The following is a 57,671-nucleotide window of genomic DNA, read 5'->3' as shown; positions in this document are numbered from 1 at the left end:
CCCGCGTCGACAACTGAAGGAGCCTCACATGGACGACCTGACTCGGAAGAACTTCCTCCGCCTGGGCGGTGCCGCGGCCCTCGCGGGCACGGCCGCGGGCCTCGGCGCCGGCCCTGCCGCCGTGGGAGGCGCGGGCGCAGGCACCGGAAGCGGTAGTGCGGGAAGCGGTACTGCGGCGGCGCAGCTCGGCTCCTCGGCCGGGATCGACCCGGGGCCCGGGTGGGGTCATGTCGGCCACATCCTGTCCACCGTCCGGCCGCCGCGCTTTCCGGCGCGCGACTTCTCGATCACCACTTTCGGCGCGGTCCCGGACGGCACCACCTTGGTGACCGGTGCGATCGCAAAGGCGATCGACGCCTGTCACCAGGCCGGCGGCGGGCGCGTCGTCGTACCGGCCGGCACCTTCCTCACCGGTGCGATCCACCTGAAGTCCAACGTCAACCTGCACGTGTCCGACGGCGCCACGCTGCTCTTCAGCACCGACCCGGCGCAGTACCTCCCGGTCGCGCTGACCCGCTTCGAAGGCGCCGAGTGCATGAACTACTCGCCGCTCATCTACGCGCGCAACTGCGAGAACATCGCCGTCACCGGCAACGGAACGCTCGACGGCGGGGCGACCTGGGACAACTGGTGGTCCTGGGTCACCCCGTCCGGCCCCGACGCCCAGGCGCTGCAGCAGATGGCGGCGGACGGCGTACCGGTCGAGGATCGGGTGTTCGGCGACGGCCATCACCTGCGCGCCGCGTTCATCGAGACCCAGTCCTGCCGCAACGTGCTGATCGAGGGCGTCACGATCCTGCGTTCGCCGTTCTGGGAGGTGCACCCGGTGCTGTCGCGCAACATCACGGTGCGCGGCCTCCGCATCGACAGCCGCGGCCCGAACAACGACGGCGTCAACCCGGAGAGCTCGCAGTACGTCCACATCCAGGACTGCACGTTCAACTGCGGTGACGACTGCATCGCGATCAAGTCCGGCCGCGGCGCCGACGGCCTGCGCGTGAACGTGCCGTCGGAGAACATCCTGATCGAGAACTGCACGATGAACATCCGGTACGGCGCGATCACGATCGGCAGCGAGATGACCGGCGGCGTCCGGAACGTGTTCGTCCGCAACTGCACGATCGGCAGCCCGAACCTGTACTTCGGCCTGTACATCAAGACGAACTCGGTCCGCGGCGGTTTCGCCGAGAACATCTACCTGCGCGACCTCGAGATCTCGAACCTGACCAAGGAAGTCGTGTCCTGCAACTTCTACCGCAGCGAGGGCGACGTCGGACCGCTGACGCCGCGGGTGCGGAACGTCGAACTGCGCAACGTCAACGTCGGCCACGCGCGGAACGCGTTCTCGATCTTCGGGTACCCGCGGTCGCCGATCCAGGACTTCCGCGTGATCGACTGCACGTACACCAGCATCGACGCCGCGAGCTCGATCCAGGACACCGAGCTGTCGTTCCAGAACTTCCACGTGAACGGTCAGCTCATCACGGATCCGGCGCAGCTCACGTGACCGCTGGCTGGGCTGACGCCGATCGCATCCTGGCCGACGTCCGGCCGCCCGTCTTTCCTGCAGTCGACTTCCCGATCACGTCGTACGGCGCTGTCGAAAGCGACGCCGGTCCGGGGATCGCGGCCGCCATCCGGGCCTGTCACGAGTCCGGTGGCGGTCGCGTCGTCGTACCGCCCGGCGAATGGCATACCAAAAAGATCCACCTGCTGTCGTACGTCGAGTTGCACGTCAGCGAGGGCGCCACGCTGCTGTTCAGCACCGATCCGGCCGACTACCTTCCGGTCGTGGAGACGAGGTACGAGGGACTCGAGGTCCTCAACCACTCCCCGATGATCTACGCGAACGGCTGTACCGACATCGCGATCACCGGCACGGGGACGCTCGACGGGCAGGGATCGTGGGACACGTGGTGGCAGTGGTTCCACGAGTGCGACGAGGACTTCAAGCGGCTACGCGAGCAGAGCTGGTACGGCGTACCGCTGGCGGACCGTGATGCCGGCGACCGGCTGCGGTCGTCCTTCGTGCAGCCGTACAACTGCACCAACGTGCTAATCGAGGGTGTGACCGTCGTTCGTTCACCGTTCTGGCAGATCCACCCGGTGCTCTGCCGCAATGTGACGATCCGCGACCTGGTGATCGACTCGCAGGGACCGAACAACGACGGCATCGACCTCGAGTCGTGCCGCTCGGTCGTCGTCTCCGGCTGCGTCATCGACGCCGGCGACGACTGCATCGCGCTCAAGTCCGGTCGCGAGGCGGATGGCCTGCGGGTCGACGTACCGACCGAGGACGTGCTGATCGAGGACTGCGAGCTGCGGGTCAAGTACGGCGCGATCACGCTCGGCTCGGACCTCACCGGCGGCATCCGCAACGTGTACGTCCGCAACTGCCGGATCGGCGGGCCGTACTTCGCCTTGTACATCAAGACGAACGCGGTCCGCGGCGGCTTCGTGGAGAACGTGTACCTGCGCGACATCACCGTCTCCGAGGTCCTGAAGGAAGTTGTGCAGTGCAACTTCCATCGCGGTGAAGGGGACGCCGGCCCACTCACCCCGTACGTCCGGAACGTCGAACTGCGTGGCGTGAAGGTCGAGCGCGCGCGGAATGCGCTGCTGCTCCGCGGCTACCGGAACTCCCGGATCGAGGACTTCCGGCTGGTCGACTGCACCTTCACCGTCGACCAGCCGAGCACGGTGCACCACGCGGCTCTGTCCTTCGACAACGTGACCATCAACGGCAACCAGGTCAAAGACATCCACCAAATCAGATGACTGGGGGCGTTGCACAGGTACTGGTGGGTGCGCACAAGCAATAACCTGTTCAACGCCCCCGCCAAGCGGGTTCCGCCACCGCATCTGCCCTTACGGGAGGTGGGCGCAGTGGACGTCCAGGTCCCACAGGATCACCGACAGCGCATAAGGGCTGATCGTGTGGTCGCCGTGGGTTGCGTCCTCCAGCAGCTCCCAATGGCCGTTCGACTCGTTGCTCACCGCATCGGTCCCGATCACGGCGATCCGCTGCCGTACTGCGGCCTCGTACGACCGGTGCCCGACGCCGTTGAAGCAGCACTCGTCGAAGCGGTTGAGGATCTGGATCTGCCGCCGGTTCGGCCCGACCGACGCAAGCGCGTAGAAGTCCGGGAAGTCGGCCAGCCCGTAGAACCCGGGTTGCTTGTCCAGCCGCTGTTCCCAGTCTCCGCGCGTCGGGCTCGGCTTCGGCGACCCCGGCCGGACGAAGAACGGCAGCGAGCCGGCCGTCGGGTACGACCGCGTGATCCGCGTGTCGAGCGCCGGGTACACGCTCGTCGCCCAGCCGCCGCCGGACAGTCCGATCATCTGCACCGACGACGGGCGGTACGTCGCCTGCACGTAGTTCATCGCGACCGCCAGCGGTGTGAGGAACAGCGCGAGCGGCGAGTACGTCTCGGACTCCCACAGCGGCAGGTCATTGTGCGACGGCTGCAGCTGCTTGGTGGGGTCGGCCGGGTCCTGCAGGGTCTTCGGGTTCCAGTGGTAGAACGGCATTGCGAACAGCAGCACGGTGTACCCGTGATCGAGCAGGCCTTGTGCGACGCGCTGCATCGTGTCCAGGCCCTCGCCGTGCCCGTTGTGGTAGAACGCGACTCGTCGGTGCGTGCTCTGCGTCGGCTCGAGTACGAACACTGTGGCGACGTACCCGAACGGCATCGCCACGTCGAGCTTGTCGTAGCGCCGTACGCCGGTGAACTCGGGCAGCTCCGGTGGCACTCCGACATCCCGCCGTACCGTCGGCAACCCGGTCGGCAACACGCCGGTGTCCTTCCACACCTGCGCGACCAGCTGCGGGCGCAGCGCGTCCGCGTCGGCGGCGGTGTGGATTTTCATCAGCTCCTCGACGTCCACCCCGACGACGACCTGCGGCAGCGTCTTGTACGTCGCCGCGTGGGCAGCCGCGATCTCAGCGTTGACCGGCGCAACGGGCCGCGGGGCCGGATGCGGCTGCACACCGCCCGCTGGGACTTCCGTCGCGGGGGCGCCGGCGGCGTTGAGCGGCCATCCGGTCGCGCTGCCGGCTGTCACGGCGAGAGCACCTCCGAGAATGGCCCGACGGTTGACGTTCTTCATCATGGATCACCTTTCGAGGCGGGGAACGACCGGGTGCCATCCGCCGAACACGTACGACGGGTCGCGCAGCTGCGCTGCCTCTTCGTCGCCGAGTTGCCGGGAGCAGGCCAGTCGTGTGGTGGTGTCGAGCGGCTGACCGGCCAGGTCGGTGCTGTGGTACTCCCAGAACCGGATCTGACCGGCGGCCGCGCAGTCGTTGGGGCTGGTGATCTGCCAGCCGGTCTTCTTCACGTGGCTGTCCATCGCGGAGTCGATGAAGACGGCCTGGCTGGTCGGGAACCGGCTGAGCTCGGCCCGCGCCAGGAACACGCTGTCGTCGGCCACCTCCGGCGCGCGGGTCAGCCGCACCCGCACGAAGACGTTGCCGGGCCCGTTGTCGATGTTGCGGACCTGGTTGTAGTAGCCCTCGTGCAGCGCCTTCAGCTCCGAGTCCTGCATGAACACGCCGCCGGTCCCCCAGACGAAGTCCACGTCACCCTCGACGTAGCTGTTCGTCACGAACGCCTGTCCTTGCAGGCGGAGACTGTCCTGGTACCCGAGGATGCGAACCCGCGCCAGTACGATCCGGCTCCCGTTCCCGAAGAACGCCTCGGCCTGCGACCCGCGGTACGGCGTGAGGTTCTGCACGGTCACGTCCGTCATCGTGAAGTCGTCGGCGAACACGCCCATCGCTGACCGCCAGCAGTTGAAGCGATCCGACTGCGGGATGACGCGGTGCTGGCAGTACGACTGCTCGACCGGGACGTTCCCCATCGCGGAGTCGCCGTTGAGCAGGTTGTTGTTCGGGTACCCGATCACGGTTCTGCCGGCGCCCGCACCACGGATCGTGAGACCGGGTTTGGTCGGCGGCACCCAGACGAGCTCGCGGTACAGACCGGGCGCGACGTCGATCGTCGCCTGGTGCCCCTCGCCCACGAAGTCGATCGCTGCCTGCACCGTGCAGAAGTCCTTGCCACGTCCTACGGTCAGCTGGGTGTCTGATTTCGGATCCAGGCGGGTGCGGATCCGCCAGCCGTCGGCCTTCGTGATCCCTGGGTCGCCTTGCACGAACCCGGGATCGACAGTGACGTAGTACACCTGGCCGGCTTTTAGCCGCTGGTGCGGGTAGACCTTGACTGTTCGTCCGTCGACGACGACCGCCTGGTACGTCCACGTGTGCAGCTCGCCGTAGTCCGTGCGGGCGTCTCCGACAGTCCGGTGGTACGACGTCAGGTCCGCGAGGCTGATCGTGTCGACGACCTCGCCGTCCGCCGCGTGGATGGTCAGTTTGCCGGTCACACCGAGGCGGACCGGTCCCTGGTACGTCAAGCTGAGCGGTGTGTCCGAGCACGTCGCGTCCTCGAGGCCCTGCGGCGCGAGTTTCGGCGTACCGCTCGGGCCGGTGGACCAGCCGGTCAGACGTTTGAGCACCGCGGTGAGTTTGGTCGCGGCGACCTGGTGGCCTTGGACGTTCGGGTGCGTGCTGCCGTTGAAGTCGTCCGGCCCGAGCCAGCCCGTGGTGTCGACGTACACGATGCGACGGTCGTTCGTCGCCGCGACCGCCGCCCTGATGTCGTCGGCGTGCGTGCCGTTGAAGGGGCGCAGGGCAACGATCAGCGCCTGCGGGTCGACCGCGCGGATCTTGCGCAGGTAGGCCAGGTACGCCGGGGTGAACTCGGCGCTCGTCGACGCCGCGTCGTTCGTGCCGAAGTTGACGACGACCGCGCCCGGGTCGAAGGGTGCGGCCGGGAAGCCGGCGAGGTTCCAGCCGAAGGACTCCGACGCCGTACCGACGTTGCCGTGACCTGGCTGGATGATGCCCTGCTTGCCGAAGCCCACCTGGTTGGTGTCCGCGCCGAACGCCTCGCCGACCAGGTGCGGGTACGCCTTCGTGCCGTCGGCGCAATCGGTCCCGAGCTCGGCGCACAGCGCCATCACCCCTTGGGTGATCGAGTCGCCGTAGAACTCGATGCGGTGCTCGGCGGTCGTCGGCAGCGGGATCAGCTTGGCGTCCGGGGCGAGCTCGATCTTCTTCAGGACGACGCCGGTCTGCAGCGGGACGTTCCAGCGGTTCTCGTACTCGTCGACGTCCTTGACCACGATCTCCGCGGTGTGCGCGACCGTCGGGTCGAGGTTGTCGGCGAACACCTTGTGGTCCGCGTCGGCCTTGTGCAGTACGGGCGCCTGGCCGTCGATCGCGACGTACAACTGGGCCGGGACGGTGATCGACGCGGTGTCGAGCAGTGCGCCGAGGTGCGAGCCGGTGAACCGGAAGCGGACCGAGGACCCGGAGTTCACGGTGATCGCGACGTCGTCGTCGCGGCCCCAGTGCCCGTCGAGCTCGATCCGCGGGTCGAACGGTCCGTACGTCGCCGGGTTCGCAGCTGTTGCTGTGGATGCCGCCGTACTGGCGGACGCTGTCAGAAGGCCGGCTCCGGCGAGCACGACCAGACAGAGGCTCAAGAGGCGATTTCGCACGGCGTTCTCCTCGCGCGGACCGCCACAACAGAGCCCGGGGCGGTGGGCGGGTAATCCTTTTCCTCGTACCGTCGCAGCGTAGCGCGGTGACGTCAAGGGTTTGCCTCGGGAAATCGGGAAAAGGTTTACATCGCTCTCTCGGCGGCGATCTGCGCTGGGAACATGGTCCAATGGGCCGGTGAGACGGTATCGATCTTCGGAGCCCGCTGCGGACCGCGCTGCCCGCCCCACGATCCATGATGTGGCGCGGCTGGCCGAGGTCTCGACGGCGACCGTGTCGCGAGTGCTGAGCGGCGGCAAGCCGGTGTCGTCGGAGGTCGCCGACCGCGTTCGCGTCGCCGCCCAGGACGTCGGCTACCGGCCGAACCCGGCGGCCCAGACGCTGTTGCGCGGCAGCAGCCGGACGGTCGGCGTCGTCGTACCGGATCTTGGTAACCCGTACTTCGCCGAGATCCTCAAGGGCGTCGCCGCCGAGGCAGCCGCCACCGAACACCACACGCTGGTCGCCGGCACCGACGAGGACCCGGAGCAGGAGTACCGCTCCGCGATCGAGCTCGCCCGCTGGGTCGACGGGCTGCTGCTGTGCGCGCCCCGGATGAGCACGCCGCGCCTGCGCGAGGTCGCCGAGGCCGCACGCCGGCTCGTCCTCATCAATCGGGTACTGCGGCATTCCGCGGTCGGATCGGTCGTGGTCGACTACCACCTCGGCGTCCGCGCCCTGTGCGAACATCTGGCGTCACTCGGGCACAAGCGGATCGCGTACCTGCAGGGCCCGACTGCCGCGTGGTCCGATCAGCAACGCCAACGCGGCTTCCGCTCACCGGAGGCGTCCGGTCTCACGATCTTCCGGGTGCCCTGCGGCTCGACGCTCGTCGACGGACGGGACGCGGTGGACGAGGCGCTCACGTACAAGCCGACGGCGATGATCTGCTTCAACGACCACGTCGCCGTCGGCGTCCTCAGCCGCCTCCGCGAACTCGGCCTCTCCGTCCCCGGCGACATCTCCGTCGCCGGCATCGACAACGCCCCCATGAGCGCCCACACCGACCCCGGCCTCACGACGTACGCCGTCTCCACCATCGAACTGGGCCGCCAAGCCTGGGAACGCTTCACCCCCCGAGTAACCACCGCCACCACCCACCTCCAAGGCGACCTGATAATCCGCGCCTCCACAGCCCGCCCGCCCAGCCGCCGCTGACCCGCCGCCGCAACCCCAAAGTCCGCCCCTGTGCGGTCTCATCTGGTGGGTATGCCCCAATGCCGTTCAGTTAAAGGGAGTGGGCCGCCTGTCGATCCCACCGGCGACCAGGCGAGCCAACCCGGCCAATGCAGCGGAGTGCTGACGGCCTGTTGGGAAACAAATGTGCATATGCCGACGATTTCTTTCCCACCAACGGGATTGACAGCCGGCCCACGTCCTCAACTGAACGGCATTGGGGGTATGCCCATCAGATGCAGGGTTTGCGGCCGAGATCTCGGACGTTAACCCCACATCTCGGACGCCAACCCACCAACTGCGGGCGCTCGGTGGGTACGGCCGAGCGGGCGCTCGCGACGAACGGCGGGACGGGCGCTCGCGGCGTCCGGCGGGGCGTCGCAGCCGCTGCTCTCGGCCGCCGCCCGCGCCCACTCGACAGTCCGCTCGCCTCTGGTGGGTATGCCCATCAGATGCAGGGTTTGCGTCCGAAATTCCGGGCGCTGACCCTACATCTCGGACGTCAACCCATGAAATGCGGCTGCCCCGCGGGAGGGACGGGTTTTCGCGGGTGTGCGCGGCGGGCTCGCGGGGTACGGCGGGCCGGTGGGAGGCTAGGCGGGGGTGGTGAAGTGGTAGGTGCCTGATGGTGTGCGGCAGATGGTGGTGTTGGGGGTGGAGTCGAGGACGGTGACGTGCTTCGACTGGGTTAGGGGGTCGCCGGATTCCTTGGTGGCGTTGGGGTCCTTGGTGGGGATGTGGATGGTGGCGTCGGCACCGGGTGGGATGGTTACGTCGAGGGTGAGGGTGCCGTCGGACTGTTGCCAGCGGATGGTGACTCGGCCGGTGGGGGTGTCGTACGCCGCCTCGGCCCAGTTCAGGCGGCCGCCGGGGTGGGGTTTGATGACGAGGTCGCGGAAACCGATGGACTCGGGCGACTGGCTGATGCCGGCGACGTCGCCGTACAGCCATTCACCGACCGAGCCGAGCGAGTAGTGATTGAACGAGTTCATCGCGACCGGCCCGAATCCGTTTTCCTCCGTCCACCCGTCCCAGCGCTCCCAGATCGTCGTCGCGCCGTGCTTGATCGAGTACCCCCAGGACGGATACCGGTCGTCGTGCAGCAGGTCGTACGCCAACTCGGCGTACCCGTACTTCGTCAGGATCGGGCACAGCAACGCGACCCCGGCGAACCCGGTCGTCAGCGATCGCCCGCGCGCCTCCAGATCCGCGACCAGATGCTTCACCGCCGCCTGCTCGGCCTGCTCGGGCAGCAACCCGAACGCCAAGGGCAACAGGTACCCGGTCTGGGTCTCTCCACGAACCTTGCCCTCGGCATCGACGAACTCCGCCACGAACGCCGCCGCGATCTTCTCCCGCAGTTCGCCGTACGCCGCTGCCTCGTCCGCGAACCCGAGCACCCGAGTGGCCGCCGCCGTGAACTCCACGCTCCGCGCGAAGTACGCGGTCGCGAGGACATCCCGATCGGTCTGTACGCCGACCTGAAGCCAGTCGCCGTAGTGACCGCTCGTCCGATTCCGCCAGATCAGGTCGGGGTTGGCGCGATGCACGTAGTCGACCCAGCGCCGCATCACCGGCCACGCGGTCCGCAGTACGCGCTCGTCGCCGTAGATCCGGTACAACATCCACGGCACGATCGTCGCCGCGTCGGCCCACGCCGGCGTACCGTGCCGACCGGTGATCACGTGCGGAATCACGTCCGGGACCGCGCCCTCCTCGGTCTGCGCGACCGCGAGATCCGCGAACCAGTTCTCGAAGAACGTCAGTACGTCGGCCTGGTACGCCGCTGTGGGCAGGAAGATCTGTGCATCCGCCGTCCACCCGAGCCGTTCGTCGCGCTGCGGACAGTCCGTCGGAACGCTGACGAAGTTGCCCCGCTGCCCCCACCGGATGTTGCTGAGCAGCTGGTTGATGCCCGGATCCGAACACTCGAACCGCCCCGCGACCGGCGTGTCCGAATGCAGCACCCGCCCGGTCACGTCCTCCGCGGTCAACTCACCCGGATAGCCGTCGATCTCGACGTACCGGAAGCCGTGCACGGTGAAGATCGGCTCGAAGAACTCCTCGTCCGCGCCGGCGCTGACGAAGTAGTCCGTGGCGTCGGCCGTGCGGAGGTTGGCGGTGTACAACTCGCCGTCCGCCTGCAACATCTCACCGTGCCGCAGCCGAATCCGGTCCCCGGCCTGGGCGCCACGCACCCGCAACCGGACGCGACCGGCGAAGTTCTGCCCGAGGTCCACGATGAATCGCCCGGGTTCGAGCGCTGTCACACCGACCGCCGGCAGCTCCGACGTGACCCGCACCGGCTCGGTCGTCGCCGCGATCAGTGTCGACACGTCACCGCCGACGTCACCCGCCGGCGCCCACTCGCTCGCGTCGTATCCAGGGCTCGACCAGTCGCCTAGCTCGAGCCTGGCGTCGTACGACTCCCCCATCAGCAGGTCGGCGAACCTGATCGGCCCGACGCGTTCGACCCACCGGTCGTCGGTCGCGACCACGGTCCGCGAACCGTCCGGATGATCGACGACGAGTTGCGCGAGCAGCTGCGGCTTCTTCCCGTAGTGGTGCGCGTGACTTCGCGTGTCCCACCCGACGTACCCGGACCACCAGCCCTCGCCGAGGACGGCGCCGATCACGTTCTCGCCCTCGTGCAGCAGCTCGGTCACGTCGTAGGTCTGGTATGCGACGCGCTCGCGGTAGTCGGTCCAGCCCGGTGTCAGCTCGTCGTTGCCGACCCGCTGACCGTTGGCGCTGAACTGGTAGAGACCGTGGGCAGTCGCATAGACCCGTGCCCTGGTGACTGGTTGGGTCAGCTCGAACGAGCGCCGGTAGTACCGCGGGGGCGCGATGGTTGCCTGCCGCACCGTCCGCGGCTCCGCGCGGTCGACGGGCGGCTCGAAGTACGGATCGGTCTCGTAGTCGTGCTCGATCCAGTGCGCCTCCCACTCGTCCTCGTGGAAGAGACCGGTCGCAAAGGTCGCCTCCGCAGACGACACCTGTCCGGCCGCATCCCGCAGCAAGAGCTGCCACACGTAGTCGGTCTGCGATGTCAACGGAGCACCACCGTGGTCCACGTACGTATCCCGAGCGCTCCGCCACCCGCTGTCCCACACCTGCACGCCGTCGCGTAGCACCCGCACGCGGAACGCGTCCTGCCGATCGCCACGGGTCGGCGACGCCAACCGCCAGCTCAGCCGCGGTCGCGCCGTACCGATCCCGAGCGGATCGACACGGTGCTCACAGCGCAGGTCGTACGCCGTCAGCCCAGTCGCACTCGGCACCTCGGGCAGCACCCAATCTATTGTCACCAGGACCACTCCGTCTCGGGTCGGTGGAGCTCGTACTCACGGAGGCCGCCGGCGTGTTCCGGGCGGTCGCCGTACATCGGGCGGGACGTGCCCGGCGGGTCGATCGCGATCACGTCGTCGCCGCGCCAGGTGGTCCGGAACTCGTTGCCGGCCGCAAGCTCTGTCGTGGTCTGCTCGACCATCGGGAACGTCACGGTGATGCGCTCCCCCGGCTGCGGCTTCGGAATCGACAGGTAACCGTCGGGCGCCCAGATCCGCTCGGCGCCGGTCCGCTCGTCGTCTCCGCGCTGTAGCCTCAGCCGCGCGTACCCGGCCCACTCGGGGATGCGCACGCGGAGCTCGTCCATGGGCTCGTTGACGTGCAGCTCGACCTTGCCCTCGACGGGCAGGTGGCTGATGACGTCGACCGCGTGATGGCCGCGCGTGAGCAGCAGGTTGACTCGGGTCACCCTGTGGTCACCGGTGACGATGCTATTCCACGCCCAGAACAGTCCTCGGACGCCTGAGCCGACACAGCATGCCTGTACGTCGTTGGTGTGGCCGCGCCCCAGCGGTACGTCGGACACGTAGTCGTTCGGAGCGCCGTACCCGCAGAAGGCGCCGAGTACGCGCTCACCCACGTCGACGTACGTCCGCCAACCGGGCTCGTCCTGCGAGCGGTCCGGCGCGGACTCCACCCAGCTGACGTCCTGCAGTTGCGACGCGGCCAGGTGGTTGCGGACGAAGCGCTCGACGACCGCCCAGTACTGCGTGAGTCCGTTGCCGGCCAGCGTCGTCCCCAGACCGATGAGGTCGACGAGCGAACAGGTCTCGTGCTCGTACTGCTGGTCGGCAAGGTCACCTGGTGTCCAGCCGAACCGGGTCGCCTCACCGAGGACCCAGTCGTAACTGCGGCGCACGAACTCCGTCAGCCCGTGGTCACCGGTGTGCCTGGCCAGTCGGGCAAGGCCTTCCAGTGTCCCGACCCGCGTGTGGAAGTGGCCACTGCGGTACGCACGGGCCGGGTTGAAGCTCCCGTCCGCGTTGAAGACACCGCTCTTCTCGACGATCAGCCGGGCGAACCATTCGCACAGCTCCAGCGCGTCGGTGTTGCCAGTCGCCTGGTGGTAGCGCAGCAGCGGCATGATCAGGCGGCCGGAGAACGAGGCCGGGTCGGGCGCGAGATGCAGGTCGATCGCGTTGGACGACGGCCAGCCGTCCTTCGTGTACTCGGACGCCGGGTAGAACCAGACGTCGCGCTCCTTGATCGCGATCCGCTTCAGCGCGGCCACCTGACGGTCCGCGGCCCACTGCGCCTGTGGATCGTCGGCGGCGACCACCGCGGTCGTCAGGGCGAGCAGAGTGGCGCGCTGGTCGATCAGGTTCGCATTCGGCAGCCAATGGCCTTTGGGGTGCGCCTGACGGTAGGTGAGCCCGTCGTCGGCGAGCAGTGCGAACAGCCGCTGCCGGTAGCGGTCGGCGATCGTGTCCCAGCGCGGGTCCCAGTCCTTGCCGCCGTTCATCTGGCGGGTCAGCAGGATCGCGTCGGTGAGCCGTCCGTGACTGGAACCGTAGTCCCAGTCGCCGTGGTCCATGCGGGCAGGGCGTGCCAGCAGGTTCGCACTGAAGAACGGGATGCCGTCCAGGTCGTCGTCGGCCAGGCCGGTCACCGCGTTCATCGCCAGCGCGGCCCGGTCCTCGAGCAGCAGAGTCGCAGGGATCGTCGCCATGAGGTAAACCTTTGCCTGCCGTGACCGTGAAGTCAACCGGCTATCCACAGGCTGGCCGATCCGCCTTGTTTTCTTGAGGTTTACTGGCGGAGACTGGTCGGACCCCGAGCAAAGGAGAGGCCCGATGCGAGCAGCCGTTCTGGAGGCGCCACGGCAGGTTTCGGTGACCGACGTTCCGGATCCGGAGATGGGTGACGACGTGCTGCTCAGGATGCGTGCGGTCGGGCTGTGCGGCTCCGATCTGCACACCTGGAGCGGACACCATCCGTTCCGCAAACCGCCTGTGGTGCTGGGGCACGAGGGCGCCGGCGAGGTCGTGTCGTCGGGCGATCCACGCTTCCGCGCAGGCGATCGGGTCGCCGTACTGCCGGCGTTGTCCTGCTGGGAGTGCACGCGGTGCGAGGCAGGTCATCCGCATCTCTGCAAGCACAAACGGGTCCCCGGCCTGGGCTGGCCGGGGATGTTGAGCGAGTACTTCGTCGCGCCCGGGCGGGTGCTGGTGCCGCTGAACGACGAGATCGGGTACGGCGAGGGCGCGATGATCGAGCCGGCCGCGGTGGCGTGGCGTTCCACGTCGGCGGTGCGGGCCGGAGATGCCGTCGCCGTCCTCGGCGGTGGGGCGATCGGAAGCCTCGCGGCGGCGGTGAGTCGGCATCGTGGCGCGCGGACGGTGCTGGTGAGCGACATCCAGCAGCACAACCGCGAGTTTCTTGTGTCACAAGGCGTTGAGACCGTGGTTGATCCGCGCTCGTCGGAGCTTGTGGCGCTCGGGATCGAGGTGAGCGGCGGCGACGGGTTCGACGTGGTCGTGGTGGCGTCCGGGCATCCGAGCTGCCTCGCGGAGGCTCTGGCGTTGTGCAGACCGCGCGGGCAGGTGGTGCTGCTGCCGATGTTCGGCGGCGCATTGACGGTCGATCTGAATCCGGTGGTTCTCAAGGAGGTCACAGTGCAGGGTTCGACGATCTACACACCTTCCGATTTCGCGGCGGCGGCGCGGCTCGTCAACACGCGGAGACTCGACGTACGCCCGTACATCTCCGACGTGGTTCCGCTCGACCGAACGCCGCAGACCCTGTTGGCGATCGACGGTGGGGCAGCGCACCTCAAGACACAGATCGACCCGACCCGATGAGCGCCACAGAGGTCGTCGCCACCTATCTGGCCGAAACCTACCTCCCGCTGGAACAGGCCGCCGAAGCCATCGCCGGCGAACAGTCGACGGGCACGTTCACAGCCGTCGCCAAGGAGACACCCGAACTCCGCCAACGTTTCGCCGCCCGCGTCCTCTCTGTAGAAGAGCTCCCGCCCACCGGCAACCCGGACCTGCCAGGCACCACCCGCGACACGTCGCGGGAGGCCGGGAAGCGGAGTGCTCGGGTGCGGATCGCGTTCGGGTTGGACAACTTCGGGCCGTCGTTGCCCAACCTGCTCGCCGCAGTGGCCGGCAACCTGTTCGAGCTCAGGCAACTCGCCGGCATCCGGCTTCTCGACCTCGATCTTCCGGCGCCGTTCGCCGAGCGCTACCCCGGCCCGCAGTACGGCGTCCGCGGGACTCGCGAACTGCTCGACCGGCCGGACGGCGTCCTGCTCGGCACGATCGTGAAACCGAGTATCGGGCTGCCGCCCGAAGAACTGCGGCTCGTGGTCCGCGAGCTCGCCGAGGCGGGCATCGACTTCATCAAGGACGACGAACTGATGGGCAACCCGCCCCATTCACCACTCGCCGATCGGGTCGCGGTCGTCACCGAGGAGCTCGACAAGGTCGCCGCCCACACCGGCCGACGGCCCATGTACGCGTTCAACATCACCGACGACCTCGACCGCATGGCCGCCAACCACGACCTGGTTCACGCGGCCGGCGGCACCTGCGTGATGGTGTGCGTGAACCTCGTCGGCTTCAGCGCCCTCGCCTGGCTGCGCGAACGCTGCGCCCTGCCCATCCACGGACATCGCGCGATGACCGGCGTCTACACGCGAGCCCCGCAACTCGGCATCGACTACGTCGCCTGGTCCAAACTCGCCCGCCTTGCCGGCGCGGATCACCTGCACACCAACGGCCTGTCCAACAAGTTCTACGAAACCGACGAGGAGGTCCTGCGCTCCATCACCGCCGTCCGTACGCCGTTCTTGGGAGGTTACGAGACTCTGCCCGTGCTCTCCTCCGGTCAGACGCCTGGGCTGGCTTCGGAGACGTACCGTCGCACCAACACAACTGACCTCCTGGTGCTTGCCGGCGGCGGGATCCACGGCCACCCGAGCGGCCCAGGCGCAGGCGTCACCGCGATGCGCGCCGCCTGGTCCGCAGCAACCTCCGGCATCCCCCTCACAGCCGCCGCCAAACAGGTCCCAGCACTACAAGAAGCCCTCGACAAGTTCGGCTCGCCGTACGACGGGTCCGGGAGTAGGCGTGGTTGAGGCGGCGTTCTACGGAGACGACTTCACTGGGTCGACGGATGCGATGGTGCAGTTCGCGCGGGTGGGTTTGCGGGCGGTGCTGCTCGTGAGGTTGCCGTCGGCATCTGAGTTGCGGGAGCTGGCTGAGCGGTACGACGTGATTGGCGTCGCCGGGATCGCGCGATCGCTGCCGCCGGACGAGCAGGAGGCCGAGCTGCGGCCGGTGTTGGAGGCGTTGCGGGATCTTGGGCCGCGGGTGCTGCAGTACAAGGTTTGCTCGACCGCGGACTCCTCCCCCACCCGCGGCAGTATCGGACGCGCACTGGAGATCGGGCGCGAGGTCTGCGGTCCTGCTGTCGTTCCCATCCTCATCGCCCAACCGGAGCTAGGCCGCTACACCGTCTTCAGCCACCACTTCGCCGCCGAAGCCGGCATCATCCACCGCCTCGATCGCCAGCCCACCATGTCCACCCACCCCTCCACCCCCATGCACGAATCCGACCTCCGCCACCACCTGTCCCACCAAACCACCCTCCCCCTGACCGCCCTCCACCTGACCGCGTACTCCAACCTCGCCACCACCGTTCAACCTCCTGCTATGCCCAGTGGGGTTGGGGCGGTGGTGCTGGATGCGTTGACGGATGCGGATCTGCGGGCGCTCGGGACGATGATTCTGCGGGACGGGCCGGCGGGTGAAGTCAGGTTCGTCATCGGGTCGGGTGGGATGTCGCGGGCGTTGGCCTTGGCGCTTCGGCCCGGTGGTGGGGCTGTTGGCTCGGGTACGTCTGGTGCGGGTGGGCCGGTGTTGGTGGTGTCGGGCAGTCAGTCGCGCCGTACTGCCGAGCAGATCGAGCACGCACGATCGGCTGGGTGGATCGTGCTGCCGTTCGCCGACGACGCACCGCGGAAGGCAGTCGCCGCCATCGCAGCAGGAGCTGATGGCGTTGTCGTGCACACGAACGAGCTGTCACCGGACAACCTCTCCCAAGTACCAGCCGGCCTTGCCGACCTGGTCCGGAAGGCCGCCGTACGCCGCGTCGTGGTAGCCGGCGGCGACACGTCAGGCCAGGTACTGCGCCAGCTCGACGTCACCGCGTTGGAGCTGGCGCGATCCCTCTGCCCCGGCGTACACCTCTGCCACGCAACCTCGCCGTACCTCGACGAAGTCCTCCTGAAACCCGGCCAGCTCGGCCCCGTCACCCTGTTCACGGACTTCCAGCTCAGCGGCGGGCTTGTCCCACTCCGCGGTGGCGGTCGGTGACGAGTGCATAATGCTGCGTGTTGACTCGTCCGGGTCTGCACGGGGGCGGCGCCGATCATCGGCACGCCAGACGAGATGAGGTCCTGTGGTGCGTCGTCCTGTTTTCGCCAGCCTGCTCGGCCTGGCCCTCGTGGCGGTGGCCGGGCCGATGACGGCGTCGGCCGCGCCCGCAGCGACTTCAGCCCCTGGTGACTTCTACCAAGCGCCGTCGCCGCTACCCGCTGGGCGCCCCGGCACGGTGATCCGTACCCGGCCCGCGACAGTCCTCGCGACCGCGCTCACGGCGAAGGCCACGACGATCATGTACCACTCGCGCGACGCGCAGAACGCGGACATCGCGGTGACCGGCACGGTCTTCACACCAACGCTGCCGTGGCTGGGCCGTGGCTCGCGGCCTTGGGTGAACCTCGCGGTCGGTACCCAGGGCATGGGTCAGCAGTGCGCGCCGTCGAAGCAGTTCGTCGCCACGACCGAGCAGGAACTCGAACCCGTCGAGCTCCTGCTGGCGAACGGTTGGGGTGTCGTGGTCAGCGACTACGAGGGCTACACCGCCGGCTCCACTCCCACCTATGTCGCGGGAGTCTCCGAGGCACACACGGTGCTCGACATGGCCCGTGCGGCTGCCTCCGTCCCGGGAACGGGCATCTCGGCGGGGACCCGCTGGGCCACGATGGGCTACTCGCAAGGCGGCGGCGCGTCGAGCTGGGCGGCGTCGCTGGCTCCTTCCTACGCGCCCGAGCTCAACCTGGTCACCGACGTATCGGGTGGCGTGCCGGCCGACGTCCGAAACGTCGCCGAATCTCTGGACGGCAGCCTCATCGGCGAAGGCCTGCAGCTGTACGCGCTGATCGGCCTGCAGCAGGCCTATCCCGGCCGGTTCCCACTGGACGAGGCGCTCAGCGTCGAAGGCAGGGCCACCGTGGCGTCGGTGAAGACGCAGTGCGTCGTGCAGACGCTGGCCAGCTTCCCGTTGAAGAGGTTCAGCGACTACTCCACCGGCCAGACGATCCAGCAGTTCAACACACGGCCCGACGTCGCCTCCGTGTACGCGGAGAACGACCTGAGCACCCGGCCCGCTCCCACCGTGCCGGTGTTTCAGTATCACGCGGCCCTGGACGAAATCGTTCCCATCGGCCAGGCACGCGCGCTCAACCAGACCTGGTGTGCGAAAGGCACTCGCATGGTCTTCTCCGTCGTCCCCGGAGACCACATCACCGGCGAGACCACAGGCCTGCCCGGCGCGGTCTCCTGGCTGGCCGACCGCTTCGCCGAGCGGCCGCTGCAGACCACCTGCTGAGAGCACCGACCTGGGCATGCCGGTGATTTGTCGCTGACACCCACCGCGGGGCGTTCCCTAGTCGGCCAGAGGCGCGGTCGCAAGTGCCGTGGCCGTATGCACTACTGGAGTGGACGCCGCTGGATACGGCGCCGGAGCCAGTCCGAGGAGTGCTTAGCGTCGTTCACGACAACGTCGCCTGGCTACGGCAGGTCGTGAACGACACCGGACCCGAGCCCTGGCCAGGGAGCCGCCGCTAACCCCAATGCTGTTCGATTAACGGCCTGGGCCGGCTGTCAATCCCTTAGTGGGAAAGAAATCGTCGGCATATGCACATTTGTTTCCCAACAGGCCGTCACACACTCCGCCTCACGGGAGGACGACCGTCGGAGTTGCCTCACCGGCTCAAGTGGGGAGGCTCACGGCGAGGCGTGGCCGGGATTGGGCTGCGGATAACCCTGCGAAGGTGCGAATTCAGAAGGATGCGCAGTTCTCGGTGCGTTGGCTGTCCGCCGCTGCGGAGGTCAGTCTGAAGTTCTCGACCGGGGAGTGTGGGGTGTCGAGGACCTCGACGGTTCGGGGGCTGAGCGTACGGCGAGGTTGGTGACGGTGATGTCGCGTACGACGGGAGCGTGGCCGCCGAACTGTTCCGGCTCGGCGTGCCGCGTGTTGATCAGCACCGCTGAGGTGGTGACGGTGTCGACGGCAACGTTCTCCACGGTGATGCGCTCGATCACGCCACCGCGCGAGGAGTTCGTCTTGATCCGGAGCGCATGATCGACGGATCCGGTGACGCGGAGGTCTCGGGCGCGGACGTCCTGGACGCCGCCGGACGCCTCGCTGCCGATGGTCAGGGCGCCGTGGCCGGCCGTGAAGCGGCAGGATTCGATGAGGATGTTGCGGGACGGGCGGCCTGCGCGGCGGCCGTCGGCGTCGCGGCCGGACTTGATGGCGATGCAGTCGTCGCCGGTGGTGAACGAGCAGCCGGTGATGACGACGTTCTCGCAGGAGTCGGGGTTGCAGCCGTCGTTGTTCGGGCCGAGGGAGTCGACGGTGATCCCGCGGACGAGTACGTCGGTGCAGAAGACCGGGTGTACCACCCACATCGGGGCGTTCACGATGCGTACGTCTTCGATGCGCACGCGACGGGAGGTGTGCGGCTGGATGAAGCTCGGGCGGAAGCCGTGACCGGGTTCGAACGTGCGGTCCTCGACGGGAACGTCGGCTTCGACCATGCGGAGCAGGCGCTCCCAGTCGGTGCGCGGGCGGGTGCTGCTCCACCAGTTGGCTGTGCTCGCACCGCCGTCGAGGGTGCCGGTGCCGGTGATCGCGATGTCGGTTTCGTCGTACGCGTAGATGAGAGGTGAGTGGCTGAAGCACTCGATTCCTTGCCAGCGGGTGCGGACGATCGGGTACGCGGTCGGGTCGGTGTGGAACCGGAGCGTTGCGCCGGCGGACAGGTGCAGTTCGACGTTGCTGCGCAGCCGGATCGGCCCGGTGACGAATTCACCGTCGGGTACGACGACACGCCCGCCGGTGAGCGCACACGCATCGATCGCCTCCGCAATCGCCCCAGTGCAGTCCGAGCCGGTGCGAGCCCCGAAGTCGGCGATCTGATAGTCGGTCATGGGAGAGCTTGGATGCGGAGGGCGTTGGCGAGCGGGACGGCTATGACCCAGCTCGGGTTCCAGGTGTTGGTGTGGCCTCGGCGCTGCCAGTGGGTTTGGAAGACGGCTTCGCCTTGTTCGCCGGGAAGGGGGAAGTTCCAGTCGTCCGGAGCAGCGGCGACGGTTTGGCTCAACGCGTGGAGGGTGGTTCGCGCGGCAGCGACGTACGCAGGGCGGTTGGTGGTCAGGCCGAAGGAGAGGAGTTCGTACGTCGGGAAGAACGCGTCGAGGTGGTGGTTCTGGACGCTGACGGTCGGCCAGCCGATCGCGTTGAAGCCGGCGGCGTGAAGGGGCGAGTCCTCGTCCTGTTCCGGGGACCAGACGTACACCCAGGTGAGAAGCCAGTCGGCGGCGACTTCGCACCAGGTGGCGTACAGCGGGTCGCCTGTGCGGCGGAAGAGTTCGTAGGCGGCCATGAAGTAGTACATGCCGGCTTCTTTGTCCTCGCAGGCCGCGTCCAGGGTGGAGCGGGAGAACGGGCGGTCGAAGGTGCGTGCATGCTGGTCGTGGTACCGGGACAGCCAGACGGTTGCTTCTGACAACAGTTCGGGAGAGTCCAGGACCGACGAGGCCTTCAGAGCGGCCAGTACGCACGGGATGCCCGCCGAGGAGACCGTCGTCGCAGCCGGAATGCCGTCGAGTCGCCATCCGACCGGAAAGATCCCGTCAGCCAACTGAGCGGTGCCGCGGAGGAAGGTCATCGCTTCTTCGAGGGCGTTGAGCCACGACGGCGGGACGGGTTCGTCGTGATCGCGGAAGAGGGTGACGATGTCGGTCAGGTCGCTGATTGTCTCGCCGTACGCTCGGCTGGAGACCATAGGGCGGTTGCCGGTGCGGAAGCTGGTCCAGCGGCGGGTGCTGACCTGGTAGGCGTTGTGGCGCAGGCCCGGGGTCGGTGTCGGGCTGCCGGCTAAATAGAACTCGACGGCCGCACGGCAGCGGTCGATGCGCAGCTGGTCCCGGGTGTTGAAGCCGACCTGGGCGTCGCACCAGGCGAGCTTCAGCGCCTGGCCCGTCCAGCCGTACATGAAGTGCCGAGACTTGCGCGGCCCGTTGCCGGGGACGTCGCTGAACTTGGTGTACCCGGCGACGGTCCCGGACCGGTACCACCGGTTGTCCAGGGCAACAGTCTTCAACGTGATGAGCTCGTCGACAGCCAAGCCGGGTGAGCCAGCGGCGGTGAACAGGGTGCGGACACTCTCGACGAGGTGCCGGAACGCGTGACCGCGGAGCTCCTGCCGTCCCCAGTCGAGGACCAGGTGCTGGGTGTAGACCTCACCGGGGCGCAGCGTGAGGTAGCCGTCGTCGGTCGCCTCGGTCTCCGCCTTGCTGACGTACCGGACGTCCTGCTTGCCGTCGAACATCAGTACGCCGCTGAGTGCCGAGATCACCGGACCGTCCTGCCGGATCGCGCCGAGCGAGCCGTACCGGACCTGGCCGTCGCCCGCGCGGCGTGCCTGCGGGCGCGAGATGACCGACAGCCAACGGCGTTCGCGACCCTCGCGCCATTCGAGGTTGGCGCCGGGGATCGGAAGCCGGTCCTCCTCGGCGACGAAACCGCCGCCAGGGGTCGGGCCGATCCGCGGCACGGCGCGGGCCGGATCGGCGGACGGGTTGTCGTTGTAGATCAGGCCGGGGACGGTGAGCTGGCTGTCCTTCACTCTGCCGAGGTCGAGCAACAGCCCGACGGCGAGGTCGGCGACGCGGCGCTTGCTCGTGTTGCGCCAGCAGAGCTCGAGGTTCAGCCGGTCGCCGTCGTCGAACGCCAACCGCACCTCGACCGCGAGCGGTCCGGTCCGGCAGCCCGCCCGGTGTTCGCCCGGCCGCCGCGAGATCCACCACCCGTCGGGACACGTCAGCGGGCTGGGCTGCCAGGGGCGACCGGCCGAGCAGGTGAGGAGGTCGCCCAGCGGGCGTTCCAGGTAGACCGGCCCGTCGACCTGGCCGAACTCGAGCACCACACCGTCTGGTGTGCGACGCAACGAAGCCCGGCGCGGACCAGACGTCAGCGCGGGCATCAGGACGCCCGGCGGATCTGAATGGCCTGGTACTGCGTGCCGGGCAGCCGAACCGTCAACGTGCCCGCACCAGCGACGCTCTCGCGAGTACGGCGTACCGAGTGGTTCCACACATCCAGTACGTCGACGTCGTACTCGCCCTCGGGTAGTGAGAACGTCCGGTCCGGGAACTGGTGCTCCCCGAGGTACTGGAGGTAGTACGAGCCAGGCACCGCGAGCGTAGGGGCGTCGCGGTAGTCGTCGATCGGCTCCACACCGTCGGGCAAGTCGTCGAGCACCTCCCGCAACAGTCGCAGCCGTTGCGCGACGACACCAGTGGGCCGACTGCCGCCGTCCGACCACGGCACCACACTCACGGATGACGGGTCGACGTACCACTCGCCGTGCGTCACGTAGGCCCCGCGAACCGTCCCCTCCCAGATGCGGGTCAGCATCTCCTCAGGCCGGAGGCTGGTGTCGGGGGTAGTGCCGTTCCCTTCGTGGCCACATGCATCAACGAAGACGGGCTTGGCGTGGGCCAGGCGCAACGCGGACACACCACGGAGGTTCTCCATCCGGACACTCAGGTGAGTCAGCCAGGGCGGTCCTGGATCGGTTGCCTCGTGCATCGAGATCAGGTGCTGGCTGGAGTCGAGCTCCGCGATCAGCTCGGCCAACTCCCGCGACCTGTCAGCGGACTCCAGGCACCAGGTGACGTTCCGATAGGCGGCCAGCCGGTTCACGACGGCACGAACAACAGACGGGTCCGTCGGCAGGACGATGTCAGCCACGATCTCGGCGGCCAGCAGGTCACGGACCTGGTCCTCGATGCCGTCGGACACCCGCAGCCGGACGCGGTTGAACGGCGAGGCCGCGAGCGCCGAGCGCGCGGCAGCCCACTGCGCTGGATCACCGAACCACATGGTCGTGAGCGGGTGGTACGGCGTACCATCCGCCCAGCGCAACGTGGTGCCGGAACGACGGACAGGGCCACGCGACGTGGCGGGCGTGCACTCCAAAGTCCCGCCGTCGTACGACCAATCGCCTTCCAGATCAGGGCTGTAGCGGACGACCCACCCGTCGTCCGACTGGAACGGTTCAGCGTAAGCGGTGGCGCCGGACGTGTGGCGGAAGAGCACGCCGTCCGGTCCGGGCACAGGTAGTTCGAGCACGTCCCAGCGTGCTACTGACGTCATCGGGTCCCTCTCAGGGCGAGGTACGGGGTGGCGGGCAGTGGGATCTGGCTCGGGCCGGAGTACTCGGCCAGCGGGGTGATGGTCATCGCCCGCGTGTCGATCAGGTCGAAGTGGAAGGGCGAGCCGTGCGGCAGGTCCAGCTCGACAGCGGACGGCTGCCGGTCGCCGAGGTAGTGCAGGACGCAGCGGTCCGCGTCGACCTCACCGTCCGGCTGCCGCGGCAGCCCGGCGAACACGGCCCGGAGGAAGTCGATCCGCTCCGGGCTCTCGCCGTACAGCCGGCCGCCGATCGAGATCCACGCGCGGGTCTCCCGGTCGACGAACGACTCGCCGTGCCCGACGTACCCGCCGAGCGACATGCCCTGCCAGAACCGGTGCACCATCTCGTCCGCGGTCAGGTTCCCCCAGCGCCGGCCGGCGTTGCCCTCGTAACCGATCTCGTCGATCACGACCGGCTTCGGGCAGTCCTTCCAGGCGGCGACCTCGGCGCCGTCCCAGTGCTGCACGCTCTGGTGGGTGATCCACGGCTTGGTGAAGTCGTACGGCGTGAAGACCTCGTACATCTTGGTCCCGTTGTGGATCGACCGCAGCCGCTGGTACGGGTCGTACCGCTGCACCAGCTGCAGCAGCCGGTCCCAGTCCGCGATCGTCTTCTCGTGGTTGAAGTCGTACTCGTTCGACAACGACCACCAGACGTTCCGGTACGCCGCCAGCCGCGCGACGACGTACCGCAGATAGGCCGCGTCCTGCGCCGGGGTCATCCGGTCGAAACCCCACACGCCGCGGTCGTACGGGTGGAACAGGATCAGGTCCGCCTGGACGCCCAACGCCAGCAGATCGGCGACGCGCCCCTCGAAGTGCTGGAAGAAGACGGGGTCGAAGCGCTCGACGTCGACCTCTCCCGGGGTGGATCCAGGATCGCCGGGTCTCGTTCCGGCGAACGGTGTGCGCTCGGGGCGCATCCCGTCCGTGGGGAGCAGGCACATCCGCACCTTGTCGAAAGGTGCTGAGCGCAACGACTCCAGCGTCAGTTCCTGGAGCTCTTTCGACTCGTACGTCCAGTGGTAACAGGTCGTCCCGATGCAGTCGTACCGGGCGCCGTCGGCGTACGAGAAGTGGTGCCTGCCGAGGACGTCGACCGGCCCGTGGTTCCCGGGCCCCGGCGGGGAGCACACGAAGCTCCCGCGCCGGCCGTCGAGCTCGGGTGCCGAGCTCGAGGTGATGTACGACCACTCCCCCTCCCGGTCCGGCGAGAACCGCGCCCGGTACGTCCCGTCGCCGTCGTAGAAGCCGTCGACGGTCACCATCCGGTTCCGGAACTGGTACGTGACCTGGAACTCGACATCTGCGAACGGGTTGCCGTCTGCAGGACCGGTCAGGGTGAGCTCGTGCAGGCCCCACTTCTCCGGGGCGGCGGGGTGGGCAAATCCAATGCCGCTCATGGCAATCGGTCTCCTGCCTGGATCCACTTGGGCGCCAGGATCACGTGCTTGATGGTCTTGCGCAGGTACGAGTACGCGACATGCAACTGCCCGTCGCGGGTCTGCAGCAGCGTCGGGTACGAGTAGCCGAACTCGTTCTCGCGGTACTCCTCGTCCTGCACCTGCAGGTTCCGCCAGTACGGCCAAGTAGCGCCGTCGTCCTCGGACAGTGCCAGCGTGAGCGGGGTCCGCAGGGTCTTCCGGCGTACGCCGCCCTGGCCGTCGTCGACCCAGCGGAACTGGTCACGCTCCGCCGACGAGTCGTTGAACACCATGACGAGCCGTCCGTCGGCCAGCCGCAGCACCTGGACCGCCGAGTTGTTGTTCGGCAGGGTGGTGCGCTCCGGCGAGGTCCAGGTCCGGCCGTTGTCCTTCGACACCGACCGGTGGATGCGGTCGGCGGCACGGCTACGGAAGTACCCGACGAGCTCGCCGGGCGACAGCTCGACGACGCTCATCTGCACCTGCCCGACCGCGTCCGGCAACTCCACCGCCGACCAGGTCTCGCCCTGGTCGGCGCTGAGCTGGAGGACGGTCCGCTCGGCGGTCTTGTCGCAGTCGTACGCCGGAAGCAACCAATCACCGTTGCTCAACACGACAACCGGGTTGCGGATGAACGACCCCAGGTGATCGAACAGCACCTCGCTCCGCTCCCACGAGAGCCCGCCGTCGTGCGACACCCGGCGGATCACGCGCGAGGTCGATTGGTCATGCGGCTCGTTGGAGGTGTGCAGCAACCAGACGTCGTCGTCCGGGGTCACGAACAACAGTGGGTTCTGTTCGGAGCGGTGCGGATCCGACGAGAGCTGCTCGGGCGGCAGCCAGGTGTCGGTGCCGGCGGGGAGGCGGGACAGGACGATGTTGGTGTCCGGCTCGCCCTCCCCCGGGCCGTTGAACCAGGCGCACAGCAGGTCGCCGTTCGCCGTCTCGACCAGCGTGGCGGCGTGGCTGTCGCCGGGATGGATGGTGGGCAGGAGGGCCGCACCCTCACGGATGCGGCCGTCGAACCTGGAATCGATCACCATGCCATCACCAGGTCAGCCCACGGGCGACCTGCGCCTTGATGTAGTCGGGGATGTCCTGCGTCTCGGTGACCAGCAGCGACGAGTCGACGTCCATGCCGTCCTTGAGCACGTGCTGCCGGAACACCTTGTAGAGCGGGATGTCCCAGTACTCGGTGTTCTGGTAGTTCTTGACGACCGCGTTCTCGCCCCAGTACACGGCCGACGTGTCGATGGCCGCCAGCTCCGGGATCGCCGTACCGAACGCGTTCACGACGGCGTCGGTCTTCAGCACCGCCTTCATGCCGTACGACGAGATACGGGTCTGCATCTCCTCCGACACCAGGTACTTGATCACGTCGAGCGCCTGGTCCTTGTGCTGCGACTGCGGCGGGATGAAGGCCGCGCGGGTGTCCGGCTGGTAGATCGTGTTGGAGCCGCGGGACAGCACAGGCATCGAGGTGACGCCGATCTTCACGCTCTTCGCCCACTCGGCGAACTGGGCCGCGTCGTCCTCCTCGATGTAGTACGAGCTGAGCGCGTAGGCGTTCAGCTTCGACAGGTTGTTCACCGCCATCGCGAGGTGGCCGGGGAAGCTCATGTCGCCCTTGAAGAAGTCGTCCACCGTGGTGAAGTTGTTCCGCGGGATCATCAGGAACCGGTACAGGTTGTTCGCGACCGACTTCCACTCCGCGTTCGTCAGGTTGACCTTGACGTCCTCCGGCGCCGGCTGCTCGCTCGAACCGGGCACGAACGGGTAGAGCCCGAGCTGGTTCATCGCGAGGTAGTTGTCCGGGTGCTGCATGTAGCCCTTGTAGTGGTGGATCCCGTCCTGCCGGGTGAGCTTCTGGGCCAGCTTGTAGACGTCGTCGTACGTCGAGCCCACCGCCGGGTACTTCACACCGAACTTGTCGAAGATCAGCTTGTTGTAGAACAGCAGGCTCTCGTCGATCCACAGCGGGACGCCGTACAGGCCGCCGTCGGAGCGGGACTTGATCTGCTCGACCGAGCCGACGTTCAGCTTGGTCAGGTCGATGCCGGCGCCCTGCACCAGCGACGTGATGTCCTGGGTCCAGCCGAGCGGCTCGAGGTCCCGGTCGATCCGCAGCCGCGGGTCCTCCAGGATCAGGTCCGGCACCCGGCCGGCCTTGGCGATGTCCTCGTACCGGATCGGGTAGTCCCAGGTGGCGTACTTCAGTTTGATGTTCGGGAACTTGGCCCGGATCGCGTCGCCGAACACGGCGTCGAAGTACCGGTGCGCCTCGCGGCCGTTGTCGTTGCCGCCGAGCTCGAACGGCTTGAAGTTGGCGGCGAACACGAACAGCTCGTCGTCGGCGACCGAGAACGGCACGTTGTACTTGTTCGGGATGTCCACAACACCGGCCGCGGACTGCGCAGCTGCGCGCGGGATCGCGCTGGTCGAACTGGCGTCCGCGGGGGAAGTTTGCAGAGCACCGCCGAACGCGGCGAGTCCACCGATCAGGGCGCCGTTGCGTAACAGTCCACGACGGGACATGTTTCCTTCAGACATGGTTGACCTTTCCTACGGGGCGGTGGTGTCCATCAGGACACCCTTCAGGTCGAGCTGCTCGGCGAGGTGGCACGCGACTTTGCGGCCACCGATCTCGCGCAGCTGCGGGACTTCGGTCGCACACCGGGCTTCGGCGTACCCGCACCGGGGATGGAACGGGCAGCCGGCCGGCACCTTGGACGGATCCGCGATCTCGCCGAGCAGCTTGATCCGCTCGCGTTGCCCGCGGGAGGCGGGATCGGGATCCGGTACGGCGCTGAGCAGCGCCTCGGTGTACGGGTGCAGGGGCTTGGAGTAAAGCTCTTCGGTCGACGCGCTCTCGACGAGCTTGCCGACGTACATCACCGCGACGTCGTCGGCGACGTGCTCGACGATGCCGAGGTCGTGGGAGACGAACAGGTAGGTGAGGCCGGACTCCTCCTGCAGATCGCGCAGCAGGTTGAGGATCTGCGCCCGGACGGAGACGTCGAGTGCGCTGACCGCCTCGTCGGCGACCACGAGCCGCGGGTTGGTGGCAAGGGCCCGTGCGATCACGACGCGCTGCCGCTCGCCACCGCTGAACGCGTGCGGGTAGCGGTGCGCGTACTCCGCTCGGAGTCCGACGCGACGCAGCAGCGAGGCGACCTTGTCGTCGATCTCGTCGCGTGAACCCGCGTCCTGGACCCGCAGCGGCTCGGCGATGATGTCGCGCAGCGTCTTGCGCGGGTCGAGCGAGGAGTGCGGGTCCTGGAAGATCAGGCGGACCTGCGCACGGTACGGCTTCAGCTGCTTCTCGCTCAGCGCCGCCAGGTCGACACCGTCGAACATGATGCTGCCCGAGGTCGGCTCGTACGCGCGGACGATGCAGCGGCCGAGGGTCGTCTTGCCGCAGCCCGACTCCCCCACCAGCCCGAGAGTCCGGCCGGCCTTGATCGACAGGTCGACACCGTCGACCGCCTTCACGAAGCCGCGGTTCCGCCCGAGAAACCCGCCATGCAACGGAAAGTGCATGGTCAGGCCTTTAGTCTCCAGCACACTCATCGATCCTCCTCGCCGTACAGCAGGCACGCCACGTCGATCTCGTCGCTGCGCACCCGCGTCGGCACAGTCACGTCGCACTTCCCGGCCATGAACGCGTCGCAGCGCGGATGAAAGCGGCATCCGGTCGGACGCTCGTACGGCGGCGGCACGGTTCCGCGTACGGCGACCAGCCGGTCCTGACCGCGCTGACCCAGCCGCGGCACCGAGCGCACCAGCGCCTGCGTGTACGGATGCTTGGGATGACTCAGTACGGCGGATGCGGGCCCCTGCTCGACCACTGCGCCGAGGTACATCACCGCGACCTCGTCGGCGACCTGCGCCGCGACCCCGAGGTCGTGGGTGATCAGCATGATCGCCATCCCGAACTCCTGCTGGAGATCCTGCAGCAGGTCGAGGATCTGCGCCTGCGTGGTGACGTCGAGCGCGGTCGTCGGCTCGTCCGCGATCAGCAGCCGGGGGCGGCAGGACAGCGCCATCGCGATCATGGCGCGCTGCCGCATGCCACCACTGAGCTGGAACGGGTACGAGTCGACGCGGCGCTTCGGGTCCGGGATCCCGACCCGGTCGAGCATCTCGATCGCGCGGTCGCGGGCTTCCTGTTTGCCGACTGATCCGTGCAACCGGACGGCCTCGATGATCTGGTCGCCGATCGTGTGCACCAGGCTCAGCGACGCCATCGGCTCCTGGAACACCATCGCGATGTCGGCCCACCGGACCTGCCGCAACCGCTTGTCCTTCGCGGCCAGCAGGTCGAGCGGCTTCGCGCCCGGTGCGTCGTCGTACAGCAGGATCTCGCCGCCGACGATCCGGGCCGGCTTCTCCACCAGCCGCAGGATCGACCGCGCGGTGACGCTCTTGCCGCAGCCGGACTCACCGACCACGGCCAGCGTGCGGCCGCGGGGTACGGACAGGCTGACACCGTCGACGGCCTTCACGACACCGTCACCGAGCTCGAAATGGGTCCTGAGCTCGCGAACTTCGAGAAGAGGTTGCATGTCAGGTCCTCACTTGTAGGGATCCGCGGCGTCGCGGAGACCGTCGCCGACGAAGTTCATGGCGAGTACGACGACCACGACCGCGAGGCCCGGGGTCAGCAGCCACGGGGCGGTGGCGACCGCGCGGATGTTCTGCGCGCCCTCGAGCAGCACACCCCAACTGACCGCGGGCGGCTGCAGACCGAGGCCGAGGAACGACAGGCTGGTCTCGGCGAGGATCATCCGCGGCACCGCCATCGAGATCGACGCGATGATGTGGCTGGCGAACGACGGCACCATGTGGCCGAAGATGATCCCGGTCCGCCCGACGCCGTCGAGCCGGGCCGCCATCACGAAGTCCTCCTCGCGCAGGCTCAGGAACCGGCCGCGGACGTCCCGTGCCAGTCCGGTCCAGCCGATCAGCGACAGGATCACCGTGATCGCGAAGTACCTGGTCAACGGCCCCCAACTGCCGGGCAGTGCCGCCGACAGCGCCATCCACAACGGCAATGTCGGGACCGACATGATGAACTCGATGATCCGCTGGATGATGTTGTCGACCCGGCCGCCCACGTAGCCGGAGATGCCGCCGATCAGCATGCCGAGCAGGAAACTCGCGAACACGCCGACGAGACCGATCGACAGGGACACCCGGGCGCCGTGGATCAGCCGGGACAGCAGGTCCCGGCCGGACTGGTCGGAGCCGACCAGGAAGAACGCCTCGCCGGCCTTCGTCGGGCCGATCAGGTGGATGTTCGACTTGATCGGGCCCAGGATCGAGTACTCGTCGCCGCGCACGAACCACCCGACGTCGACGATCTTCGACTTGTCGACGGTGAAGGTCTGCTCGAACGTCTCTTGGTTGCGCGTCGACGAGTACCCGTACACGAACATCCCGTGCTCGGCCGAGATGTGCACCCGCTGCGGCGGGGCGTAGGGCAGCGCGGTGTGCGCGGTGTCGGCGCTGGCCGGCGCGAAGAAGCCGGCGAAGACCGCCATGAAGTAGATCGGGATCAGCACGATCAACCCGATCAGCGCCAGCCGGTGCCGGCGGAACTGCCGCCACATCAGCCGCCACTGCGGCAGCGCGCCGTGGTCGCGCAGGCTCTTCACGACCTCCTGCGGGGCCTCGTGCTGAGTATCGGGGGCGATCGCCTCGGTCTGCTGGACCATTCAGATCTATCCCTTCTGGAACCGGGTGCGGATCCGCGGATCCCACCAGGCCAGTGCGAGGTCGCTGAGCATCGTGCCGATCACGGTCAGCGTGCTGAGGATCAGCACGAAGCTGCCGACCAGGTACATGTCCTGGCTCTTCACCGCGCCGAGCAGCAGCGGGCCGCTGGTCGGCAGGCTCATCACGACCGACACGATCGTCTCGCCGCTGATCAGGCCGGGCAGCAGCCAGCCGACCGTGCTGAAGAACGGGCTGAGCGACATCCGGACCGGATACTTGAGCAGCAGCTTCCACTCCGGCAGGCCCTTCGCGCGGGCGGTCGCGACGTACGGCTTGTGCAGTTCGTCGAGCAGGTTCGCCCGGGTGATCCTGATCAGTCCCGCCGTACCGGCGACCCCGACTACCACGATCGGGACCCACAGATGGGAGATCAGGTCGAGCAGCTTGCCCAGGTTCCAGGCCGCGTCGGCGTACTCCGGTGAGAACAGTCCGCCGACGCTCTGGCCGAAGTACCGGAACCCGATGTACATCATCACCAGCGCGAGCATGAACTCCGGGACGGCCATCCCGATGAAACCGAGGAAGGACGCCAGGTAGTCGCCGCCCGAGTACTGCCGCAGCGCGCTGTAGATGCCGATCGGGAACGCGATCGCCCAGACGAACAGCAGACTCGCGATCGACAGCACCATCGAGAGCAGTACCCGGTTGCCGATCAGGCTGGCGACCGACTGGTTCCAGGCGAACGACTGCCCGAGGTCACCGTGCAGCACCACTCCCTTGATCCAGGTGAGGTACTGCACGATGAACGGCTTGTCGAGCCCGTAGTGCCGCTTGAGCTCGGCGATCTGCGAGTCCGGGATGTCCTGGCCGCGGGCCTCCGCGTTCGCGATCACCGTGGTGGTGTAGTCGCCCGGCGGCAGTTTGATGACCACGAAGGTGACGAACGAGATCGCCGCCAGCGTGATGAGCATCCAGACCAGGCGCCGGGCCACGAACCGCAGCATTACTGTCCGATCGCGAACTGCTCGGGGTGGACGATGCCCGGGGCCACCGACTCGCTCATCTTCTCCGGCACGTTGTGGAAGTCGTTCTTCACGACGCCGTACGTGTTCGGCACCGAGCTGAGGCCGATGTAGTAGAACTGGTCGGCCGCGATCTGCAGGATCTGCTTGCCGAGCTCGAGCGTCTTCGCCGGGTCCGGCTCCTGCCGCGCCTGGGTGAACAGCTCCATCTGCTTCTGGATCTCGGCCGGCGGCTTCACGCCCTCCTCGCCCTTCGACTGGTACCACTGCGCCCAGCCGATGCCGTACCGCGCGCTGCCGTCGTTGGTCGGCACCCAGTAGTGGTCACCGCCGGTGCCGGTCGGCAGGACGAACGTGCCGCAGGTCCAGGTCCCGGCGTCGTGGTCGTTGGCCTTGACCCGTTCCTTGTAGAGGTCCTCGCTGACCGCCTGGGTGCGCAACTCGATGCCGACCGCGGCCCAGCGCTTCTTGACGAACTCGATCGCCTCGACGTGGTCCGGGAACGATTCGCTCACCAGTACGGTGACCGACACCGGCTTCCCGTCGGCGCCGAGCCGCTTGCCGTCCGGCGACTTCTTCGTCAGCCCGGCCGCGTCCAGGTGCTGGTTCGCCTTCGCGGCGTCGAACTCCAGGAACTGCGTGGCGAGCTGCTCGTTGTAGTACGGCGAGTCCTTCGGCGGAGCGCCCTGCCACGGCTCGCCCTGACCGGCGTAGACCGCGTCGATGACCTCCTTGCGGTTGATCGCGTGCGAGAGGCCGGCCCGGAACTCCTTGTTCGAGAACAGCGCCCGCTTGACCGGGTCCTTGTGGGTCATGTTGAGGCCGAGGACCATCGTGTTGGTCAGCTGGGTCGGCACCTCGAAGATCTTGTAGCCGCCCTTCTCCCGGTTCTGCGCGACAACCGGCTTGTTCTGCGGCGTCCCGAAGTTCCGGTACTGCATGCCGAACTCGCCGTTCATCACCTTGAGCAGCTCGACCTGGGCGTCCTGGACGACCTCGACGCGGCAGTTGTCGATGTACGGCAACTGGCGGCCCTGGTCGTCGACCTTCCAGTAGTACGGGTTCCGGGTCAGGGTGACCGCAGAGCCCTTGCCGAGCGTGGTGGTCACCTTCCACGGCGCCAGCGTCGGCTGCTCCGCGTTCGTCCACGGGTTCTGCTTCTGCGCGAACAGGTCGGTCCAGCTGCCGACGCCGGCCTTCTTCGCCAGCGCGTTCGCGTTCTTGTTGTACTTCAGGTGGAACTGCTGGAAGTAGTGCTTCGGCAGCAACATCCCGTAGGCGCCTTCACGCTCGAAGATCGCGTCGGCGATCTGCACGAGCAGCGACGGCTGCGGCGAGCTGTAGGTCATCTTGATCGTGCGCTCGTCGACCTTCTCGACCTTCGCGATCTTGCCCGTGTCCGGCGACATGAAGGCGTCGTACAGGCCGTCCGGGTGCAGCCCCTCGTCGCACTGCACCTCGAGGATCGTGAACATCAGGTCGTCCGCCGTACACGGCTTGCCGTCGGACCACTTCAGGCCCTCGCGCAACGTGAACGTGTAGACCTTGCTCTCGGCATCGACCGTGTACTCGGCGACGTTTGCCTCGATCTCGTCGTACCCGGGCTTGCCGACCTTGTCGGGCTTCCAGCGCAGCAGCGGCTCGTAGCGCATCGCGTACCACAGCCACTGGGTGTCCTCCTGGGTCAGCATCGCCGACCGCCAGGTTCCGCCGTACTGTGCCTTGCCCTCGAGGGGCTTGATCACCGGCGGATTCTTCGGCAACCGCTCCGCCAGCGGAGGCAGGGAGCCCTTGTCCACCAGCGCTTTCAGCATCGGCGACTCCTTCTCGCCGGCCACCGCGGCCTGTGCGCCGGAGCCTGCCGGCTTGGTGTCGAAGAAGCCGCACCCAGGGATGGTCGCCACGGCCAGGAGGCCGAGACCGCCCTGCAGCAGCCGACGCCGGTCGATCATGCGTTCTGACATGTCATTTACCTCACTGCTGCTCGAGCGTGATGTTGCTGAACTGCGCGGTCCCGTAGTCGACAAGGGCGTTGTCGACCCTGCCGCCGTCGATCGCGAACCCGATGTAGAAGGAGCGGCTCGGCATCATGATCTTTTCGTAGCCGAAGCGGTCCCACTTGACCTGATCAGTGGAGATGAAGGCCTCGAACTCGACCTCTCTGGCCTGCGGGCGCTCGCGCCGGAGCAGCCGCAGCCAGTACACCTTCGTAGGGTCCAGGTAGCTCCCGTCCCACGGCCACGGGCCGACACTCGGCACCGAGCCGTCGGTCTGGATCCGGATCGCCTGCGCCTTCATGCCACCGTCGTCGGTGGCGGTCGGCGCGGCGCTCGCGTTGTCGTTGACCGTGCCGTACCCGCCCGCGACACCGAAGCCGATACCGCCGTACATGTACGGCGCGGCCGGGTCCAGCGAGTCGCGGATCATCAGGCCCGCGGTGAGTCCGTTGGCGATCTTGCTGAGCTGGTCCAGCCGCGCGGTGATCCGCGTGACCGCACCCGCACCGCCGACCTGGAGCTTGCGGTACACGTAGTGGAAGTTGCTCGTCCGCCCGTAGATCCGGCCGGAGCCCTTGATCGTCAGCACGCCACCGTCCAGGCTGCCGGAGCCCGGCACCCGCGGCTTCCCGATCGACGCCGACGTCCAGCCCGGCGTACCCAGCTGCTTGTTGACATGCACCTGGACAGCGGTCGACTGGGTCGCCGTACCGTTCTTGTCGGTGGCCCGGGCGCTGATCCAGTAGGAGCCGTCGGCAACGTTCTTCCACTGGATCTGGTACGGCGCACTCGTCGCAGCGCCGACGATCTGGTCGCCGACGAAGAACTCGACCTTGGCGAGCTGCCCGCCCTTCGCGGCGGACGCGTCTGCCTCGATCGTCACGGTCGGCGCGGTGCGGCCGGCAACCGTCGCGTTCTGCGCCGGGCTGGTGATCCGGACGGCAGGGTTGCCGACCGGATCCGGGACCAGCGAGTTGAGGTAGTTCTCCAGATAGGTGTAGCCGTTCGGCGCGATCTTCTGCGCGTCCGACGGGTCGTTCGGCTCGAGGCCGTTGGCCTTCTCCCACCAGTCCGGGATGCCGTCGTGGTCGGAGTCCACCGGCGCCTCGGTCTGGACGAGCTCCGGGTAGCCGCCGACCTGCTTCTGCGAGTTGATCAGCCGGCCGGTGCCGTTGCGGACCTCCTCGATCACGCGGGCGTCGGCGGCGTCGCGCTTCGGCAGGATCGCGCCGGCCCCGGCGAGCACCGCGTCGTACGCCTTGCTCGCCGCCTGCAGGTCGCCGCGGCCCGGGATCGGCTGCGGCTCGGCCAGCTCGACGATCCCGCCGATCGGGTAGCGGATACCGCGGCGGTTGTGGGTGGTGACGTCCGGGTGGCCCTCGACCTCGTTGCCGGCGACGTACCACTGGCCGCCGCGGTTCGCGCTCACCACGACCGGTGCGACCTCGTCCAGCGTGGTCGGGCCCGGCTTGTAGAAGTTGTTCATGATGTTGATGCCGTTGGCCCACTCACCGCCGTACACCGACGTGTACCCGTGGTCGTAGATCACGTTGTTGTAGTGGTCGACCTCGAGGTTGATGCCCTCGGTGTAGCCGAAGCGCGGCTGCCGTCCGCCCTGATGGGCGACCAGATTGTGGTGGTACGTGTTCCGCTCGCCACCCCAGATGCCGCCGTACCCGTGCCGGTTCTTCGGGTGCGCGGACAGCGCGAGACCCTCGGACACGATGCACCACTGGACGGTGACGTCGTAGTTCCCGTACGGCGACAGACACTCGTCGACCGCCCAGCTGAACGAGCAGTGGTCGATGATCAGGTTGCGGATCTCCGGGCTGACCGAACCGGGCACGTTGGTGTTGAACGAGTCGTCCGCGACCGCGTACAGGTCGCCGAGCCGGAACCGCAGGTAGCGGATCACGATGTCGTGGGCACCGCCCTTGACCCCGGTGCTGTGACCCGACAGGCAGATGCCGCCACCAGGCGCGGTCTGTCCGGCGATGGTCAGGTTGTTACCGGAGATCAGCAGCTGGGTCTCCAGCTTGATCGTGCCGGAGACCCGGAACACGATGGTCCGGTCGGAGCCGGAGACACCTTCACGGAGTGAGCCAGGTCCGGAATCGGCCAGCGTGGTGACCTCGTACACCGAGCCGCCGCGGCCGCCCTTGGCCCACTTGCCGGCGCCCTCGGCGCCGGGAAAGGCCGGCAGCCGGTCGTCGTTCGCGTTCGTCGCGACGGCCTTCGCAGCGGTGGCCGCCGGCGTGATGCCCAGCGACGCCACACCGATGGCGGCTGCGGTCGTGCCGACGAATCCGCGCCGGGACCAGCCCGGTGGAGTGAGAGAGGGAGTTTCGGTCATCGTCCATGCCTCGCTTTCGGCAGGGGGCGGCGGCTGCTGATGTGCGCAGTCTGAATATCTAATCAAGTCCGAATGGAACGACGGCCCTCATGGTCACGGAGGTTACGAAGCCGTGTCAAGACCGTGACGCGCAAAAACCGCAATCGTTTGCACTCGGTGATTCTCGTGACCGCAATCGTTTGCACGAACTCTTGCCTGGACGTCCGCGACGGTGGTTACCTTGCCATCATGCCTTTGCGCCCCCTCCCCCTCGGCAGCACGAAACTCACCGGCGGTTTCTGGTTGAACCGGCAGCAGATCAACCGGGAGACGACCATCCCGGCCGCGGCTCAGCGCCTCGAGGAGGTCGGCACGCTCCGCAACTTCCGCCGGGCCGCCGACGAGCAGACCGGCGGCTTCGCCGGGAAGCTGTTCGCCGACACCGATGTCTACAAGTGGCTCGAGGCGGTCGCCTGGGAGCAGGCCCGCGAGCCGTCCGCCGACCTCGCTGACCGGCAATCGACGACGAGCGCGCTGGTCGCCGCGGCGCAGGACCCGGACGGGTACCTCAACACCTACACGCGGTTCGCACTCGATGGACAGCGGTACGGCGACCTCGAGAAGGGTCACGAGCTGTACTGCGCGGGGCACCTGCTGCAGGCGGCCGTGGCGCAGGTAAGGGCGACCGGGGATCGCACCTTGCTCGACGTGGCGTGCCGGTTCGCCGATCACCTGTACAAGACGTTCGGCCCAGGGCGGCTGGAAGGTATCGACGGGCATCCGCTGATCGAGATGGCGCTCGTCGAGCTCTACCGCGAGACCGGTACGGCGGCGTACCTCGAGCTGGCGTCGTACTTCGTCGAGGCGCGTGGGCGTGGGCTGCTCACTCCCCCGGGTCACCACGGTCCGGCGTACTTCCAGGATCACCTGCCGGTGCGTGAGGTCCGCACGATCGCGGGGCACGCGGTCCGGGCGCTCTATCTCGCGTCCGGCGCGACCGACGTCGCAGTGGAGACCGGCGACGACGAACTGCTCGATGCGTTGCAGGCGACCTGGTCGACGATGGTCGAGAGCCAGACGTACCTGACCGGTGGCGTCGGGGCGAGGTGGTACGGCGAGGCGTTCGGCGACCCGTTCGAGCTGCCGCCGGATGCGGCGTACTGCGAGACCTGTGCCGCGATCGCGAGCGTGCAGTGGAGCTGGCGGCTGCTGCTCGCGACAGGTGAGAGCAAGTACGCCGACCTGATCGAGCGGACGCTCTACAACGCGGTGATCTCCGGGGTGTCGCTCGACGGTGACCGGTTCTTCTACGTGAACACGTTGAAGGTGCGGAACAACGCCTTCGCCGACGATCAGCGGTCCGCGGTGGGTGGGCGGCAGCCGTGGTTCGGTACGGCGTGCTGTCCGCCGAACGTGATGCGCACCCTGTCGTCGCTGGATCAGCTGGTCGCGACCTCGGACGGCGACGGGGTACAGGTACAGCTGTACGCGCCTGCCTCGGTAAGGGTCGGTCCGATCGGCTTCGAGGTCGAGACCGAGTATCCGTGGCACGGGACTGTCCGGGTGCGGATCACGTCGACTCCGGACACGCCTTGGACGCTCGGTCTACGGATCCCCGCGTGGGCGGAGACTCATCGGCTGACGGTCAACGGGTTCGAGGGACCGCTGCGCCGGGTGTGGGAGGTGGGTGACGAGGTCGTGCTGGAGCTGCCGGTCGCGGCCCGCCGTACGACGCCTGACGAGCGGATCGACTCGGTGCGTGGCTGTATCGCGATCGAGCGCGGCCCGTTGGTGTACTGCTTCGAGCAGCAGGACGCGGACGTCGTACTCGACTCGACGGCTGTAGTCGCGGGCGAGCTGATCGAACGCGAGCAGCCGGACCTGCTCGGCGGCGTGACAACGGTCGACGTACCGACACGGGACGGCACGCTGACCGCGATCCCCTACTACGCCTGGGCGAACCGGGAAGTCGGCCCGATGACCGTGTGGATCCGGGAGAAGGCCCAATGACCTACTGGGAAGATCCCGGTCCTGGCTACGGCGTGCTGCCGCCGCGGGCGGCTGTGCGGTCGGACGCGCCTCGACTGAGTCTGAACGGGCAGTGGCGGTTCCGGCTGTCGCACTCAGTGCGTGAGACCGGGTTCGAGGAGGTGGACTTCGACGACTCGGACTGGAACTGGTTGCCGGTGCCTTCGTCGTGGCCTATGCACGGTCATGGGAGTCCGGCGTACACGAATCAGAAGTATCCGTTTCCGGTCGATCCGCCGTATGTGCCGGACGAGAATCCGACCGGTGATCATCGGCTGGTCTTCGAGCTGCCGGAGTCGTGGAGCGGTTCGGCGGTGCTGCGGTTCGACGGCGTGGACTCGTGTGCGCGGGTCTGGCTGAACGGGGTCGAGCTCGGGGTGACGCGAGGTTCGCGCCTGCCGGCCGAGTTCGCGGTCGGCGGCGTACTGCGGCCGGGGCGGAACGTCCTGGCGGTGCGCGTGCACCAGTGGTCGTCCGGTTCGTACCTCGAGGACCAGGACATGTGGTGGCTGCCGGGGATCTTCCGGGACGTCACACTGATCGCCCGGCCCATCGACAGCATGGACGCGGACGTGTTCGTGCACGCGGACTATCGGGACGGCGCCGGTGTGTTGCTGGTCGAGTCGGCGCCGGGTGCGGTGGTGCGGATCCCATCGCTGGACGTGGTGGTGCCCTGCGGCGAGACGGTGACGATCCCCGGCGTCGAGCCGTGGTCGGCCGAGGTACCGCGGTTGTACGACGCGGTTGTCGAACTGCCGGGTGAGCGGGTCGCGCTGCGGATCGGGTTCCGGACGGTGGAGATCGTCGACGGCGTACTGCGCGTCAACGGGCGGCGGATCCTGTTCCACGGGGTGAACCGGCACGAGCACGATCCGGTGTTCGGTCGCGCCGTACCTGAGGAACGGTTGCGCGCGGAGCTGCTGGTGATGAAGCGGCACAACATCAACGCGATCCGGACCAGTCACTACCCGCCGGACACGCGGCTGCTGGAGTTGTGCGACGAGCTCGGGTTCTGGGTGATGGACGAATGCGACTACGAGACGCACGGGTTCATGCTGCTCGACTGGCAGGGGAACCCGGCCGACGATCCGCGGTTCCTGGACGCGTCACTGGACCGGATGCGGCGGACCGTCGAGCGGGACAAGAATCACCCGTGCGTGGTGATGTGGTCGCTCGGGAACGAGGCCGGCGTCGGGTCGAACCTGACCGCGATGGCAGCGTGGACGCGGGACCGGGATCCGTCGCGGCCGTTGCACTACGAGGGCGACCTCTCGTGTGCGGATGTCGATGTGTACAGCCGGATGTACGCGTCGCACGCCGAGGTCGAGGCGATCGGGAAGCGCGCCGAGAAACCGCTGGACGACCCGGTGCTGGATGCGCGGCGGCGTTCGATGCCCTTCGTGCTGTGTGAGTACTCGCATGCCGGAGGCAACGGTCCTGGCGGGTTACCGGAGTACGAGGCGCTCTTCGACACCTACGAACGCTGTCAGGGCGGGTTCCTGTGGGAGTGGATGGAACACGGCATCCTGCGAGCGGACGGTTCCTACGGGTACGGCGGTGACTTCGGCGAGGAACTGCACGACGGTACGTACGTTCTCGACGGGCTGGTCTTGCCCGACCTGACCCCGCAGCCGGTGCTCGCGGAGGTCCACAAGGTCTACGAGCCGGTGCGCTTGTCCCTCGCCGGCGACGTCCTCACGATCACCAACAGGTACGACGTACTCGACACCTCCCACCTCTCGCTCCACTGGGAGGCCGCCGACGAGGGCGAGGTAGTTGCCCGCGGCCCCCTCCCCTTCCCGGTGATCCCGGCCGGCCGGTCCGCGACCGTACAGCTTCCGGAGCTCCCGGCCCTCCAGAACCGCGAACGCTGGCTGACAATCCGCGCCGTACTCACCAACGACACCCCGTGGGCACCAGCCGGCCACGAGGTCGCCTTCACCCAATCACTCCTCGCCCCGCCCAACCCCACCACTGCCTCGCCCGCGCACCCCGCCTCCGTCCCATACCCCACCGCCTCCTCTGGGCCCGAACATCGGGGTGGGAACGTCCTCCTTGGGTCAGGGCGGTTCGATGGGCGAACTGGGCGGTTGACCGCGCTCGGTGGATGGGCGGTCGAGCATGTTCCGCTGGAGCTGTGGCGGGCACCCACGCAGCACGACGCCCGGACCTGGGATGCGACGACGCTCGACCGCAAGACCCGGTGGGCGAATGCCGGGCTGGATCGTTTGCGGTACCGGACCGTATCGGTCGAGGCCTCAGGTGATGAGTTGGTTGTGGCAACGATGGTGGGGGCCGCGGCGACGGACGCTCGGGTGCTGACGACGTACACGTGGAGGACCGACGGCGGGCGGTTGACGGCGGAAGTCGACGTGGAGCCGCTGGGTGAGTGGATGGTGCCGTGGGCTCGTCTCGGAGTGACGTTCGGTGTGCCGGCGGGCTTTCACGGCCTCACGTGGTTCGGGCTGGGGCCGGGACAGGCCTACCCGGACTCCCGCTCGGCAGCGCGGATCGGCCGCTACACAAGCACGATCGACGACTTCCAGGTGCCGTACCTGTACCCGCAAGAGAACGGAGCCCGCGGCAACGTCCGCTGGGCCGAGCTCTCCGGCACAGCCGGCAAACTCCGCCTCACGGGCGACCCACACTTCAGCCTGACTGTACGTCGCTGGACGATCGCCGAACTGGCCGCCGCCGACCACCCAGCCGACCTGCATTCCGGTGACCGCGTCTGGATCACCCTCGATGCCCTCCAGCACGGCCTCGGCAGCCCGACCAGCGGCGCACCCGTCCTCCCACCTCACGACCTCCAACCCCGCAGGCACCGGTTCCGTTTCAGTCTGGGCTGAGCCCCTCCGAGCCGCTTCAGCCCCCGAGGCATTGACAGCCACCCCCGCCGGGTCGACTCTTTGGGCAGGCAGCACCGCCTCGCCGGTGCGTCGGGGGAGTAACGAGATGAATCATGTCGAGGCGCCGCCGCTGACCATCTTGCGGCCGGGCGAAGGCGATGAGCGGGATCTCGGGACCATCGGCGTGGTCTTCAAGCTCTTCGGTGAACAGACGAACGGGCAGGTTTCGGTCGTGGAGCACCCGTTCCCGGTCGGCGCCTGCGTGCCGCCGCACCTGCACACGCAGGAGGACGAGTACTCCATCGTCACCGAAGGCGAGATCGGCTTCCGGTCCGGGGACCGGGAGGTCGTCCTCGGCGCGGGGGGTTACATCACCAAGCCGCGAGGCGAGACGCACACCATGTGGAACGCGGGGAAGTCGCCGGCGCGGATGATCGAGATCATCAGCCCGGCCGGCTTCGAACACTTCTTCTGGGCCATGACCGAACTCTCCTCCGAAGGACCGCCCGACCCGGAGGCCATGGCCGCACTCGCCGAAAAGCACGGACTGGTCATCGGCAACGCACCCTGGCTGGACGACGTCATCGCCCGCTACGACCTCACGCCACCGCCTGGGTTCGGCTGATCGAGCGGGTCTGCCCTAGCGGAAGGTCAGCCAGGTTCCGGCCAGAGGCTGCTGGCCGATGCCGGGTTGTGACCAGTCGCAGACACCGCCCGGGAAGATCGCCAGCAGTCTGCGCCACTGTGCGTCCGTGAAGCCCGGGTAGTCCGCTCGCACCGGCTCCCGCAGCTTGCACTTGATCACGTCCGCCGCCACGCCTGCTCCGGCCACCTCGCGCGGGAACGACGCGGACGGGAACAGCTTCTCGCAGCGCGACGCCGGATCCCGGTTCAACGGTTGCGGGACGAAGCCCTCGGGAGCACGGCACCCTTCGACCAGCCCGGACGGTCGCGCCGCCACGATCTTGTCGATCCGCGGCCGGGACGTGGTGTCCGCGGTCAGTTGCGTCAGCCAACGATCCATTTCATCGACCGCGTGCTGCAGCAGCGGGCTCGCAGTGCTGAACAGTCCGTACGTCGCGTCCTCGAGCAGGCTCACCTGGTTGGCCGCCGTACCGTTCGCCTTCTGCAGCCGGGCGCGCATCGAGAACGTGTGGTACCGGACGTGGATGTCGCCGTACGACTGGGTGTCGTAGTACGCCCGGTAGTCGATGATCGGCACGTCCTTCAGTCCGCCCCCGCCGTACGTCAGCCGCCCGGTCCGGTACGCCGTACGCACGGCCTGCGGATCCGCCGCGGTCCGGGACGGCACGAGATTCGCGTCCGCGTCGAACCCGCCGACCCGTTCGTTCAGGTCGAGGAACTGGGCCGGCGTGATGACCCCGGACTTCAGGACCTTCAGCCCGTACTGGATGCCGACGTTGTCGAGCGGCCGGCGGGCGAACCCGGTCGACGGATCCGCGCCGTACGCGTTGATCGTGTGGTCGAAGACGTCGCAGCGGGCGCCGCGTGGGTTCGTCGCGGGGTCGTAGCGTTGCGCAGGCGGGAGATGGGAGCAATTGAGCCGCGGATCGATCCGGTTCGCGCTCACCGCCATACTCGGCAGCGTCGCGTACGTCTGGAAGCCGGCCACCTGACGCTTCTGCTCCTGCGTCCACGTCATCGTCGACCTGGTGAAGTACGAGTCGAGCAGCCACGAGTCGCTGATGAACGAGACGGTGCCGAACCCGACCTCCGGGAACGAGCAGCCGACAATGATGCCGTCGAAGATGCCCGGGTAGTTGTCGGTGATCTGATGCGCCTGGTACGAGCCGCCGGAGCACCCGAAGCCGACCGTGAAGTCCGGCCGTCCGTAGTGCTCGACGAACAGTTCTTTCGTCATCATCGCGGACTCGGCCGCGGTCAGGTCGTTGCAGTTCTGGCCGAACACGTTCAGCGACGACGACATCAGCGCGTACCCGCGACCGAGCAGGAACGCGTCCGTCACCCCGCCGGTCGTCGTACCCGACCGGTACCAGCCGCCGGCGCATCCACCGCCGAGCGTGAAGATCGCCCGGCCGTTCCAGCTCTGGGAACGCCGCGTCGGGGTCGGCGCGGCCGAACGCAGCGGGTCGTGCAGCATGCTCGTCTGGACGACGGCCCGGTTCGCGCTCCCGGTCTCCATGCGCACGATGAACGGATCACCAGAGTCCGTCCTCGCAAGATCCGCCGGGTACGACGTGGCGCCTGCCGGCCACTTCACGAACTGGCCCGCGGTGGTCCGGTAGAAGTAGTCGACCCGCGGCGCGACCGAGCAGTCCGCGTCCAGCGGAGCGCCGAGCGTGCCGCCGATCACCGGAATCGTGAACTTCGCGGTCTCACAGACGAACGGCTGCTCGTGCGGCCCCGAGAACACCGGCCCCTGCCGCGGGTAGTTCCGCACCTCCAGCGTCGTACTGCGTCCGTCCGTCTCGGCGCGGAGGAGGTTCGAGCCGAGCCGCAGGTTCCCGACCAGTCCGGTCAGCCCGTCCCCGTCAGCGGTGAACACCGACGACACGTCCACGCCGTTGAGAGTCACTCGAACGCCGTCATCCGGCGCATCGACATGGACGAGCGCATCCCCACCGGTCACCTTGTCCGGCCGGCTCGACAGGATCTCCAGCTTCACCTCCCGCGACGCCAGCGCCGGAACCGCGGGAAGCACCAGTGCACCGACAAGCAGACCGACAACCAGACGAACCGACCGGGAACGAATCACAGGTCCTCCAAGGCTCAGGCGGCAACAACCTCGCAGACACCGGAAAGCATGTGCTTGTTTATACCCAGATTCGGTGAATGGCTTTCGCACGATCTCATATCAACCCCGAGAAACCTCTGCGACGACGATCACGGGATGCCGTCCGGCGACTGCGACGTCGTACAGCGCCTCGACCCGCCACCCGCCGGGTAGTCCGGTCGCTTGCTCCGGGGTGAGGATCGCGACCAGCCGCCCCTCGAGCACCCGTCGCCAAGCCCGGAGGTACGGCGCGAGGTCGCCGATCGGCACGCGCCGGTTCCACGGCGGGTTCGTGATGATGCGGTCCGCACCGGTACTGAGCGTGCGGCTGTCTGCGCACCTCCACTCCATCCGTCTGCCGGCAGCGTTCGCTCTGGCCGCGGCGATCGCGGCCGGGTCATGGTCCAGACCGACGTACTCCGCCTGCGGCTCGAGCAGCTGCGCCTCGAGCAGCAACGTCCCGGCGCCACAGAACGGATCGAGGACACGCTGCCCGGGTTCGAGCTGCGCAAGGCGGGCCATCGCGGCGCCCACCGGCGGATGCAGGCTCCCCCGCACGGTCCGTCCCCGCCACGGCCGCCGATGGAGTGGTACGGCGTACGGGCGCAGGCCGACCCACATCGTCTTCCCGTCCAGCACGACGCGCCACTCCGAGCGCTCGTCCGGTGGAGCGACGCCGTGTCGTCGCGAGTGGTACCGACCGCCTGTCAGGCGAGCCAACTGCTCCCCGACGAGGTCCTCGACGTCGTAGCGATTGAAGTTCCGCACACCCTGGAACGACGCCGACACCGCGAACGTGCCTCGATCACCTGGCGACTCCATTACCCCGCGAAGCGCATCGGCCGCCCCAGCAAGCGCGGACTTCGTGTGCCCAGGATCCGCAATCGCGGCATACACGACAAACAAATCATCCGCCAACCGTGGCGGCGACCCCGTGATCGACCCCGTGATCGACCCCGTGATCGACCCCGTGATCGACCCCGTGATCGACCTCGTGATCGACTTGGGCGCAGGCTCGACGACCACCTGTCGCTTGCCGACCTCGACCACCCGATGCCCGGCGACGGCCAGTTCCTCGGCCGCCAACCACTCCAACCCCGTGACGGTCCGCACCAGCACCAACTGCATGGAGAATCTCCCGGATAGCACCCGGGAACAACCAACCGGTCACTCCCGCATCGCTGACCGCGGGAAACCTCGAACAGGCCAGCGGAAGCTAGCCCACGCGGAAGAAGTATGTCTCCATGGACGCAGATGATGGCACGCACCGGACGCCGCGGCCCACCGAATTAGTCGACCGCTCGCCGCAGATCACGGACCATCGATCGACGCGAGCGGACGCAGTCTTGAGTAACGACCAGGAATGGTTTCAACTTCAGGTGGTCGTTCGGCGACCTGCGGTGAGCAGAAATCCGTCCCCCGCCCCGGAGGTTTCTCGTGCACGCAAAGCTGTCCTGGATCGGTCGGCGAGCGCTACTCGTCGCCGCTGTGCTCCTCGGAGTCTCCCCCCTCGCGCCCGCGCAGGCGGCTCCACCACCGACCACGGTCACCACGCAGATTGCCCAGGGCGCACCGCGCGGCGCCGAAGTGGTCGCGGTCCGGCACGTCGCCGACCGGCTGACCGACCTGACCGTGCGGTCCCAGGCTCTCGGCAATCGCACGGTCAACGTCCGCCTGCTCACGCCGGACGGCTGGAATCCGGCCGACCGCCGTCAGCACTGGCCGACGTTCTGGCTGCTGCACGGCTGCTGCGGGGACTACACGTCGTGGTCCGGCACGGACATCGCGAAGATCCCGAGCCTGCGCAAGGTCCTCGTCGTCATGCCCGAGGCCGGCTGGAACGGCTGGTACAGCAACTGGTGGAACTACGGCGCCGGCGGAGACCCGGCGTGGGAGACGTTCCACACCGTCGAACTGGCGCACCTGCTGGAACACGACTGGGGCGCAAGCTCGAACCGCGTCGTGGCCGGCCTCTCGATGGGCGGCCAGGGAGCGCTGCTGTACGCCGCGCGCCATCCCGGCATGTTCCGCGCGGCCGCGGCGTACTCCGGCTCGGCCCATCCGCTGCTGAACGACGAGTCGATCAACCGGATCATGGGATTCTTCGCCGGCCAGGGCAACGACCCGCTCCGGGTATGGGGAGACCCGGTGGCGCAGCGCCGGATCTGGGAAGCGCACGACCCGTACTACCTGGCGCACCGGCTCAAGTCGCTGCCGGTCTACCTGTCCTGCGGCGACGGCACCGCCGGACCGTTCGACCCGCCCGGGAAGACGGACGCGCTGGAGGCCGACTTCAACCGTCAGAACCACGCCCTGGCTGCCCAACTCGAGCAGCTCGGCGCGAAACACCTGACGACCAACTTCTACGGACCGGGCACGCACGCGTGGGCCTATTGGCAACGCGAACTGCACGCCTCCCTGCCAATGCTCCTGAAAGCCCTCGACCTGAGCTAGCAGGAACACGTCGGCCGCAACTACCGAGTGGACGGGATGGTGGCGAGTAGGGCGCGGGTCTCGGCGACAACTCGGTCGCTGAATGCGGGATCGCGGACCTGTGTTGAGCCGAGCATGGGCTTGCCGCGTTCGTCGTAGTAGACGCCCGATGCGTCGGAGTCCGCGGTCAGTACGTCGGTGATCACTCGAGCAGCACGCTTGGGCGTGCTCCAGTACTTGATCATCGGCGCCAGCGGGGAGAGCACGTACTTCGACAGGAATACCAGCACCGGCCCGGAGTCGCGGGCGAGGTCGCTGCCGGGGCTGAAGCCCGGCTCTACCGCGTTGAAGCGCAGCCGCGGTGTCTCCCGCGCGAACGCCAGCACCGTGGCCAGGTTGCCTTGCTTCGAGGTCGCGTAGGCGTCGAGGCCGGGTCTCGAGGCGCCGCCCGGCTTCCACTCGCCACGCGCGCTTGCCGCGGCCGAGATGTAGCGGGCGCCCCGAAAGCCTGCCACGACGGCAGGCCTGCGCTCGGGATCCTCGACGCCGGAGCACACGAACACCACATTGGCGCCGTCCGGCAGATGCGGCACGAGGGCCTCCGTGAACGCGAACGGGCCGAGGTGGTTGGTCGCGTAGGTCAGGTCCCAGCCCTGCGGTGTCCTCCGGTCCTCCGGCGACATGATGCCGGCGTTGTTCAGCACACCGGCGATCGGCAGGTCGAGGGCAACGATCTCCGCGGCGGCACGCCGTACGCTCTCGATGTCGGAGAAGTCGGCGACGACCGGAACCGAGTGTCCGCCGCTCGCCTCGATCTGCTGCTCGACCACGGCGAGCTTCGCCGGATCGCGTCCGACGAGCACGACGGTGCCGCGCGCGGCGAGCTCGAGGGCGGTACGTCGGCCGATCCCGGACGTCGGCCCGGTGATGATCCACGATGCGTTCTGCGCTGTCATACGACGAGTCTCGATCGGTGGTCAGTGCTCGAATAGTCGTCCGGTTTTCGTAGGACTGCCAGGGCCAGGACCGGCGCTCACTCCACCAACTGCTGGGTGCCGAGGACGACGGCAAGGGCCAGGCGCTCCGCGTCCTCGGTCCCCGGCTCGGCCGTGTACATCATGAGCCGGACATCGTCAGTGGCGACGAACAGCACGTCGCAGTCGAGAGCGATCGCCCCGACGGCCGGATGGTCGACCACTTTCCGCTTCGACGGCTCGGATCGTGGCTCCGGCTCGTCCCGCGCCCAGAGGTCGGCGAAATGTGGACTGTTCGCGGCGAGCTCGCGGACCAGCGTGCGCAACTGGCGGTCCGCCGGGTAGCGCGCCGCGGTCCGGCGCAGGTCGGCCACCTGCCCGGCCAGCAGCTCCGCCTTCTCCTCCGGCGAATGGACGACCCGGGTACCAGGACCGACGAAGTTGCGCCACAGCGCGTTCCGCTCGAGTCCGCGCCACGCGGTCGTCTCGCCCAGCAATGCGTCGTACGGCGTATTCGCGGCGAGGAGCGTCCACGTCGCGTCGTACACGGCGACCGGTGTGTCCGCCACCCGGTCGAGCAGTCGCTGAACGCTCGCACTGATCCGCGACGGCACGACGTCCGGGCCCGGCGCGGAAAGCCCGGCCAGCTCGAAGAGCAGGTCACGCTCCGGATCGGAGACCCGCAGCGCCCGAGCCAGTGCCTCGACCACCTGCGGCGACGGAGACATCGCCCGGCCTTGCTCCAACCGGGTCAGGTAGTCGGTCGAGATACCCGCCAACCCGGCGAGCTCTTCTCGCCGCAGCCCCGTCGCGCGGCGACGGCTGCCCGGCGGCAAACCCACGGCCCCGGGCGTGACCCGGTCGCGCCACCGACGTACCGCACGGCCGAACTCCCACGCTTCCACCACTCCAGTGTGCTCGTCCACGAGCTCGTTAGCGTGGCCCTGACACTCCTACGACGACCGAGTTACAGGTAGGTCTGGGTGCTCGGTGGAGCGGATTCCATCCAGGCCAGGACGCCGGTGAGGGCTTCTTCGGTCATGGCGAAATGGACGGTGCGGTCGCGGAGGTCGGCGTCGACGATGACGTGGCCGGCGTACGTCACCAGGGGCTCGTTGCCCATCGGGCGGCGGGTGGTGACGCCTTCGAGCTGGCGGCGGTTGACGACGAGTTTCGGCCACCAGGCGAGGCTGAAGACGCGGAACCACTGCAGGTCGTCGCCGACGTAGCGGGCCAGCCCGAGCGCCCAGCCGCGGCCGTGTTCCTTCTCCGCGAGTTGCAGGCTGCAATCAAAAGTTCCGCCGTCCCTGGACAACCAGCGACGGCGGAACGCGACAAGAGCGATGAACAGTACGGCGGCAAGCAGACAGACCCCGATGACGTCGAGGACTGTCCTCATACCTTGCCGACCCCATTTCCGGTGCCCGTGTTCGGTACTTGCCCCGGGCACCCCGGAGAAACCGTGCTGTCAATGACGATATTCGATTATGGCAGGTCGGGTTACGACGTCTGCTCGGCGGCCCGGACCCGGGCCTCGGCGAGTCGCACCTCGTCGGCGTCGGCGTCGGCCAGGCCGGCCGCCAGCGCCTGATCGAGCTCGCGACGCGCCTCTTCGAGGTCGATGTCGTGACCCATCTCGGCGTTCTCGGCCAGGATCGAGACCCGGTCGTTCGCCACCGAGATGAACCCGTCCGGCGCGGCCGCGACGAAGTACTCGTCGTCGACGGTCCGCACCTGGACGGTGCCGCCCTGCAACAGGCCCAGCAACGGCGCGTGGCCGGGCAGGATACCGACGTCACCGTCGGTGGTGCGGGCGATGACGATCTTCGCCTGCCCCTGCCAGACCGTCCGCTCCGCCGCGACGAGGGCTACCTCGAGGTGCTTCGCGGAATCGTCGGCCATCTCAGTTTTCCTTCTGCAGCTCGGCCCACTTGCGCTCGACGTCGTCGAGCGAACCGACGTTGAAGAACGCCTGCTCGGCGATGTGGTCGCACTCGCCTTCGGTGATCTTCTTGAAGGACTCGATGGTGTCCTTCAGCGGCACCGTGGAGCCCGGGATGTTGGTGAACTTCTCCGCCATGTAGGTGTTCTGGGAGAGGAACTGCTCGATCCGGCGCGCCCGCGCGACGGTGATCTTGTCCTCTTCGGAGAGCTCGTCGACACCGAGGATGGCGATGATGTCCTGCAGTTCCTTGTTCTTCTGCAGGATCTGCTTCACCCGGACGGCCACGTCGTAGTGCTCCTGGCCGATGTACTGCGGGTCGAGGATCCGCGACGTCGAGGACAGCGGGTCGACGGCCGGGTACAGACCACGCGACGCGATGTCACGGGAGAGCTCGGTGGTCGCGTCGAGGTGGGCGAACGTGGTCGCCGGCGCCGGGTCGGTGTAGTCGTCCGCGGGCACGTAGATCGCCTGCATCGAGGTGATCGAGTGACCCCGGGTCGACGTGATCCGCTCCTGCAGCACGCCCATCTCGTCGGCCAGGTTCGGCTGGTAACCGACCGCGCTCGGCATCCGGCCGAGCAGCGTGGAGACCTCGGAACCGGCCTGGGTGAACCGGAAGATGTTGTCGATGAAGAGCAGCACGTCCTGCTCCTTGACGTCGCGGAAGTACTCCGCCATCGTCAGCGCGGACAGCGCGACCCGCAGGCGCGTGCCCGGCGGCTCGTCCATCTGACCGAAGACCAGGGCGGTGTCCTTGAAGACGCCGGCCTCCTCCATCTCGGTGATGAGGTCGTTGCCCTCACGGGTCCGCTCACCGACGCCGGCGAACACCGACGTACCACCGAAGTTGTGGGCGATCCGGTAGATCATTTCCTGGATCAGAACGGTCTTGCCGACACCCGCACCGCCGAACAGGCCGATCTTTCCACCCTGCACGTACGGCGTGAGCAGGTCGAGCACCTTGATACCGGTCTCGAGCATCTCGGTCTTGGACTCGAGCTGGTCGAAGGCCGGCGCCTTGCGGTGGATCGGCCAGCGCTCGGCGATCTCGAACTCGGACTCGTCCTGGTTCAGGCACTTGCCGGTCACGGACCACACGCGGCCCTTGGTGACGTCGCCGACCGGCACGGAGATCGCCGCGCCGGTGTCACGCACCTCGGCGCCGCGGACCAGGCCGTCGGTCGGCTTCATGGAGATCGCCCGGACGATGTTGTCGCCGACATGCAGCGCCACCTCGAGGGTGATCGTCTGGCTGAGGTCGCCTAGGGTGATGTCCACCTCGAGCGCGTTGTACATGTCCGGCATCGCGTCCGCTGGGAACTCGACGTCGACGACCGGGCCGATCACCCGGGCGACGCGACCGATGCCGGTGGCACCCGCCTCGTTGTTCTTCTCGGTAACCGTGGCAGTCATCTCTCTCACTCGCTCCCGGCGTTCGCGTCGGCCAGCGCGCTCGCGCCGCCGACGATCTCGCTGATTTCCTGGGTAATTTGGGCCTGGCGGGCCTGGTTCAGGTCCCGCGTGAGCTGCTCGATCAGGTCCTGCGCGTTGTCCGTCGCCGACTTCATCGCCCGCTGGCGGTTCGCCAGCTCCGAGGCCGCCGCCTGCAGCATGCAGTAGTGGATGCGGCTGGCGACGTACTTCGGCAGCAGTCCGTCGAGCACCTCTTCGGCCGACGGCTCGAACTCGTACAGCGGCAGCACGTCGTCGGCCGCCGGTGCTTCCTCGCCCTCGACGACCTCCAGCGGCAGCAGGCGGATCACGTCCGCGCGCTGGGTGAGCATCGACACGAACCGGGTGAAGACGATGTGGATCTCGTCCACGCCGCCCTCCTCGGTCGGGGTCAGGAAGGCCTCGATCAGCGCGTCGGCGATCTCCCTGGCCCGCGCGAAGCTCGGGTTGTCGGACTCACCGGACCACGACTGCGCGATCTCGCGCTGCCGGAACGTGTAGTACGCGATGCCCTTGCGGCCGCTGACGTACGGAACGATCTGCTTTTCTTCCTCGCGGAGCAGCTGGTTCAGCCGCTCCCCTTCGCGGATCACGTTGGCCGAGTAGGCACCGGCCTGACCGCGGTCGGAGGTGATCAGCAGCACCGCGGCACGGCGCGGGTTCTCCTTCTCGGTGGTCAGCGGGTGGTCGACGTTCGAGAACGTCGCCACCGCCGACACGGCGCGGGTGAGCTCACGCGCGTACGGACCGGCCGCCTGGGCGCGTTGCTGCGCCTTGACGATCCGGGACGCCGCGATGAGCTCCATCGCCCGGGTGAGCTTCTTGATCGTCGAGACCGAGGCCTTGCGATCGCGAAGCTCCCGCAGATTGGCTGGCACGGTCGATCAGCCCCGCTTCTGCTTGACGATCTGCTCCTGCTCCACGTCGCCCTCGTCCATCGCCTCGGCTTCCGCCTCGGTACCGAGCAGCGTGCCCTCGGAGGTCTGGAACGTCGGCTTGAACGCCGCCAGCGCCTCGGTGACGGCCTGTGCCTCGTCGTCGCCGAACAGCCCGGACTCACGGATCGCCTCGAGCACCTTGCTCTCGCGGCGCAGGTAGTCCAGGAAGTCCCGCTCGAAGCGGAGCACGTCGTCCACCGGTACCTCGTCGAAGTGGCCCTTGGTGCCGGCCCAGATGGAGACGATCTGGTCCTCGACCGGGTACGGCGAGTACTGCGGCTGACGGAGCAGCTGCACCAGGCGCTGACCGCGGTCGAGCTGGCGCCGCGAGGTGGCGTCCAGGTCGGACGCGAACATCGCGAAGGCCTCCATCGCGCGGAACTGCGCCAGGTCGATCTTCAGCGAGCCGGACACGTTCTTCATGCCCTTGACCTGCGCGGCGCCGCCGACCCGGGAGACCGAGATACCGACGTCGATGGCCGGCCGGATGTTGGCGTTGAACAGGTCGGACTGCAGGAAGATCTGGCCGTCGGTGATCGAGATGACGTTGGTCGGGATGAACGCCGAGACGTCGTTGGCCTTGGTCTCGATGATCGGCAGACCGGTCATCGAGCCGGCGCCGAGCTCGTCGGACAGCTTCGCGCAACGCTCGAGCAGGCGGCTGTGCAGGTAGAAGACGTCACCCGGGTACGCCTCGCGGCCCGGCGGGCGGCGCAGCAGCAGCGACATCGAGCGGTAGGCCTCGGCCTGCTTGGTCAGGTCGTCGAAGACGATCAGCACGTGCTTGCCCTGGTACATCCAGTGCTGGCCGATCGCCGAGCCGGTGTACGGCGCGACGTACTTGAAGCCGGCCGGGTCGGAGGCCGGGGAGGCGACGATGGTGGTGTACTCCATCGCGCCGGCCTCTTCGAGCGCACCGCGGACCGACGCGATCGTCGAGCCCTTCTGGCCGATGGCGACGTAGATGCAGCGGACCTGCTTCTTCGGGTCGCCGGACTCCCAGTTCGCCTTCTGGTTGATGATCGTGTCGACCGCGATCGCCGTCTTACCGGTCTTGCGGTCGCCGATGATCAGCTCGCGCTGGCCACGGCCGATCGGGATCATGCCGTCGATCGCCTTGATACCGGTCTGCAGCGGCTCGCGGACCTCCTGGCGCTGCATCACGCCGGCAGCCTGGAGCTCGAGCGCGCGGTCGCCCTCGAGGCCCTGGATCTCGCCGAGGCCGTCGATCGGCTTGCCCAGCGGGTCGACGACCCGGCCGAGGTAGCCCTCGCCGACCGGCACCGACAGCACCTGACCGGTACGGCGGACCTGCTGGCCCTCCTCGATCCCGTCGAACTCACCGAGGACGACGACACCGATGTCGCGGACGTCGAGGTTCAGCGCGATACCCCGGGTGCCGTCCTCGAACTCGAGCAGCTCGTTGGTCATCACCGAGGGCAGGCCCTCGACGTGCGCGATGCCGTCACCCGCATCGACGACAGTGCCGACCTCTTCGGCGGCGGTGTCGGCCGGTTGGTACTCGGTGACGAACCGATCCAGGGCGTCCCGGATCTCCTCCGGCCTGATCGTGAGCTCAGCCATTGTGTTTCCTGCTTCCTTGACCCTTGCTGGCCTGTTGTGGCTCTAAGAGGCTTTCCCGACCCTTAGCGCCGCTGTATGTCGTTAAGGGGGTTCAGCCCGCGATGCGCCGTTGCGCGTCGTCGAGCTTGGCCGCGATGGTTCCGTCGATCACTTCGTCGCCGATGTCCACCCGCACGCCGCCGACAACTCCTCTGTCGACGATCACGTTCAGCTGGATGTCCCGGCCGTACTGCCGGCCGAGCGCCGCCGCGAGCCGGGTGCGCTCCGCCTCGGTCAGGTCGGTGGCCACCCGCACGGTCGCGATGCTGGCGTTCCGCCGGGCCGCCGCGGCGACCTGGTAGGACCGCATCGACGCCGCGAACGAGCGGCCGCGGCCGTCCACGGCCCGCTCGGCGAGCCGCATCGTGGTGGCGTCGGCCTTGCCCTGCAGCAGTCCGCGGATCAGCTCCTGCCGGTGCTCGGCCGGGATGCCCCGGTCGCCCAGCTTCTCGGCCAGGGCACGCTCGGCGGAAACCACCCGGTCGAGCCGGAACAGCTCGTCCTCGACCTCGTCCAGCTTCCGCCGGGTGTCGGCGTAGGCCACCTCGGCCTCGACACTCAGCTGGTCCAGGGCGTTACCCAGGTCCCGGCCGCTGACCCAGCGACCGGACACCGCGACGGACAGGATCTCCAACGCCTGGGGGGAGATCTTGCCGCCGAACAACTGCTCGGCCAGTGCGGCCTTGGTCCGGGCCGGCCGCGCCGGGTCGGTCAGGGCGCGCCGGAGCGCGCCGCTGCCGTCCAGCAGCTTGGCGATCGAGAACAGCTCGCCACCCAGGCCTTCGGCCGGGGTCGCACTCGCCAGGGCCTGCTCGGCCCGGGCGAGTGAATCGTTCGAGGCGCCGCGCATCAGCCGTCCGTTCCGACAGCCTGACGGGCGGATTCCGAGGCTTCCAGCTCGGCCAGGAACCGCTCGACGGTCCGGCGCTGCCGGGCCTCGTCCTCGAGCGACTCGCCGACGATCCGGCCGGCCAGCGTGGTCGCCATCGTGCCGACCTCACCGCGCAGCGAGGCCACCGCCTGCGTCCGCTCGGCGTCGATCTGCGCGCGGGCGTGGGTGACGATCCGCTCGGCTTCGGCGTTCGCCTGCTCGCGCATCTCCGCGATGATCTGGGCGCCCTGCTCGCGGGCGTCCTCGCGGATCTTCGCAGCTTCCTGGCGGGCCTCGGCCAGCTGCGCGTTGTACTTGTCCAAAGCCGCCTTCGCCTCGGCCTGGGCCGCCTTGGCCTCGTTCATCCCGCCTTCGATCGCCGCGGTCCGATCGGCGTACGCCTTCTCGAACTTCGGTACGACGACCTTGGCGAAGGCGATGGCCAAGAGGACCAGGAAGACGAAACCGAAGATGATCTCGGCGGTGTGCGGCAGCAGCGGGTTCACCTGCTCACCTTCGGCGGCCAGCGGTAGCACCATCGTCAGCATGTCTGAGTCCTGTCAGTCAGTAAGAAGTGGTCAGCTCTTGAAGACGAACGCGAGCGCGATACCGATGATCGCGAGCACCTCGGTGACGCCGAAGCCGATCCAGGCGATCGACTGCAGCTTGCTCTGAGCCTCCGGCTGCCGCGCGGTGCCGTTGATGACCGCCGCGAAGATCAGGCCGACGCCAACGCCCGGGCCGATCGCGGCGAGGCCGTAACCGAGAACGGCGATGTTGCCGCTGATTGCGAGAGCGATGTTGCTCATGCGGTGTTTCCTTTCCGTACGGATAGGGGCTATCCGGGTTTCCGTTACTACGGGTCAAAGGGGGTACTGCGGCTTTCGGGGGGATCAGTGTTCGTCGGAGATGGCGCTACCGATGTACTGCGCGGTCAGCACCACGAAGATGTAGGCCTGGATGGACTGGACGAACAGCTCCAGCCCGGCGATCGCGATGCCCATGATGAAGGTGATGATGCCGACGCCGCCGAGGAAGATCTTCCCGGACTCGAACACCATGTACTCACCGCCGAGCACGAACACCCCGAGCAGGATGTGGCCGGCGAACATGTTCGCGAACAACCGCAGGCTCAGCGAGATCGGCCGGACCAGGATGTTCGAGATGAACTCGATCGGGATCATCAGCGGCATCAGCCACAGCGGCACGCCGGCCGGCATGGTCTGGTGCTTGAAGTAGCCCCACAGGCCCTTCTTCTTGATACCGACCGCGTTGTAGATGACCCAGCTCATGACCGCGGCCACGTACGCCCAGCCGATGTGGCTGAAGGTCGGGAACTGGATCAGCGGGATGGTGCCGGCGACGTTGTTCAGCAGGATGAAGAAGAACAGGCCGCACAGGTACGGCACGTACTTCATGTACTCCTGGCTGCCGATCGCGTCCCGGGCGATCGAGTTGCGAACGAAGTTGTAGCCGAGCTCGCCGGCGAACTGCAGCTTGCTCGGGACGACCGCGGCCTTGCGGGACGCACCCCAGAAGAACCAGATGATGACGACGACGGACAGCGCGGCCACCAGCACAGGCTTGGTGAACCAGTCCACGCCGGGGATGATCGGCGGAAGGTCGAAACTCTGTGGACCGGGCGGGGTGAACTCGGTCGGAACGCCGGCAGTCACCGGGTCTCCTCTCGCGTCGTGCTCAAGTCGGACGCCTTGTGGCTAAGGGCAGGGCGGCTCAGGGCATGGCGGTCAACAACGTCAGACCCGGTAGGGATCAGATCCGAGGTCAGGACCGCGACCCGTACCGGAAGTGCAACATCAAGATGGTGAGCCCGGCACCGAGGACGATGCCCACCGGAAGCAAGAATTCGGTGCCGAAGAGGCGATCCAGCCCGAAGCCGATGCCCCCGTAGACGAGGACACCGCCGATCAAGTAGGACAGGACCCGCCAGCCGTCGCCCGAATTCGGGGGTGATGGCTTCGGATCCTGATGCTCGCTCATTGGCACCCGAAACGTACCAGTTGGTGACAGATGCGGTCACATCGGGGCCCGCAATCCCCGCCACAGAAGGCGAATCGTTACTCACGGTGCTCATGCCGTCACCTCCTTGTCGAGGTCGTAGATCGGCACGCGGAGCCGGGACCACGCCCAGATCTCGCCCGCCATCCACGCCGTCACGATCACCACGGCAACCAGGCCGAGCACGGTCAGATTCACGTGCCGGGCCAGGGCGTCGGAGCTCAGTGCCAGCGCGAGCAGGCCACCGAAGACGGCGATCCGGCCGGTGTACGACGCCATCGCGATCGCGAGCTGCATCGTCGGCGTGGACCGCCGCGACAGGTGCAGCGCGACCAGGCCGGCGCCGGAGAAGACGACTACCATCAGCAGGCCGAGAAGCGAGCCCCACAGGCCCGGCAGGCCGACCCAGACGGTGGAGACGGCGATCGCGTTGACGCCGACGACCAGGGCGGCGACCAAAGCGCCACGCAGCATCGCCAACGCCGGGTGCTTGGTCGCTTGTCCGGCGATTTTCGGGCTGTGGGCCGTGGGAGCCATCTGGTGGTTCCGTCCTGCTGGCGTGCTGGTCTCGCGGCCAGCTCGTCGGGTGGGCGGGGTCAGGGGTGTCGCTGTTCTTTGCTGGTGCTTGTGAAAACTAGCACAAAGTCTGCATGGTCAGCAAAATCAGGTCCCTGCCGCTGTACAGCCACACCCTATCGGTAGGCCACACCGGCGAGTGGTCTGGTCCCTCTCAGCGGGGACTCAGACTTTGGCGAGCGGTTTCCCGGATCGTCTCGGCAGACCGGTCGTGAGCAGGACCGCGGTGACCGCGACCGCCAGCACGAGGAGGGCGGTCCACCAGGTGAGGACCAGGCCGAGAACCACCACGCCGTACGCGATCAAGGCGGTCCACAGGTACATCAGCAGGACGGCCCGGCGATGCGAGTGGCCGCGTTGCATCAGGCGGTGGTGCAGGTGCTGCTTGTCCGCGGCGAAGGGCGAGCGGCCGGCCTTGGTACGGCGTACGTAGGCCATCGTCAGGTCCAGCGCGGGAATCGCGAGGATGGCGATCGGCAGCACCAGCGGCAGCAGCGCGGGCAGCAGGCTGGAGCCGCCGACCTCGTACGGGACCGCGTTCGGGTCCATCTGGCCGGTCAGGCTGATCGTCGACGCGGCCAGCATCAGGCCGATCAGCAGGGCGCCGGAGTCGCCCATGAAAACCCTTGCGGGGAAGAAGTTGTGCGGCAGGAAGCCGAGGCAGGCGCCGGCCAGCGCGACCGTGATCAGGGTCGAGGTGGTGGCGCGGTCGAGGTTCTCGTGGACGTTCAGCAGGTACGAGTAGACGAAGAACGCGGTCGCGCCGATCGCGGTGACGCCGGCCGCGAGACCGTCCAGGCCGTCGACGAAGTTCACCGCGTTGCAGGACACCAGCAGGATGCCCGCGGTCAGGACGGCGAGCTGCGCGGGTGACGGCGAGATCACGCCGCCGGGCAGCGGGAGCCAGTACAACTGGATGCCTTGGACAACGAGTACGCCGACCGCGAGGACCTCGCCGGCCAGCTTGGTGATCGCGTCCAGCTCGTACAGGTCGTCGACCACGCCGACCGCGCAGATCACCACACCGCCGACCAGGATCGCCCGGGCGTCGTGCGCGACCTGCAGGCTGTTGCCGAGGAACGGCAGGCTCGAGGCGACCGCGAAACCGGCGATCAGTCCGCCGAGGATGGACAGGCCGCCGAAGTACGGGATCGGGACCTTGTGCACGTCCCGGGCCCGGACCTTGGCGACCGCGCCGTACCGCAACGCGATCTGCCGGGCGACGCCGGTCAGCAGGAAGGTCGTGGCCATCGCCACGAACAGGACCAGCAGGTACTCGCGCACTAGTCGGCAGGCCTCACATCGGGATCGGTCGTCGCCTCGTCCTCCTTGGACGCCACAACCGCCTCCGCAGTTGGCTCCACTGCCTCCCCAACCTTGTCCTCGACCTTGTCCTCCGCCTTGTCCTCGGCCTTCTGGTCCGCCTTCTCGTCGAGCGCCTCGTTCGGCTTCTCGGCGAGCGTTTCGTTCGGCTTCTCGGCGAGCGTTTCGTCCGGCTTCTCTTCAGCCTTCTCGGCGGGCGTTTCGTCCGCCTGCTTGTCGGGTTCGGTGGATTCGCTCGTGATCTCGGGGACTACGGCGCGGAGTTGGTCGAGGGTGAGGGCGCCGACGCGGACCACGCGGGGGGTGTCGCCGGTGAGGTCGACGATGGTGGACGGCTGTCCGCCGGTCGCCTCGCCGCCGTCGAGGTACACGGCGACCGACTCGCCCAGTTGCTCCTCGGCGTCGTACACGTCCAGCGCCGCCGGCTGTCCGGACTTGTTCGCGGAGCTGACCGCGAGCGGCCCGGTCCGCGACAGCAGTTCGCGGGTGTTCTCGTGGTCCGGCACGCGGAGCGCGACCGTGCCCTGGGTCTCCCCCAGGTCCCACATCAACGACGTCTGCGCGTGGCAGATGACGGTCAGCGGCCCCGGCCAGAACTCCTCGCACAGCTTGCGGCCGTGGTCCGGCACATCGGTGGCGAGCGCGTCGAGCGACTCCACCACCGAGATCAGCACCGGCGGCGGCATGTCCCGGCCCCGCCCCTTGGCGTCCAGCAGCCGCTGGACGGCGTCGGCCTTGAAGGCGTCGGCGGCAATCCCGTAC

46 protein-coding genes (2 of these 46 cut by a window edge) are annotated in these 57,671 nt (G+C 67.9%); 12 read left to right on the top strand and 34 right to left on the bottom strand.

Features of this window, described 5'->3' with window-relative positions; translation table 11 throughout:
* The 3 genes in view from EV651_RS27150 to EV651_RS27140 are tightly spaced (at most 11 nt apart) and all read left to right on the top strand, a layout consistent with a single transcriptional unit that may run on beyond the window.
* On the top strand, positions 1-17 hold the final stretch of the coding sequence (locus EV651_RS27150; protein ID WP_133788077.1) for a glycoside hydrolase family 28 protein. It extends 1,384 nt beyond the left edge of the window; 17 of the gene's 1,401 nt are visible here — the last part of the coding sequence; its start codon lies beyond the left edge, outside the window; its stop codon occupies positions 15-17.
* A gap of 11 nt (positions 18-28) precedes the next feature.
* Positions 29-1,507 (top strand): glycoside hydrolase family 28 protein, encoded by a 1,479-nt coding sequence (locus tag EV651_RS27145; protein ID WP_133788076.1) that lies wholly within the window; start codon positions 29-31, stop codon positions 1,505-1,507.
* Entirely contained in the window at positions 1,504-2,778 is a 1,275-nt protein-coding gene (locus EV651_RS27140) for a glycoside hydrolase family 28 protein (RefSeq protein ID WP_133788075.1), read from the top strand. Before EV651_RS27145 ends, EV651_RS27140 begins: the two co-directional genes overlap by 4 nt.
* Positions 2,779-2,868: 90 nt before the next feature.
* Here the strand turns inward: EV651_RS27140 and EV651_RS27135 are convergent, their stop codons facing one another.
* The gene (locus EV651_RS27135) at positions 2,869-4,113 is read right to left on the bottom strand and encodes a hypothetical protein (protein WP_133788074.1); all 1,245 of its coding nucleotides are present in this window, start codon (positions 4,111-4,113) and stop codon (positions 2,869-2,871) included.
* Positions 4,114-4,116: 3 nt separating this feature from the next.
* Positions 4,117-6,567, bottom strand: coding sequence for a pectinesterase family protein (locus EV651_RS27130; RefSeq protein ID WP_133788073.1), 2,451 nt, complete (start codon positions 6,565-6,567; stop codon positions 4,117-4,119).
* 178 nt (positions 6,568-6,745) lie between these two features.
* On the opposite strand from EV651_RS27130, the gene EV651_RS27125 reads away from it, so the two are divergent.
* A complete protein-coding gene (locus EV651_RS27125; protein WP_166658801.1) occupies positions 6,746-7,765 on the top strand; it encodes a LacI family DNA-binding transcriptional regulator in 1,020 nt (339 codons plus the stop codon).
* A 284-nt stretch (positions 7,766-8,049) separates the two neighbouring features.
* Here EV651_RS27125 and EV651_RS42595 read toward each other — a convergent pair whose 3' ends face one another.
* From EV651_RS42595 to EV651_RS27115, 3 genes are all read right to left on the bottom strand, one after another.
* Positions 8,050-8,232 (bottom strand): hypothetical protein, encoded by a 183-nt coding sequence (locus EV651_RS42595; protein ID WP_238157218.1) that lies wholly within the window; start codon positions 8,230-8,232, stop codon positions 8,050-8,052.
* Between the two features lie 144 nt (positions 8,233-8,376).
* Complete coding sequence (locus EV651_RS27120; protein WP_166658800.1) at positions 8,377-11,091, bottom strand: alpha-L-rhamnosidase; 2,715 nt, start codon at positions 11,089-11,091, stop codon at positions 8,377-8,379.
* The gene (locus EV651_RS27115; RefSeq protein ID WP_133788070.1) at positions 11,088-12,800 is read right to left on the bottom strand and encodes a beta-L-arabinofuranosidase domain-containing protein; all 1,713 of its coding nucleotides are present in this window, start codon (positions 12,798-12,800) and stop codon (positions 11,088-11,090) included. Before EV651_RS27115 ends, EV651_RS27120 begins: the two co-directional genes overlap by 4 nt.
* 124 nt (positions 12,801-12,924) lie before the next feature.
* On the opposite strand from EV651_RS27115, the gene EV651_RS27110 reads away from it, so the two are divergent.
* From EV651_RS27110 to EV651_RS27095, 4 genes are all read left to right on the top strand, one after another.
* Positions 12,925-13,932: a zinc-binding dehydrogenase gene (locus tag EV651_RS27110; RefSeq protein ID WP_133788069.1), complete on the top strand. Its 1,008-nt coding sequence runs from the start codon at positions 12,925-12,927 to the stop codon at positions 13,930-13,932.
* A complete protein-coding gene (locus EV651_RS27105) occupies positions 13,929-15,215 on the top strand; it encodes a RuBisCO large subunit C-terminal-like domain-containing protein (protein WP_133788068.1) in 1,287 nt (428 codons plus the stop codon). Before EV651_RS27110 ends, EV651_RS27105 begins: the two co-directional genes overlap by 4 nt.
* Positions 15,208-16,455 carry a four-carbon acid sugar kinase family protein gene (locus EV651_RS27100; RefSeq protein WP_202870529.1) on the top strand — a complete coding sequence of 416 codons (1,248 nt, stop codon included), beginning with the start codon at positions 15,208-15,210 and terminating at the stop codon, positions 16,453-16,455. The genes EV651_RS27105 and EV651_RS27100 overlap by 8 nt, the downstream gene beginning before the upstream one ends.
* 88 nt (positions 16,456-16,543) lie before the next feature.
* The gene (locus EV651_RS27095) at positions 16,544-17,752 is read left to right on the top strand and encodes a lipase family protein (protein ID WP_133788067.1); all 1,209 of its coding nucleotides are present in this window, start codon (positions 16,544-16,546) and stop codon (positions 17,750-17,752) included.
* A 503-nt stretch (positions 17,753-18,255) separates the two neighbouring features.
* Here EV651_RS27095 and EV651_RS27090 read toward each other — a convergent pair.
* Genes EV651_RS27090 through EV651_RS27035 form a run of 12 tightly spaced genes read right to left on the bottom strand, consistent with a single transcriptional unit; the run spans position 18,256 to position 35,144 of the window.
* Complete coding sequence (locus tag EV651_RS27090; protein WP_133788066.1) at positions 18,256-19,359, bottom strand: glycoside hydrolase family 28 protein; 1,104 nt, start codon at positions 19,357-19,359, stop codon at positions 18,256-18,258.
* Entirely contained in the window at positions 19,356-21,359 is a 2,004-nt protein-coding gene (locus EV651_RS27085; protein WP_133788065.1) for a hypothetical protein, read from the bottom strand. Before EV651_RS27085 ends, EV651_RS27090 begins: the two co-directional genes overlap by 4 nt.
* 56 nt (positions 21,360-21,415) lie before the next feature.
* On the bottom strand, positions 21,416-22,591 hold the full coding sequence (locus EV651_RS27080; RefSeq protein ID WP_133788064.1) for a DUF5605 domain-containing protein: 1,176 nt from the start codon (positions 22,589-22,591) through the stop codon (positions 21,416-21,418).
* Positions 22,588-24,033 carry a DUF5060 domain-containing protein gene (locus EV651_RS27075; protein ID WP_133788063.1) on the bottom strand — a complete coding sequence of 482 codons (1,446 nt, stop codon included), beginning with the start codon at positions 24,031-24,033 and terminating at the stop codon, positions 22,588-22,590. The genes EV651_RS27080 and EV651_RS27075 overlap by 4 nt, the downstream gene beginning before the upstream one ends.
* Complete coding sequence (locus EV651_RS27070; protein WP_133788062.1) at positions 24,030-25,097, bottom strand: exo-alpha-sialidase; 1,068 nt, start codon at positions 25,095-25,097, stop codon at positions 24,030-24,032. The genes EV651_RS27075 and EV651_RS27070 overlap by 4 nt, the downstream gene beginning before the upstream one ends.
* 4 nt (positions 25,098-25,101) lie before the next feature.
* Positions 25,102-26,604 carry an ABC transporter substrate-binding protein gene (locus tag EV651_RS27065; protein WP_133788061.1) on the bottom strand — a complete coding sequence of 501 codons (1,503 nt, stop codon included), beginning with the start codon at positions 26,602-26,604 and terminating at the stop codon, positions 25,102-25,104.
* Between the two features lie 12 nt (positions 26,605-26,616).
* Positions 26,617-27,624: an ABC transporter ATP-binding protein gene (locus tag EV651_RS27060; protein WP_133788060.1), complete on the bottom strand. Its 1,008-nt coding sequence runs from the start codon at positions 27,622-27,624 to the stop codon at positions 26,617-26,619.
* A complete protein-coding gene (locus EV651_RS27055; RefSeq protein WP_133788059.1) occupies positions 27,621-28,619 on the bottom strand; it encodes an ABC transporter ATP-binding protein in 999 nt (332 codons plus the stop codon). The genes EV651_RS27060 and EV651_RS27055 overlap by 4 nt, the downstream gene beginning before the upstream one ends.
* Before the next feature lie 9 nt (positions 28,620-28,628).
* Positions 28,629-29,771 (bottom strand): ABC transporter permease, encoded by a 1,143-nt coding sequence (locus EV651_RS27050; RefSeq protein ID WP_133788058.1) that lies wholly within the window; start codon positions 29,769-29,771, stop codon positions 28,629-28,631.
* Between the two features lie 6 nt (positions 29,772-29,777).
* The gene (locus EV651_RS27045) at positions 29,778-30,764 is read right to left on the bottom strand and encodes an ABC transporter permease (protein ID WP_238157217.1); all 987 of its coding nucleotides are present in this window, start codon (positions 30,762-30,764) and stop codon (positions 29,778-29,780) included.
* An 11-nt stretch (positions 30,765-30,775) separates the two neighbouring features.
* Complete coding sequence (locus tag EV651_RS27040) at positions 30,776-32,758, bottom strand: ABC transporter substrate-binding protein (protein ID WP_133788056.1); 1,983 nt, start codon at positions 32,756-32,758, stop codon at positions 30,776-30,778.
* Between the two features lie 10 nt (positions 32,759-32,768).
* Entirely contained in the window at positions 32,769-35,144 is a 2,376-nt protein-coding gene (locus tag EV651_RS27035; RefSeq protein ID WP_133788055.1) for an Ig-like domain-containing protein, read from the bottom strand.
* A gap of 228 nt (positions 35,145-35,372) precedes the next feature.
* Between EV651_RS27035 and EV651_RS27030 the strand changes: the two genes are divergently transcribed.
* The 3 genes from EV651_RS27030 to EV651_RS27020 all read left to right on the top strand — a co-directional run bounded on the left by EV651_RS27030 (position 35,373) and on the right by EV651_RS27020 (position 40,625).
* Positions 35,373-37,133 (top strand): glycoside hydrolase family 127 protein, encoded by a 1,761-nt coding sequence (locus EV651_RS27030; protein WP_133788054.1) that lies wholly within the window; start codon positions 35,373-35,375, stop codon positions 37,131-37,133.
* Entirely contained in the window at positions 37,130-40,000 is a 2,871-nt protein-coding gene (locus EV651_RS27025) for a glycoside hydrolase family 2 TIM barrel-domain containing protein (protein WP_133788053.1), read from the top strand. Before EV651_RS27030 ends, EV651_RS27025 begins: the two co-directional genes overlap by 4 nt.
* A 106-nt stretch (positions 40,001-40,106) precedes the next feature.
* Positions 40,107-40,625, top strand: a complete 519-nt coding sequence (locus EV651_RS27020; RefSeq protein ID WP_133788052.1) for a cupin domain-containing protein — start codon at positions 40,107-40,109, stop codon at positions 40,623-40,625.
* 15 nt (positions 40,626-40,640) lie between these two features.
* On the opposite strand, the gene EV651_RS27015 is transcribed toward EV651_RS27020, so the two are convergent.
* Positions 40,641-42,737, bottom strand: coding sequence for a DUF6351 family protein (locus EV651_RS27015; RefSeq protein WP_202870528.1), 2,097 nt, complete (start codon positions 42,735-42,737; stop codon positions 40,641-40,643).
* Positions 42,738-42,836: 99 nt separating this feature from the next.
* Positions 42,837-43,883 (bottom strand): methyltransferase domain-containing protein, encoded by a 1,047-nt coding sequence (locus EV651_RS27010; RefSeq protein ID WP_166658799.1) that lies wholly within the window; start codon positions 43,881-43,883, stop codon positions 42,837-42,839.
* Positions 43,884-44,192: 309 nt separating this feature from the next.
* Between EV651_RS27010 and EV651_RS27000 the strand changes: the two genes are divergently transcribed.
* A complete protein-coding gene (locus tag EV651_RS27000; protein WP_133788050.1) occupies positions 44,193-45,209 on the top strand; it encodes an alpha/beta hydrolase family protein in 1,017 nt (338 codons plus the stop codon).
* Positions 45,210-45,229: 20 nt separating this feature from the next.
* Here EV651_RS27000 and EV651_RS26995 read toward each other — a convergent pair whose 3' ends face one another.
* The 15 genes from EV651_RS26995 to EV651_RS26925 all read right to left on the bottom strand — a co-directional run.
* Complete coding sequence (locus EV651_RS26995; RefSeq protein WP_133788049.1) at positions 45,230-46,144, bottom strand: SDR family NAD(P)-dependent oxidoreductase; 915 nt, start codon at positions 46,142-46,144, stop codon at positions 45,230-45,232.
* Between the two features lie 77 nt (positions 46,145-46,221).
* Entirely contained in the window at positions 46,222-47,067 is an 846-nt protein-coding gene (locus EV651_RS26990; protein ID WP_133788048.1) for a helix-turn-helix transcriptional regulator, read from the bottom strand.
* Positions 47,068-47,129: 62 nt separating this feature from the next.
* Complete coding sequence (locus EV651_RS26985; protein WP_133788047.1) at positions 47,130-47,561, bottom strand: DUF2550 domain-containing protein; 432 nt, start codon at positions 47,559-47,561, stop codon at positions 47,130-47,132.
* A gap of 101 nt (positions 47,562-47,662) precedes the next feature.
* The gene (locus EV651_RS26980; protein ID WP_133788046.1) at positions 47,663-48,064 is read right to left on the bottom strand and encodes a F0F1 ATP synthase subunit epsilon; all 402 of its coding nucleotides are present in this window, start codon (positions 48,062-48,064) and stop codon (positions 47,663-47,665) included.
* Position 48,065: 1 nt separating this feature from the next.
* The gene (atpD, locus tag EV651_RS26975; protein WP_133788045.1) at positions 48,066-49,520 is read right to left on the bottom strand and encodes a F0F1 ATP synthase subunit beta; all 1,455 of its coding nucleotides are present in this window, start codon (positions 49,518-49,520) and stop codon (positions 48,066-48,068) included.
* A 5-nt stretch (positions 49,521-49,525) separates the two neighbouring features.
* The gene (locus EV651_RS26970) at positions 49,526-50,437 is read right to left on the bottom strand and encodes a F0F1 ATP synthase subunit gamma (protein WP_133788044.1); all 912 of its coding nucleotides are present in this window, start codon (positions 50,435-50,437) and stop codon (positions 49,526-49,528) included.
* 6 nt (positions 50,438-50,443) lie between these two features.
* The gene (atpA, locus tag EV651_RS26965) at positions 50,444-52,081 is read right to left on the bottom strand and encodes a F0F1 ATP synthase subunit alpha (RefSeq protein WP_133788043.1); all 1,638 of its coding nucleotides are present in this window, start codon (positions 52,079-52,081) and stop codon (positions 50,444-50,446) included.
* A gap of 91 nt (positions 52,082-52,172) precedes the next feature.
* Positions 52,173-52,970 carry a F0F1 ATP synthase subunit delta gene (locus tag EV651_RS26960; RefSeq protein WP_133788042.1) on the bottom strand — a complete coding sequence of 266 codons (798 nt, stop codon included), beginning with the start codon at positions 52,968-52,970 and terminating at the stop codon, positions 52,173-52,175.
* A complete protein-coding gene (locus EV651_RS26955) occupies positions 52,970-53,539 on the bottom strand; it encodes a F0F1 ATP synthase subunit B (protein ID WP_133788041.1) in 570 nt (189 codons plus the stop codon). The genes EV651_RS26960 and EV651_RS26955 overlap by 1 nt, the downstream gene beginning before the upstream one ends.
* Before the next feature lie 30 nt (positions 53,540-53,569).
* On the bottom strand, positions 53,570-53,800 hold the full coding sequence (gene atpE, locus EV651_RS26950; RefSeq protein WP_133788040.1) for an ATP synthase F0 subunit C: 231 nt from the start codon (positions 53,798-53,800) through the stop codon (positions 53,570-53,572).
* Between the two features lie 84 nt (positions 53,801-53,884).
* Entirely contained in the window at positions 53,885-54,667 is a 783-nt protein-coding gene (atpB, locus tag EV651_RS26945; protein ID WP_133788039.1) for a F0F1 ATP synthase subunit A, read from the bottom strand.
* A 109-nt stretch (positions 54,668-54,776) separates the two neighbouring features.
* Positions 54,777-54,992, bottom strand: coding sequence for a hypothetical protein (locus EV651_RS26940; RefSeq protein ID WP_130387318.1), 216 nt, complete (start codon positions 54,990-54,992; stop codon positions 54,777-54,779).
* Between the two features lie 90 nt (positions 54,993-55,082).
* Positions 55,083-55,547, bottom strand: a complete 465-nt coding sequence (locus EV651_RS26935; RefSeq protein ID WP_133788038.1) for a hypothetical protein — start codon at positions 55,545-55,547, stop codon at positions 55,083-55,085.
* A 204-nt stretch (positions 55,548-55,751) separates the two neighbouring features.
* Positions 55,752-56,870, bottom strand: a complete 1,119-nt coding sequence (locus EV651_RS26930) for a glycosyltransferase family 4 protein (RefSeq protein WP_133788037.1) — start codon at positions 56,868-56,870, stop codon at positions 55,752-55,754.
* Positions 56,870-57,671: the 3' portion of an L-threonylcarbamoyladenylate synthase gene (locus EV651_RS26925; protein ID WP_238157216.1), read on the bottom strand. The gene runs 107 nt beyond the window's last position; only the last 802 of its 909 coding nucleotides appear in the window; its start codon lies beyond the right edge, outside the window; its stop codon occupies positions 56,870-56,872. Before EV651_RS26925 ends, EV651_RS26930 begins: the two co-directional genes overlap by 1 nt.

Origin of the sequence: Kribbella sp. VKM Ac-2571 (genome assembly GCF_004362255.1) — a bacterium.
Lineage (GTDB): Bacteria > Actinomycetota > Actinomycetes > Propionibacteriales > Kribbellaceae > Kribbella > Kribbella pratensis.
Note: the sequence above shows the minus strand (reverse complement) of the source record. Positions and strands in the feature narration are given on the sequence as shown.

Coding starts and splice junctions, on each gene's coding strand:
- EV651_RS26935 (WP_133788038.1), bottom strand. CDS start 55,547: ATGGCTCCCACGGCCCACAGCCCGAAAATCGCCGGACAAGCGACCAAG.
- EV651_RS27020 (WP_133788052.1), top strand. CDS start 40,107: ATGAATCATGTCGAGGCGCCGCCGCTGACCATCTTGCGGCCGGGCGAA.
- atpA (WP_133788043.1), bottom strand. CDS start 52,081: ATGGCTGAGCTCACGATCAGGCCGGAGGAGATCCGGGACGCCCTGGAT.
- EV651_RS26940 (WP_130387318.1), bottom strand. CDS start 54,992: ATGAGCGAGCATCAGGATCCGAAGCCATCACCCCCGAATTCGGGCGAC.
- EV651_RS27115 (WP_133788070.1), bottom strand. CDS start 12,800: ATGGCGACGATCCCTGCGACTCTGCTGCTCGAGGACCGGGCCGCGCTG.
- EV651_RS26995 (WP_133788049.1), bottom strand. CDS start 46,144: ATGACAGCGCAGAACGCATCGTGGATCATCACCGGGCCGACGTCCGGG.
- EV651_RS26955 (WP_133788041.1), bottom strand. CDS start 53,539: ATGCTGACGATGGTGCTACCGCTGGCCGCCGAAGGTGAGCAGGTGAAC.
- EV651_RS27050 (WP_133788058.1), bottom strand. CDS start 29,771: ATGGTCCAGCAGACCGAGGCGATCGCCCCCGATACTCAGCACGAGGCC.
- EV651_RS27105 (WP_133788068.1), top strand. CDS start 13,929: ATGAGCGCCACAGAGGTCGTCGCCACCTATCTGGCCGAAACCTACCTC.
- EV651_RS27065 (WP_133788061.1), bottom strand. CDS start 26,604: ATGTCTGAAGGAAACATGTCCCGTCGTGGACTGTTACGCAACGGCGCC.
- atpD (WP_133788045.1), bottom strand. CDS start 49,520: ATGACTGCCACGGTTACCGAGAAGAACAACGAGGCGGGTGCCACCGGC.
- EV651_RS27075 (WP_133788063.1), bottom strand. CDS start 24,033: ATGAGCGGCATTGGATTTGCCCACCCCGCCGCCCCGGAGAAGTGGGGC.
- EV651_RS27010 (WP_166658799.1), bottom strand. CDS start 43,883: ATGCAGTTGGTGCTGGTGCGGACCGTCACGGGGTTGGAGTGGTTGGCG.
- EV651_RS42595 (WP_238157218.1), bottom strand. CDS start 8,232: ATGGGCATACCCACCAGAGGCGAGCGGACTGTCGAGTGGGCGCGGGCG.
- EV651_RS26960 (WP_133788042.1), bottom strand. CDS start 52,970: ATGCGCGGCGCCTCGAACGATTCACTCGCCCGGGCCGAGCAGGCCCTG.
- EV651_RS27135 (WP_133788074.1), bottom strand. CDS start 4,113: ATGATGAAGAACGTCAACCGTCGGGCCATTCTCGGAGGTGCTCTCGCC.
- EV651_RS27035 (WP_133788055.1), bottom strand. CDS start 35,144: ATGACCGAAACTCCCTCTCTCACTCCACCGGGCTGGTCCCGGCGCGGA.
- atpE (WP_133788040.1), bottom strand. CDS start 53,800: ATGAGCAACATCGCTCTCGCAATCAGCGGCAACATCGCCGTTCTCGGT.
- EV651_RS27030 (WP_133788054.1), top strand. CDS start 35,373: ATGCCTTTGCGCCCCCTCCCCCTCGGCAGCACGAAACTCACCGGCGGT.
- EV651_RS26980 (WP_133788046.1), bottom strand. CDS start 48,064: ATGGCCGACGATTCCGCGAAGCACCTCGAGGTAGCCCTCGTCGCGGCG.
- EV651_RS27145 (WP_133788076.1), top strand. CDS start 29: ATGGACGACCTGACTCGGAAGAACTTCCTCCGCCTGGGCGGTGCCGCG.
- EV651_RS27080 (WP_133788064.1), bottom strand. CDS start 22,591: ATGACGTCAGTAGCACGCTGGGACGTGCTCGAACTACCTGTGCCCGGA.
- EV651_RS27055 (WP_133788059.1), bottom strand. CDS start 28,619: ATGCAACCTCTTCTCGAAGTTCGCGAGCTCAGGACCCATTTCGAGCTC.
- EV651_RS27070 (WP_133788062.1), bottom strand. CDS start 25,097: ATGGTGATCGATTCCAGGTTCGACGGCCGCATCCGTGAGGGTGCGGCC.
- EV651_RS27040 (WP_133788056.1), bottom strand. CDS start 32,758: ATGTCAGAACGCATGATCGACCGGCGTCGGCTGCTGCAGGGCGGTCTC.
- EV651_RS27060 (WP_133788060.1), bottom strand. CDS start 27,624: ATGAGTGTGCTGGAGACTAAAGGCCTGACCATGCACTTTCCGTTGCAT.
- EV651_RS27090 (WP_133788066.1), bottom strand. CDS start 19,359: ATGACCGACTATCAGATCGCCGACTTCGGGGCTCGCACCGGCTCGGAC.
- EV651_RS26985 (WP_133788047.1), bottom strand. CDS start 47,561: ATGAGGACAGTCCTCGACGTCATCGGGGTCTGTCTGCTTGCCGCCGTA.
- EV651_RS27025 (WP_133788053.1), top strand. CDS start 37,130: ATGACCTACTGGGAAGATCCCGGTCCTGGCTACGGCGTGCTGCCGCCG.
- EV651_RS27110 (WP_133788069.1), top strand. CDS start 12,925: ATGCGAGCAGCCGTTCTGGAGGCGCCACGGCAGGTTTCGGTGACCGAC.